The sequence below is a fragment of the Deltaproteobacteria bacterium genome (genome assembly GCA_016178705.1).
GTDB lineage: Bacteria > Desulfobacterota > Binatia > HRBIN30 > JACQVA1 > JACOST01.
This window is the reverse complement of the sequence record JACOST010000029.1, coordinates 1-57,671: the sequence shown is the minus strand read 5'-3', so window position 1 is coordinate 57,671 and position 57,671 is coordinate 1. Positions and strand designations below refer to the sequence as shown.

Genomic DNA, 57,671 nt, shown 5'->3' with positions numbered 1-57,671 from the left:
GAGCACATCCTCAACCAGATCGAACCAAGGCGGTTTGCGGAAATGCAGCGAACGTTCGCAGCGGCGGCGCTGTCCGAAGAGGAGTGGAAGGCGTTTCGGATGCAGTTCGCGGGTGACGCGGATGGAGTCATCCGCAACGCAATCAAGGACACCGACGGCGCCACTAAGACGTTGCTCGATGGAGACCCATCAGTACTCGTGGACGAAGTCACAACGCCGCTTTTGAAGTGGCCGCTTGCGCTGCTTCGCAGGAGACGCGACGAGACCCGGAAGGACGTGGGCGTCGATGTGACTAAGCAGCGGAAGTTTGATGAGGTGAAGCGAACGATCGCACAACAGGAAGCGCGACTTGGCAGCATCGATCGCGAGATCAAGCACGCCGAAGGGGCCGAAGGACGCCGCAGAGAATGCCTGGCTCAGCGACGTGACAGCTATCTTGCCGTCTTTGGCGGCCTGCTTGAAGAGCAGGAGGTGCTGGAGGAACTCTATGGACCTCTGCGCAAAAAGCTAGCTCGGGCCGAGGGCGCACTCGCTAAGCTCGATTTCTTCGTGCATCGCCTCGTCGATATGGGCTCGTGGGTCGAGGCTGGGGAGCGACTTCTCGATCTGCGCACAGCAGGGCGATTTCGGGGCCGCGGAAACTTGCGCGAGATAGCCGAGCGGGAACTCCTCGCGGCGTGGCGCGACGGCTCTGCGGAGACGGTCGCAACGGCGATGGACGTATTCCGGAAGACGTACCACAGCGACCTTCTGGAGGGGCGGCCGAGCACTGTCAAGGCAGAGGATCGTCACGCGTGGGTCCAGTCGTTGGGGGCATGGCTCTACTCGACGGATCACGTCACTCTGGAGTACGGCATCCGTTACGACGGCGTGCCCATCGAGCGACTGTCTCCAGGAACCAGGGGTATCGTCCTTCTGCTCCTCTACTTGGCGATCGACGACCAGGACCGACGCCCACTGATCATAGACCAGCCGGAGGAAAACCTCGACCCGAAGTCGGTATTCGACGAGCTGGTCTTCTATTTCCGCGCTGCTCGAAAACGTCGGCAAGTCATCGTCGTGACGCACAACGCGAACTTGGTTGTGAACACCGACGCTGACCAAGTGATCGTGGCGGAGTCCATCCGCGGACCGAGCGGAGGGCTCCCAAGCATCACGTACCGGAGTGGGTCGCTCGAAAACCGAGAGATCAGGAAAGCGGTATGCGAGCTCCTGGAAGGCGGCGAACGGGCATTTCTTGAGCGCGAACGCCGCTACCGACTCCGATGGGACGAACTCATCGGGACAGACGACCCGGAGTCCGGGCAAGCGATGGGTGGGGCCGGAGGCGCGGCAGCACCTGACGCACATCGGATCTGACCGCGGCGAAGCAGAGCATCTTCGGCGCATGCCGGGGCACGCGCGGTTGTTTGGGCTTCGTCATGTCACACGGACTCTCGCCCTAAGACCGCGACAAGATCTCGCATGCCGCGACCTTCCGCGAGGCGCCGCGCATTGTCCACCTGGCCGGTCGTCGCCAGTAGCGCAAGTGGCCCGAGCGGCGCGTCCACACGGGCTTTCCGATCGAGCACGTCTAGGATTCGATCGGAGAGACGACCGCCGGCGCCGAGTAGCAGACGCGCGGTATCGTAGCTCGTCTCCTCGTCGTCATCAAAGACTGCGGCGCCTAAAGCATCGAGAACACTCTGGCGCATACGGCTGTCGCGCAGGAACGCCTGAACGTGCGCCTCGGGGTCCCACCTGCGTCGGTGATGATCGGCGCGTGCCCGTACAAGGCCGCGCGCAACACCTGGGAAATCCGACTCACCGCGACGCACGAGATACTCCGCCGCGGCACCAGCCACGCGTCCATCATCGGACCACAGAGCGGTGCCGAGCGCGTCCGCGACGAGTCCCGCCGTGGATGGATTGGCACGCAGCGTGTCGAGGAGACGCGCAGCGTCTACGTGAAGTGGATCCCGCCCCAGGGGGCCCTTCACGACGGCGGTCGCAATGTGTTTCGTCTCGTACCTGTCGATCTTCACTAGACACTCAGCAGCACCGAGAGCAACGGCATCACAGTCGGCATCATCGCGATCCTTCTGTTCGAGGAGCGTGATGAGTCCGAGGCGAATCGCCGGGCCGTCGTCCGTCGACGCTAGCAGTCGTTCGAGGTGCCGGTGCGCGGCCGCGTTCTCTCGGGACTGCTGCAGGAGAACGCGCGTCAATGAAGCAAGGAACGCTTCGGACTTCTTGGACGCATCTTCATCGTCGTCACTCTCGTCGTGACGATGTTCCCGACGTTCGATGACGAGCCGCGCACTCTCCGACACTGTTTCAGGAAAGATCTCAAGGATGGCGGTGGCGGCTCCCCATCGCACGGTCGTGTCCTCCGCCCGGAGCGACTCCCGAAGGGTTTCCTCGATGTCCGCGGCGAGCTCCGGCTTCGCCGCACACAGCTTCCGAAGCAGGGCCATCACATGCTCGTGCCGGGTCAGTTCGGCGAAACCGCCAACAATCACCGCCTCGGGGAGATTGTCCGCTTCCATCACGGTCGCAGACACGAGGCAGCTTGCCGCCTCCCACGCGAGTTCGTAGTTCTTCCCGTACTGCCGGCCCCGGTTCAGCGCGTCTTCGATGCCGTCCTGAAGGGCCTTCCGCGTACGCTTGGCGAGTCGCGGACGTGCCAACATCTTGCAGAGCCATTGGTGAGCGGCCGTTCGCTCCGTGCGTTCGTGGTGACCAAGACCCGCGCGAACAAGAACATCAGGGAGATGCTCCTCGAAAAAACTTTCGCGTTCACAAAGAAGACGTGCCGCGTTCCACGCGACCCGACTGTCGCTCGATTTTAGCCCCTCCGAGAGCGCACGCCTGACTTCCGATGAAACCGAGTGGTCGTCAAGCATCGTACGAAGGTGCACGTTCGCCTGAGGGCGTGTAGACTCAGTGCCCGCACCATGAAGCACTAACTCACGTGCGAGAGTCCACGAGCCGCTCGCTCCCTCGTCGGCCAAGAGGATCGCGAGGCGTCCCGCGACCGCACTATCGAGATTCGTTGTGGAACTGAGATAGCTGGTGAGAACGGCTGCAGTTTCTTCTGCATTGTCGCTCCTCAAGAGGCGCTGAAGGTGCGGGATGGTGTCATCGAGACGCGCTGTTTCGCGGAGCGCCGCTTGGAGGATGTGCGGCAGATTCGTTCCCAAGTCCACGCCTTCCGTTTCGAGGAGGAGGAACGCAGACGTCGCGGCGGTTCCGCTGTGTGAGCTTTCAAGACTCTCTAGAATCGCCGCGCGCGTCGCGCGTGCCGAGCGAGGATCACGCAGCATCTGACGGACGTACTGAACCGCGATCCTTTGTCGGAGGTCCCAGGCAAACCCCACCCGCACTAACGCGTGTGCAAGGCCCGGTGTTTCGAATCGGCCGGCGGTGGCGAGCGCGAGTGCCGCCTGCCACGCGACGGGCAAATTCTCGTCCCACAGCTCATCTTCGAGCAATGTGAGGGCCTCCCCCTGCGTGCCAGCGTCGTCCAACAACCTGAGAATCTCCCCAACGCGTTGCTTCTCCTCCTCATCATTCCCGGATCGGCTTGCCTCCGGCGGGAGCGGGAGATCTACCCGACCGAGAAGACGTGCGCACGCGCGTCGCACCGCCTGATTGCCATTGTGAAACCCCTTCTCTAGTCCGTAGCGAACGACGGAATCCGATCCGGGATCAGCCATCCAGGTCGAAAGACCTTCGCTGACGGCATCCCGCTCCGGCGCCTCGTCGAGCGCATTGACGAGGACATCTATGACGAGAGGCGTGGCCGGCGCTCTCGCCTCCATCATGAGCCGCGCAACGGCGGTCCGGTCAAACCCGGACCCTTTAGTTGTCAGGAGCGATTCGAGTCGCGCACCAACGCTTGCTCCGTCGCCCGACCGCAATGCGTTGAGCAGGACATGCTTCGCCCGCTTGTCTGCCGTTCGCTCGTCATCGGAAGCGTCACCCGCCCAATGATGCCGCCCGAGAAGCGTTGCGAGTGCTTCGACGTTGTCGGCTGGACTGCCGCTACCCGCCTCTGCCAACAACAGCCGCGCGACACCTTGAACGGAGAAAGGCGCAAATGGTTCCCGGTGTCGATGAGTCGCCTGGGGGAGCACCGCCACACGGCGGAGCAACCAGGCAAGTTCCGGCGCTAGTGGGCCGTCGGGCCGTTCAAGAAGCAGGCGAAACGCAAGATCTGATCCCATCCGATGGCGGTCGTGCTCTCCGCGCGCGAGGAGCGCGACGAGAAGGCGATCGGGATCAGCGCTGCGGAGGAAGAGCACACGAAGAAGCCGCGCGGCGACGCCCGGGCGGTGGTGCCCGCGATCCGCCTCGATCCACACGCCGTGCGCGAGCCGATTGATGGTTGCGCCGTCCATCGCGATGTCGGGTGCATCGAGGAGACACGAAACCGCTAGGGTTGGAGCGACCTCGCCGAGGTGTGAAAGAAGCGTCCGCGCTCGTTCCACACCGTCCGCCTTTTCGAGATAGATGATTCCAAGGGCGAAGCGAAGAAGCTCGTCGTGCGCATCATCGGACGAAAACGCTACGAGCTGACGGAGGCCTGCCTCATCGGAGCGCACGCGGTCGCACGCTGCCAGGTAGTCGCGAAAGCTTAAGTGTGCGAAGCTAAGGACACCGGGATCCCGTTCCAGAAGGAGGCCGGATCGGTCAACAAGGAGTCGCACCATCACGGCCGCCCGATCGCTCGGTGGGTGCGATGCCCGCCGCGCCAACTCCTTGAACGCGTGGGCCAGCGTTTCTTCCACCGCCTCGGTCGAGACTTCGGCGACTCCCTTCTCGTGGAGACGCCATGCAAGTCGCTCGACGACAAGACGGATCTGGTCGGCGTTGAGTTGAAGCACCTGTGCCCAATCGCGCGGGATCGCATCGTCGCCAAGATCTCGTCCTGCTACGTCACGTTCCCAGTGCCCGAGCATCGCGACGGTGGCGTGGTCGTAGAGCGTCGCGCGATCAACGGGAAGACCGCCGCGGTTGAAGTGAATGAGTGCGAGGATCGAGAGCAGCAGGGGGTTCGACGTCAGGTCAACAAGCGCCTCGGCGTCGCGGGCGAGATCGGCGCTCTTCGACGCAATCTCGGTCTCAGTGAGGAACGTGTCTCCCTCAACACGAACCGCTCTGTACCACTGGCGCGCAAAGAGGGCACGCCGCTCGCGACCGAGTGGCAGAGGCTCGAAGAGCGCGAGATTGGCGTGTGGTCGGAAGCGGCGGATCCCTGCCGGTCGGGACGCAATAATCACACGCGGCGCCTTGTAGGTCTCGATAAGATCTGTAACCGCCGTGAATAGGGTGTCGCGCATTGTGTCGTCCGAGACCTCATCTAGCCCGTCGAACAGGAGGAGTGTTCGGTCTGATTCGAGGAGCGACTGCGCGATCTGGAGCGCCTTTTCGCGGGACGATGGTGCGCCCGCGAGCCCCGATTCTAGCTGCGCCGCGATGAAATCAGAGACGAGACCGACGCGGCCCTGAACACCCCCGAGTTCCCTCGCGCGCACGCGCCGGGCAAACTGCCTGAATGACACGTAAAGCGGGATAAGGGGCTCTGGTGGTAAGCCAATGTCGATGCGGCATTGCCGACCCTCATCGTCGTCGAGCGCACTCACGAGCGCGAGCCACTTGAGTGTTGTCGTCTTCCCGGTACCTGGTCCGGCAACAAACCCGATCCGGCCGTGTTCGTTGAGAGCTGCCGCAAGCTCCACGACGCCGGGTCTGCCTCTCTCCCAGTGAAAGTCGTCGTCGCGCCCCTCACGCAAAACGCGATCCGCAAGCGTGGGTCGGTCATCTAGGTCACGACGCTGATATTTGCCCGCATCTTCGCCTCGACCAGCGCGCGCCAGGAGGGGTGCCACGAAGAGCGTCAGAAGGTCCGCGTAGACAGGCTTCGCGATATTGAGGCCGTAGAGTCGAAAGCGCCGGAACTGCTTAACGATCTCCGCGCGATGACTCACCCACGCTGCCGCCGACGTCACCGGCGCGGCGCGAACGACACCGGCGGAAATGAGATCGTCGGCGGCAAGGCCGTCTTTGAGGAGGCGGTCGATGAGCGTCTGTCGCGTGTATGAGGATCTCGCGGACGCGCCGCTGTGCTTACTCTCTGCGATGAGGCGGACGAGGCGATCCGTGATCGCGGGTGCCTTCTCGCCGAACGCCACGAGTCGCTGCGTAATCCAGGCATCGAGGTCGACGGCGCTCGGCAACTGCACCACATCGATCGCTTTCAAGTACGAGAGGAGCTCAATACTCGTGGCCGGGAGCGAGAGCGCGTCAGCGATGAGGGCCACACTCGGTGCCGTGAGCGCCGCACCTTCCTCGCTCACGAGTTCGGCCGGTGTGCGTGCCCGCTGCGCGACGTCGATAAGGTCCCGGAGCGAGGCGACATCGCCATTCGTTGCGAGGAGGACCGTCACCCGGTTGCGCTGCTCCAGGGGTCGTGTCGTCCACTGCCGCCAGAACTGGTCCGCAATTCCGCTTTGGACAAACTTACGAACCGACCATCCCCCGCGCGGTGCGGTCTCCTTCAGTTGAACATACGTCCAAGAGCCGCTCTGTCGTGCGAGGATCAGATCATCGACGTGAACAGCCTCCGCCCGGCCGGTCGGATCGCCGGGGTCAAGCGCCTTCTTCTCCCATAGAACCTCGACGAGCGGGTCACGAGCGCCCATGAGGAGCTCGGCGAGGTGAAGGGCGACGTAGAGATCCTGATAGTCGTACCCCGATCCCCCAGCGCGTCCGCCGCTGCGGCCTCGCGTATGTCGTCTCAGTTCAGCCGTCCGCTTCATGCGTCTCGCCCGCTTCGGAGGTCGCTTCTCCGCTGCCATCTGCGGCTTCATCGTGAGGCACAGAGAACTGTTCGCGATGCACTGGTCGAGTGTCCCATCCGCCTTGGCTTCGCGGGGCTTCTCCCTCAGTTGAGGCAGGTAGTAACAGGTATGGAGAGTTCAGCGCCACTGGGGCGAACTCTGCCTAAGGTGAAAGAGGCCGTCAAACTTCGAAGCGAGACGTGGCCAGCCGTTCTGACGCGCATCCTCACCCGGGGCGGCCCAAAACTCGAGATTGTGCGTTCCGACCTCCACCGGCAGGTGAGCAGCCACACGTCCCTCGGGCCGACCGGTGCAATCTACTGATGCGGTGGCCCTTCGTCCGAAAAACGGCTACCGCGAGGGGCTTACCTGCCCCGTTTCCGACATCGCCACAGGGGTTGTAAGTCCTGGTGACACCGTGAAGCGGACGTGAGTCGGACTACGAACCGCTCGCCCGGGAGCGGCGCGCACGCGGGCGCACTATTTCTTGGCGAGATCGGGCCACGGGGAGAGGCTCGGGGCCAGCCATTGAAATTTGAATCAAGGTGCGGGTGGCGGCGCGAGGCGGCTCAGGATGACACATCCGAAACGTCCGCCGTGATCGTCTCGCTCAGCGCGAACGGGACCACCGCGTGGATGTTGCGACTCGACGAGCCGATGAGGAATTCGAACTCGCCGGGCTCGGCGATCCATTTCGGGTTTGCGCGCGCTGGATCGTAGAACGCAAAGGCGCGCTGGCCGAAGCGGAATCGCACTGTCGTGCGCTCTCCTGCTCGCAACGCGATCTTGGCGAACGCCTTCAACTCCTTGTCCGGCCGCGCCAGACTGGCCTCCCGATCGCGTACGTACAGCTGCACGACCTCGGTGCCCGTCCGCTCGCCGACGTTGGCAACTGTCACCGTTACTTCGACCGCGCCGTCGAGGTGCGCTGTCGCTGCGTCGCTGTACGCGAACGTCGTGTACGACAGCCCGTGGCCGAATGGGAACAGGGGCGTGATCTCCTTGGTGTCGTAGTAGCGATAGCCGACGAAGATGCCCTCGCCGTAGACGACCTCGCCGTTTTCGCCGGGGTAGTTGATGAAAGCCGGGTTATCTTGCAGACGCCGCGGGAACGTTGTCGGCAGGCGTCCGCCCGGATCGACGTCGCCGAACAATACGTCGGCCAGCGCGTTGCCGAACTCTTGGCCGGGGAACCATGCTTGTACCACCGCCGGCACGCGCGCGCGCCAGTCCATCGTCACCGGGCTCCCGGTGTTGAGCACGACGACGGTGTTTCGATTGGCGGCGGCGACGCGCTCGATCAGTTCGTTCTGCCGGCCGGGCAGGTGCATGTCGACGCGGTCGCTGCCCTCGGTTTCCCAATCGCCGTCAGTGCCAACGATCACGATCGCGGCATCCGCGCTGGCCGCGGCGTTGACCGCCTCCGCCATCAGATCGCTGGCCTCCGGTGGCACCACGCCGAAGCGAATCGCGGCGAGCCCCGGTCCCTGCGAGCTGTACTCGATCACCACCGCCGCGGGTTTTCCCACGATCAGATCAACGCCGGCTCTGACTTCGCGCGAGCTGCGCCCGAAGAACAACTCTCCCGGTTGCGGATCGCTCCAGTTGTCGAGCACCGCCGCGCCGTCGATGAACATGCGGCAGCGACCGATCGCGCTGAGCCCGAACACGTAACGCCCGCTGTGCGCCGGCACGATCGTGCCCATCCAGCGCGCCGAGAATCGATTCGGCGCGGACAGGCCGGGGAGCGGATCGAACCACGCCCAGGTCACGCCGCGCACAGTGCGGCTGGCGACGACGGGACCGCTGAGATCGTCGCTGTCGAAGTATTCGATGCGCAGCCCGCGACCGTCATCGAGTGGTTGAAAGAAGGCGGCTTCTGGGCGCGGGCAGTAACGGTCGATGCGACAGCCCGCCGCATGAATGACGTTCACCCGTTCGCCGCAGCGTTCTCGCAACGCCGCGAGCGGATGCACGGCGTAGTGCGGCCGCACGATCGAGCTGCCGCCGCCTTGAATGACGCCGACGCGGGCATTGGGTCCGATCACCGCGAGCGTGCGCAGCTTCGCGATAGCGAGCGGCAGCGTCGCTTGCTCGTTCTTGAGCAGGACCATGCCTTCGGCGGCGACTCGGCGCGCCAATGCGCGGTGCTCCGGGCGATCGACGGCATGCTCGGCGATTTCCTCCGGCTGTTCGCGCCGGCCCGAGAGCCAGATGACTCGCAGCAGGCGGCGGACCTTGTCGTCGACGGCCGACTCAGGCACTTCGCCACGCTGTACCGCCGCCGCCAACGCGCGTCCGTAGAACCGCGGTGGGCCCGGCATCTCCAAATCAGTGCCGGCGCTGGCGGTCTCGACCGTGTCTTGCACCGCGAGCCAATCGGAAATCACCAGACCGGCGAACTTCCACTCGCGTTTGAGGATGTCGATGAGCAGACGCCGATTGGCGCAGGCGAAGATTCCGTTGATGCGGTTGTACGCCGCCATCACCGACCACGGTTCGGCCTCGGCCACCGCGGCCTCGAACGGCGCGAGGTAGATCTCGCGCAGCGCGCGCTCGCCCACTTGCGAGCTGATCGAGTGGCGTTCGAACTCCGAGTCGTTGCAGACGAAGTGTTTGATGCAGGCGCCGACGTTGCGGGCTTGCAGTCCGCGGATGTAGGCGACGGCGATGCGCGCGGTGAGGTGCGGATCTTCGGAGTAACACTCGAAGTTGCGTCCGGCGAGCGGCGAGCGATGGATGTTGACTGTCGGGCCGAGCAAGATCTGCGCACCCTTGGTCTTCGCTTCGTCGGCGAGCGCTGCCCCGACTTCACCAAGCAACTCGACGTTCCACGTTGCCGCCAACGCGGTGCCGACCGGGAAGCACACGGCAGTGGCGGTGCCGTCGGGATTGCCGCGCGCACCGTTCGGTCCGTCGGTCATCTTGATCGAGGGCACGCCGAGCCGTTCGATAGCGCGGGTGTGCCCGAAATCGACACCGCCGAGTAGGAGAGCCTTCTCGTCGAGCGTGAGATGGGTGAGGGTTGACTCAATCCATTGATCCATCTGATTCATCGGCCTGCTCCTGCCGGCTTTGGCTGTTGGGGGTATGAGAAGTGGCCCCTCGATACGCGGCCTCTCGATACGAAGCCTTCGGCTTCTACTCGATGCCGCTACTCGGGGAAACGGTTGTTGGTCACGGTGTTGGAAAATCCGTTTGCCCCGGGTAGATCGCGAAGCGATCGTATCGAGGGCCAGCTTACGCGCACCTAACGTCACCGAAGCCTCACTGTGCCGGGCGCGCGTGACGGAGCAGCTCGACGCCGTCGAGCCACACGCGGGTAATGCGTTGCGTCGCGGCGATGTCGGCGGTCGGGTCGCCTTCGACCAAGACGAGATCGGCGCGTTGTCCTTCTGCCACCGCGCCGAAGTCGGCGTGTGGGCCGGCGAGGAATTGCGCGTTCTCGACGGTGGCGGCGCGCAGCGCCTCGCCCGGTGTCATCCCCGACTCGACCAGCTTCGCCAACTCGTCATGGAGACTGGCGCCGGGGAACTGACCGGCGTTCGCGGCATCGCTGCCGACTAGGATCGTGACCCCGGCCGCCCGCAGCTTGGCGACGTTCGCACGCCGTGCCGCGTGTCCCGCGCGTATGGGCTGAGTCATTGTCGTGGTGTGCTCGCGCTCGCCATCACTGGGGAACGCCGCAAGGGCGGCGAGCACTGCGGGTTGCGCGATCTCCCGCGTGAGCGGCGAAACGCTTTCGGGGCGCAGCGTCCCGAGTTGCTCGACGGCATCCCAGATGCCGACGGTGGCGACGACGGGAACATGCGCCGCCGCGATCTTCGCCACCGCGTCGTCAGTAATCTGTTCGGTGTAGACGTCGTGCATGAGCGCATCGACGCCGGCGCCGACGGAATCGACGGCATCGCGCGACTGGCCGATGTGCGCGACGACGCGCACCTGGCTCTCATGCGCGCGGGCGACGATAGCGGCGATCACGGCGGTGTCGATGCGCGGCTCGCCGGGCACGAGGTCGTCGACGGCGACCTTGATGACGTCGGGATGATCAGGAAGGAGATCGGCCACCGCCTGGCGCGCGGCGTCGGGTGTCCCGACCTCGCGCGCGATCCGCGGTAGCACGTACCAGCGAATCCAGAACGGCAAGTTGGTGCGCATGAGTCCAACCGGATGGCCGCTCGGGCCGGTGAACATCGGCCCGGCGGCGTACAAGTGCGGTCCCAGGACGGCGCCCGAGCGCACGCGGTCGCGCAGTTGGAAGATCGCCGGCGTGAGCGCCCCGGCATCGAGGACGGTGGTGACTCCAGCATAGAGGAACGCGCCGAGGTTTTCTTCTTGAGCCGGCAGTGCTGTGTGCCACGGTGGGCTGGACCCGCCGCCGGTATGCGTGTGAACGTCGACCAGACCCGGCAGCAGCGTCCCGCCATGACCGTCAACCTCGACGAGTCCCGGCGCGGCGACGCCCGGCGCCGCGACCGCGGCGATGCGGCCGTCGCGCACGATCACGTCACGCAGCCCATCAAGCAACGCCGCGCGCGGCGCATCGAAGACGCGGACATTGCGAATCACGCACGCTGGTTGTCCCGCTGCGGTGCGCGTCACGAACTCGTGGCCGCCGCAGCCGACGAGTAGTATCGCGAGTGTGAGACCATGCACTACTCGTGGTTGCGGCGCGCAAGGCTTCAGGTCGCTTCGCATCATCTCATCCTCCACTGGTTGGCACCGCCGTACGGCGTGGCGACTCTTAGTCGATCACTGCCGCTGATCGCAAGTGAGGCATCGAGATCAACGCGCGCCGGCGGCGCAGGCGTCGGCAACGCGGATGCCATCGAGCGCAGCCGAGACGATGCCGCCGGCGTAGCCGGCACCCTCGCCGCACGGGTAGAGCGCGGCGATCTCGGGATGCTGCAGCGAATCCGCGTCGCGCGGGATGCGCACCGGCGAGCTGGTGCGGGTCTCGACGCCGACCAGCACCGCTTCCTCGGTGACGTAGCCGCGCATCGATGCACCGAAACGTTTGAACCCGTCTTGGAGCCGTTGCACCAATTGCGATGGCAGCAGCGTGTGCAGCGACGCGGCGGTGATGCCCGGGTGGTAGCTGGTCGCCGGCAAGGTGGCTGACTGGTGGCCGGCGAGGAAATCGGTGAGCCGTTGCGCCGGGGCGCGTTGCTGGCCTCCACCAGCTGTCGCCGCCGCTGTCTCCAGCGCGTGCTGATAGTGCATGCCCGCCAGCGCGCCGTGGAGGCGGTACGCGTCGAGGTCGGCGGCTTCGACCGAGACGACAACGCCCGAGTTGGCGAACGGTGAATCGCGGCGCGACAGGCTCATCCCATTGACCACGACTTCATCCGGCTGCGTTGCGGCGGGAACGATGAAGCCGCCGGGGCACATACAAAAGGAGAAGACGCCGCGCTCGCCGATGGTGGTCGCCAGCCGATAGCTCGCGGCGGGCAGCCGTGGATCGGGCGCGCCATGATATTGCAGTCCGTCGATCAACGGTTGCGGGTGCTCGACGCGCACACCCATGGCGAATGGCTTGGCTTCGATACGAACCGCGCGAGTGGCCAGCAGCGCGAAAATGTCGCGCGCTGAGTGCCCGGTGGCGAGGATGACGGCGTTGGCGATGATCTCGTCGTTGCCGGCGGTGACGACGCCACGCAGGCGTTGGTGCGCATCGATGACCAGGTCGGTCACACGAGCTCCGAATCGAATCTCTCCACCGGCCTGCAGGATGCTGTCGCGCAGCGCGGTGACGACGGTAGGCAGTTTGTTTGAACCGATGTGCGGATGCGCGTCGATCAAGATATCCGGCGGTGCGCCGTGCGCCACTAGTGTGCGCAGCACGGCATCGACGCTGCCGCGCTTGGTGGCACGGGTGTAGAGCTTGCCGTCGGAGTAGGTGCCGGCGCCGCCTTCGCCGAAGCAGTAGTTGCTATCGGGATCGACGATGCCGTGGCGTTGAATCGCGGCGAGATCGTGCCGCCGGGCGCGGACATCCTTGCCGCGTTCGAGTACGATCGGTTTGATGCCTAGATCGATCAGCCGTAACGCCGCAAACATCCCCGCCGGCCCGCAGCCGACGATCACCACCGAGCGGTCGCCGCTCACCGTGCGATAGCTCGGCCGCGGCAGTTCCTCCTCGGGTACGGGCTCGTCGCAGTAGACGTCGACTTGGAGATGGACCGTGACCGGCACATGTCGCGCGTCGAGCGATCGCTTGCGCACGCGCACCGCAGTGATCGTCGCCTCCGGCCGACAAAGCTTTCGCGCCGTCAGCCGACGCTGCGCCGCGGCATCGTCGGCATGGTCGAGATCGAGGGCGAGTTCGAGCGAGACGCGCATCGGGTGAATCTAATACCAATCCGAAGAAAGAAGAAGCTCACGCAGAGCCGCAGAGCCGCAGCGACGGATGCCCGAAGCCAGACCCAACGTCGATTTGGTCTGCGCGCAGCGGACCTTACGCTCGCTCTCGGCGCTCTCCGCGTTCTCGGCGGTGAACCTTCTGTCAAATCAGGGCTAACTGTCGGTAGACGTTACGCGCCGGTTGCGTTTGCGCTGCGCTTCGGACAAGTACGCGACATTGAGGGGACTGTCATGATTGATCTCTACACCGCCCAGACTCCCAACGGCTGGAAGGCCTCCACCATGCTCGAAGAGCTGGAGATGCCGTACAACGCGTGCGCGCTCAAGCTGCAAGAGAACGAACAGAAGGAGCTTAGGCGCGCACGGCCGGCGGTCGATCGTGGCTTGCACGTGCCGGGCAACGAGGACGCCGAGTCTGGGCGCAAGTGGTTGGAGAAGTTTCGCGCCGAAGGGCACTAGGGTCCCCGCTTCCGCTGGGGGACGGAGCAGAACAAAGGAGATCTCAAATGCCGCAACCCCAATCTGGAATTATTCCCGAACCGAGTCCACATGCGCAGTTTGTAATTTGGCGCGTGCGCGACGGCGCGACCAACGGTCGTGAGGTGGCGCGGATCGCTGCTAGCGTTCCGGCGCTGATCAACAAGGTCGGCGCGCTCGATCGGCGCGCGAAGCTGGTTTGCAACATCAGCTTCGGTCCCGAAATGTGGGACGTCATCTCGCCCGGCAAACGACCCGTCGGACTGCGGCCGTTCAAACCGCTCAGCGCTGGAGGTCGCACTGCGCCGAAGACCGGCGGTGATCTACTCTGTCACATTCTCTCGAAGCGCCCCGATCTCAATTTCGAGCTGGCGCAGCGCATCGCGGTGCAATTGGGTGATCGCGTCGAAGTGATGGATGAGGTGCACGGCTTTCGCTACCTCGACGGCCGCGATCTGACCGGCTTCATCGACGGCACCGAAAATCCGAAGGGCAAGGCGCGTGCCGCGGTAGCGTTGATCGGCGCCGAGGATCGCGCCTTCGCCGGTGGCAGCTTTGTGTTCACGCAGCGCTACGTCCACAATCTCAAGAAGTGGGTCGAGGTGCCGCAGGCCGCGCAAGAGGGTGTCATCGGTCGGCGGAAGAAGGACAGCAAAGAACTGTCCGACTTGGTCAAGCCGGCGAGCGCGCACATCGCCCGGGTGGTCATTGAAGAGGATGGCGAAGAGCTGGAGATCGTGCGTCATAGCTTCCCGTACGGCACGGTGTCCGAAGCGGGGTTGTTCTTCCTGGCCTACACCAAGACGCTCGACACAACCGAGAAGATGCTCGGCCGCATGATGGGCACGAGCGGGGACGGGCGTTACGATCATTTGATGAACTTCACGCAGGCGGTGTCGGGCGCAACGTTTTTCGCGCCGTCTCTCGCCGTACTGAAATCGCTCGCGCGCTAGAGTCTGCGACGGGAGGGTTGGATGAAATTCGGTATCATGTTCGCCAATGCGGGACCGTTCATGTTTCCGGAAAACCTGGCTCACCTCGCGCGCACGGCGGAGGAAGTCGGCGTCGAATCGATCTGGACTGTCGAGCACGTCGTCATCCCGGTCGGCTACCAGTCGCCGTATCCGTACAGTTCGAGCGGCAAGATTCCCGGGCCGGAGAACTCACCGATTCCCGATCCGGTGCTGCCGCTTGCGTTTGCCGCCGCGGTGACGAAGAAGTTGCGGCTCGGCACCGGCGTGATGATCCTCCCGCAGCGGCACCCGGTGTATGTCGCCAAAGAGATGGCCACGCTCGACGTGCTCTCCAACGGTCGCGCGCTGCTTGGCGTTGGCATCGGCTGGCTGGAAGAGGAGTTCGATGCGGTGGGCGTGCCGTTCAAGGAACGGGCGGGGCGCACGACCGAGTCGATCCGCGCGATCCGTTCCTTGTGGCAGCCCGAAGCGAAGCCGTTCGCCGGCAAGTACTACAAGTGGGCTGCCGTGGAGTCGAATCCGAAACCGGTGCAGCAGCCGGGTGTGCCGATCATCGTCGGCGGTCATGCCGACGGCGCCGCGCGCCGTGCCGCGCGCTTTGGCGACGGGTTTTTTCCCGCTCGTGGCGATCGCGAGACGCTGACCAGGCTGTTCGCCATCCTGCGCGACGAATGCGCCAAGATCGGCCGCAAGCCCGAGACCATCGAGCTGACCACCGGCGCCGGACCAAAGTTGGATGTCGATGCCGTGCGCCGCTATCAGGATATGGGCATCACGCGGCTGACGATCCCGCCGCCCGGTTTCGATCAAGACGGCCTATCGAAGGGCTTGCACGAGTTCGGCGACCGCATCATCGCCAAGCTGTAGCGCGGTACTCTCGCGATTCAGCCCTGCGGTTGGGCTCCCGAAAAGTTCCGCTTCCCCGAGTCGCAGTCCCGAGTAGAAGCCGAAGGCTGCGTATCGAGGGGCCGAGCCGAAGCTTCAATCGCGGGGCTTCAGCGCGCGAACGCGCAGGACGCCGGCCGCGCCGGGGGTGTTGTCGATCGTCGTGACGTGTTCGGCTTCGCAGTGGGGACACACCAGGATCGTCCCGAACCGCGCATCGGCACGACGCTCTGGCCATTGATCATCGACCGCTCCGCCGAGACTGGTCAGATGATACATCACGTCGCCGCACATCAAGCAGCGTTGAGCTTTCGCCATCGGTGCAATCATACATGAAATCGCCATGCGGCGGCCACGCCGCGAACACGGCTGCGATGACAGCTGGATGACGATGTTGTGTGGATCGCCAAATTTGCCGCAGCGAAGCAGCGCGTACCTGGCCTGCCGATGGGAGCAAGCCGCTCTGACTTTTCACGCCGCCGCACTCCCAACATTCCGCTGGCCTCATGGCGCGTCACTTGCTGCGGCGATCAGTGTGCACCCAGCCTCGACACGACGATCGATTGAGCGAGCCGGTGTATTGGATGCCGGCCGCGTTGCGGAGCCGCCGGCCGCGGTACCGCGCGGGCTGCGTGCCGCGCGACCGCTGCGGGTGTTGTTCGCCGAGGATTCCGACGACGACGTGGAGTTGTCGTTGCGCGAATTGCGGCGTGGCGGCTACGACGTCATCTATGAGCGGATGGATACGGCGGCGGCGATGGAAGCGGCCGTCACCCGCCAACCGTGGGATCTCATCGTGGTCGATCACCGCATGCCCAACTTCGATGCGCCCGAGGCGCTGCGGGTCGTGACCCGCAGTGGGGTTGATGTGCCCTGCATCATCGTCTCGGGCATGATCGACGAGCGTCTGGCGATCGCGGCGATGGAGGCAGGTGCCCGCGACTTCATCGACAAGGCCAATTTGGGCCGCCTGTTGCCGGCGGTGGCGCGTGAGTTGCGCGACACGGAGATCCGGCGCGCGCGCCAGCGTGCGGAGCTGGCGCTGCGCGTGAGCGAAGAGCGCTACCGCGAGCTGGTCGAGAACGCGAACGACATTGTTTATACACACGATCTGGCGGGCAACTTCACATCGATCAATCAAGCCGCCGAACGCATCAGTGGCTACCGTCGACAAGAGGTGATCGGGTTGAATATCACGCAGATCATTACCCCCGAGCATCTGCCGCTCGCGCTACAGACCATCGCCCGTCAGTTGGCGGGCGAGAAGCCTCCGGCCTACGAGATCGATCTCATCACCAAAGCCGGTCGCCGGGTCACCGTCGAAGTGAACACGCGCTTGGTTTATCGCGATCGTCAACCCGTCGGGGTCGAGGGCATCGCCCGCGACGTCACCGAGCGCAAGCGGGCGCAGCAGCGCGCGGGCGTGTTGCTCGAAATCGCGAGTGACATCAGCGGCACGTTGGATCTCGATGAGTTGATCAACCGAGTGCAGCGATGCACGGCCGCGGTGTTGCCGTGTGACCGCGTGGCCACGTTCTTCACTGATCCCATCACGAATACCGTCGGGCTCCGTGCCCATTGCGGTGTGCCGCCGGACCAACTCGCCGACTTGACGGCGCTGCGATTTCAGCGCGATCAGCCGGTGACTCGCGCGCTCGGCCACGGGCAGACGCTGGTGTTGAATGAGATGGTTGCGCAGTCGTGGGTACCGGCCGCGCTGTGGCAACGCTTCGGCATCACAGCCTTGGTGGCCGTGCCGATGCGCGTCCATGGCCGGCACCTCGGTACGTTGGTCGCCGCGCACGCTGGCGCCGGCCGCGCGTTTGATGCGGATCAAGTGACGCTCTGCGAGGGGATCGCGCGCCAGCTGGCGGTGGCGATCGATGCCGCGGAGATGTACCAAGGACAACGGGAGCAAGCGGAAGTCGCGGCGGCGCTTGCCAGCGTCGGGCGGGAGTTGATCGCAGTGCTCGATACACCGCTCCTCCTCGATCTCCTCTGTCGTGTCACAGTGGATACACTCGGGTGTAGCGCGAGCCACGTGTTGATGTGGCGGCCCGCGGAGGACTCGTTCGTGGAGATGTCGGCGTGTCATGCGATGAAGGGCAGCGCAGGAGTGGCGTTTCCCAAACTCACCCGAGCGGCGGTGGTGGACGCGCTCGCTGGCGATGACGTCGCGCTGCTATCGACCGCGGCGGCCCAGCCGCTCCCGCTGGCGGCGTTGCAGCGGGAGGCCGGTGTCCATGCGGCCCTCTACGGCGCTCTGCGCCGGGGCCGCGAGATCGTGGGAGTCCTCGTCGCTTGCCAGAGTGATGACTGCGCGGGGCCGACGCCGCGACAAGAGCAGCTGGCTCGCGGCATCGCCCATGTGGCGTCGCTGGCGATCGAGAACGCGCGGCTCGTCGAAGAGCTCAAGCGAGCGGATCGCCTGAAATCAGAATTCGTAGCCACCATGTCGCACGAACTCCGCACGCCGCTGAACATCATCACGGGGTACAACGAGCTGCTGCTCGAGGGCGTGTTTGGCAGCCTCAGTCCGGATCAAGCCGACAGCCTGCAGCGCATCCAAAAGAGCACGGCCGAGCTGCTGACGCTGGTCAGCGACACGTTGGACCTCAGCCGCCTCGACGCCGGGCGCCTGTCGCTTGATCTGCGGACGATCAGCCTGCACTCGCTGGCGGCCGAGCTGGACGCCGAGACCCGCGAGGTGGGCACGCGCAACGGGCTCTACTGCCAGTGGCGCATGGCCCCCGATCTGCCGGTGCTCCACAGCGACCCAGCGAAGCTGAAAGTCGTCCTCAAGAACCTGATCCTCAACGCCTTCAAGTTCACCGAGCAGGGCGGGGTAACGGTCGACATCCAGCCGCAGGCGGATGGCATCGAGGTCGCGGTGAGCGATACCGGCATCGGCATCGCGCCGGAGACGGTGGCGATCATTTTCGAGCCCTTCCGCCAGGGCGACGGTTCGGCGACGCGTCGCTTTGGCGGCGTCGGCTTGGGGCTTCACATTGTGCGCCGGTTGTTGGAGTTGCTCGGTGGTCACGTCAGCGTTGAAAGCACAGTGGGGCAGGGATCCAACTTCCGCGTCTGGCTTCCGTTGAGCCCGAACCTGAAGCAAGCTGTCGCCGCCTGACGCGTCCCAATTCCGAGCAGCCTGCGGCGGCTGTTCGGGTATGTGCGAACGGTGTAAGCTCGCGTCGTGGATGATCGGGAGCACGCGGCCGTAGTGCACACCGCAGCATGGGCGTACCACGAGGCCACCAAGCATTCGGTAGCCAGCGTGCGTCGCTCACGGCACATGCTCGAGTGGGACATTATGCCGCTGCCATTCAAGGTGTATCCGCAGCTGCCGCCGATCCCGTTGCCGCGCGACTTCGCGACGTCGCGGCGCTCGGCGCTCGAGACGATCGCGGATGATCCTCCCGTGGATAGCGACGGCCGGGAGCTCGATCTCGCGACGCTGGCGCCTGTGTTCCACTTCACCGCCGGCGTCTTGCGGCGCCGCTCGTATCCCGGCCGTGAAGTGTTTTTCCGCGCGCAGGCGTGTACCGGCAATCTGCATCATATCGATCTGTACCTCATTTGCGGTGAGCTGCCCGAGCTGACCGCCGGCGTCTATCATTTCAGTCCGCACGATTTCGCGCTGCGCCAATTGCGGGCGGGCGATTTTCGCGCGGCGGTCGTCAGCGCCAGCGGCAACCAACCGGCCATCGCCGCCGCACCCGCGATCATCGCGTGTACCAGTACGTTCTGGCGCAACGCCTGGAAGTATCAGGCGCGGACCTATCGCCACTGCTTTTGGGACAGCGGCACACTGCTCGCCAACCTGTTCGCGGTGGCGGCCGCGCGCGATCTGCCGGCGCACCTTGTCCTCGGCTTCGTCGACGAACAGCTCAACCAACTGCTGGATCTTGACGATGAGCGCGAAGTGACGCTCGCTCTGGTTGCGCTCAGCCGCGGCGCTGGGTCAGCGCCCGCGACCCCACCGGTCGTTCCGCTCGAGTTGGAGACGGTGCCGCTGTCGTCGCGTGAAGTGGAGTACCCTGCGATTCGGGCGGTGCACGCGGCGTCGTCGCTCGCGTCTGTCGACGATGTCGCGGCATGGCGAGGCGCATTGGCGCCATTGCCGCGGTTCACCTCGGCCGGCGCGCACGTTTCGCTCGTGCCGTCACTCGCCGCATCCGCGGAGCCCATCGAGAAAGTCATCCTGCGGCGCGGCTCGACGCGGGAGTTCGCGCACGACGCGATCGGATTCGCTCCGCTCTCCACTCTGTTGCGCACGATTACACGCGGCGTCGTCGCCGACTTTTTGGAGCCCGGCACCACGCTGAGCGAGGTGTATCTCATCGTCAACGCCGTCGATGGGCTCGCGCCGGGTGCGTACGTGTTCGATCGCGACCGCGACGCGCTCGCACTCCTGCGGGCAGGCGACTTCCGTCGCGACGCGGGTCAGCTCGATCTCAGCCAACCGCTGGCAGCCGATGCGGCGGTGAATCTCTACTGGCTCGTCGATTTGCGATCGGTGCTCGCGCGTTTCGGCGACCGGGGCTATCGCGCCGCGCAACTGGAAGCGGCGATCGGCGGTGGCAAGGCGTATCTCGCGTCGTTCGCGCTCGGCATCGGTGCCACCGGCCTCACGTTCTTCGATGACGATGTGGTCGACTTCTTTTCGCCGCACGCTGCGGGCAAGAGCGTGATGTTCCTGATGGCAATTGGCCGCCCCATCCCCCGGCGCGCACCGCTGACGTTGTGAATCGCGGCCGCCGCCGCGCTGCCGCAGCGGTGCTGCACGCGCTTGACCATGTGGGCGCGCACACCGTAAGAGACGCGCGGTCATGGATCTGCTCTCCCGCATCGTTACATTGATCGAAGACTTGCGCGAACTCCCGCACTACAAGCGCATTGGCGATGCGCTGAAGCAGGCCGGCGCGGCGGGCTTCCGCACCTGCGGCTACCTCATGAGGGAACAGGCGGAGACCATCCCCGACCGCGTGCTCCTGCGCTTCGAGGACGACGAGATCGTCACTTACGGGGCCTACAACGCGGGGGTGAATCGCTGCGCCAACCTTGTGAAGCGTGCCGGCGTCGCGCGTGGTGGCGCGGTCGCCATCATGATGGAGAACTCGCCGGCGATGCTGATGGCCGAAGGCGCGATGGCGAAGCTTGGCAGCATCGGCGCGTTGATCAACACCAACCTGCGTGGCGCCGCGCTTGCCCACGTGCTGCAGAGTTCGACTGCGCGCATCGTGCTCGCCGATGCGGTCTGCTGGCCGGCGCTGCGTGAGCTCGGGCCACTCGAAGGCTTCGTCGTCTACGCCGATGCGCCGCTAGAGGACCTGCGCGGCACGCCGTTCCGGTCATTGCCCGAAGCGCTTGCCGATGCCGGCGACGCGGAGCCGGACATCCCCGACGTGAAAGTGTCCGATGTGATGCTCTACATCTACACCTCGGGCACCACCGGCTTTCCCAAGCCGACGATCATCCGCCATTCGCGTTTCACCATGGGCGGCAACTCGCTCAAGATTGTGCTCGGCCTGCAGCCGGACGATTGCTCGTATGCGCCGACGCCGCTCTATCACGGCTACTCGAATTTCGTCGGCTTCGCGCCGGCGTTTCACAACGGCTCGGCATTCGCCTCGCGCCGCCGGTTTTCGGCCAGCCATTTTCTCGATGATGTGCAGCGTCATCGCGCGACTCACTTCATGTACGTCGGCGAGCTGTGTCGCTACCTGCTGCGCCAGCCGTCCAGTCCGCGCGACCGCCAACACGCCATTCGCGTCGCGTCCGGACCGGGTTTGCGGCCCGACATTTGGCGCCAGTTCATGGAGCGCTTCGGCATTCCGCGCATCATTGAGACCTACGGGCAGACCGAAGCGAATTTGAGCCTGATGAATCGCCGTGGCCGGGTCGGATCGGTCGGCCGCTCCGCGCCGTTCACGCATCAGCAACTGAAACTGGTGCGCTACGACGCGGAACGGGGCGCGCCAGTGCGCGGCGCCGATGGCTTCATGATCGAGTGTCGTCCCGGTGAGATTGGCGAGCTGCTCAGCATCATCGGAAAGCAGACGATGATGAGTTTCGACGGCTACGTTAGCAAAGCGCACAACGAGCAGAAGATCGTCCGCGACTGTTTCGCGAAGAACGATCAGTACGTGCGCACTGGCGATCTGCTGCGGCGTGACCGGGCCGGCTACTACTACTTCGTCGATCGCATTGGCGACACGTTTCGCTGGAAGGGCGAGAACGTCGCGACGCAGGAAGTCGCCGAACTGCTCAATGGCGCGCCCGGTGTCAGCGAGACGGCCGTGTACGGCGTGAACGTTCCCGGCACTGAAGGCCGCGCCGGCATGGCACTGGTGGTTCTTGCGCCCGGTGCGCCGTTCGATCCGGCGGCGTACTACTCGTTCGCGGAGCGAACCTTGCCGGCTTACGCGCGCCCGCTATTCGTGCGGCTCGCCTCCGCGATGGATGTCACGGGCACGCTCAAACACACGAAGATGCGGCTGCAAGACGAAGGCTATGACCCGGAACGCATTGCCGACGCACTCTACTTCCGCGATGACCGCGCGCGCAGCTATGTGCGGCTCGATGCGGCGTTGAAGCACCGCATCGATGTGGGCGAATTGAACTTGTAGGAAGGGCGGGACCGCCCGAAGTTCGGACAGTCCCGCTCGCGGGTGGACGTCCACCGCCGCTCGGTTAGTGATGACCGGAAGCGTCGTCGCGGCCGTGTCCGCCGTGCTGGTCCGCTGACTGATCGACGCCGTTGTCGTCGGTGAGCGGATCGTCGTCGGCGCCGTCGACGATGCCGTCGTCGTCAGTGTCCGGATCGAGTGGGTTGCAGTGCATCTCGATCTCTTCGCCGTCCGACAAGCCGTCGTTGTCGGTATCTATGTCCAACGGGTCGGTGTGCAGCAGCATCACTTCGGTGCCGTCACTGAGTCCGTCGCCGTCGCTGTCGGCCTTGTTCGGGTTGGTTCCCAGCTTCTTCTCCAGCGCGTCGGGCAACCCATCGTGATCGGTATCGACACTCGCGCTGGGCGTGCCCTTACCCTTCGACTTTGCCTGAGCGGCGGGAACCGTCACCAAGGTTCCGGCGAGCACTCCGATGCTCAACAGCCCCGCTGCCATTGCTTTCGTACTCCACTGCGTCATGCGCTACCTCCTTCGGTTTTTTTTGCGTCGCGTGATCGCGCGCTGCTCCATGGGCAACGCAAGGCGCTTGCCAACCGACTCGGTGCGTGTCGATCGGTGCGCCCACCAACTCCGAGTGCCCGGGCTGGGGCAGAAGCCGCACCGGCCGCTGGGGCAAGACCCGCACAGGCCGCAGCGGCGTTGCGGTTTGCCGGACCCGTCGCTACACTGCGCGCGTCGCAGCTCAGGGAATCTCACGCGGCCTACTCGAACCTCCGCTCGCTTCACCTTTGAATGCGCCCGCCGCGATCGCTTTGGACTCGCTCTTGCTTCGGAATCCTGGGGATGAGAGCGCTCGTACGATGATGCAGCAAAGGTGCAAATCGCTGGCACTCATGGTCGCCATCCTGATGGCCGCGGCGGTGCCGTTGCGCGCCGGTACCACCGAGCCGCGGCTCGCGTTGATGCGAGCGACCGCGGTGCGTTCGACCGCCGGCCGGATCACCCTCACGCTCGAAGGCAACTTCAGTCTCGGCGACACGGTGCAGCTCGCACTGCCGCTCGACGTGCTCGTGACCCAAGGCGAAGTAGCGGCCCGCTTCGACCTCGCCGGCGATCCGCCCACCGGCCTCAACCAGCCGGCGCCCGATGCCGGTGTCATCAGCATTGGCGAGCGCGCGATCACGCTGGTGCTGCCGGCGCAGTTCATGGCGGGCGAGGCCACGGCGCAGATCGTCGCTACCTTCGACGGGAAACCGCTCGCCAGCAACCGGTTGCGTTTCACGCTATGAACCGCACGCTGAGAGTTGCCGCGGTGATGATGACGCTGTGCGCCACGCCGCGACTCGGTCGCGCCGCGAGCGCGGTGTTCGCCGGCGATCCGGTCGATCCGGTGAGCGGCGTGCCGTATGAAATACTACCGGGCTTTCCGCTCGTGTTACCCGGCCCGGATGGCGTCGTGGGTACGCCCGACGACGTGATCGACACCGCGACCATCGGTGATACCGATATGGTGATCCGCAGCGGCTCGGTTGCGGCGGCTGACGTGATTCCACCGCCGGCGGCGGCAAGCCCGCGCAGCGCGTGGCCGGTTGGGGTCGCGGGCGCAAGCGGCAGCGGTGGCGTCGAGATTCCGTTCACCGTGTTCCTGTCCGATGGTGCAATCAGTTCCAGCGCACCGTTTGGGCACCTGCTCGCCACGAGCGACATGGACGGCATTCCCGTCATCGTTGCGGTCTTTGCCGACTTCGATGGTGACGGGTTCATCGGTCCGACCAATGCGGATGCCTCCGGTGCGAGTGACAATTCGCGCGAAGTAGGCGAGTTGGAGCCGATTGGGCGAGCCGTGGCCGTGTTCAGCGGCGGCGTGGCGCGCGGCAGTGTGGCGATTCGCAGCGGCGGGCCGGCGAGCCGCGGCGGCTTGAAGGTCGCGTTGACCGCGCTGGCGCTCACCGGGCCGTTCGACGCCGGCTTCTTTGGCGGCAACATCCCCAGCGGTCCCGCTATCAGCACGGCGCTGCCATTCTATCCCGAGCGCGACCTCAGCAAATTGATCCGTGACCGTCCGGTACCGGCGCTACCGAACTCGACGTTGCAGCAAGTGATTCGTTTCGCGTCGTTACCCCACGCGGATGCCGTGCGGCCCTTCGCCTTGCGGCTCGACGGCAGCTCACCGACGATCGATGTTGCGCTCGCGAACGCGCAGCCCGCCGTGCGTGTCGCCTTTCGCGAATACCTGGAGGCGCGCCGACCGGCACTGCTGGGTACCAGCGGACCAGCGACGTATCTGCGCTGCCATCTGATTCCAGTCGATCGCTGGGGAAACCCGACCGATCCGCCGCCCGGATTCACCGTCTCATTGCACGCGACCGCACCACTGCAGGTTCTGCGGCCGCGACATGGCGGTGCGAGTGTCACGCTTCGCTCGTCGTCGGGCATGCGCGTCATCGCTCGGGTCGCAGCGGGCAGCTCCGACGGGGCGGAGGGCGTGCTCAGCGCCGAGCACAACGGCGTGGTTGTCGCCAGCTTGCGCTACCGGGTCAGCGCCGGCACCACGCGCGCGCTCGCCGACGCGGTCGTTCCGAGCAGCGACGCGCCGACGATTCAGGCGGCAATCGCCAATGTCACCGACCGGAACCAAGACGGGCGATTGGTGATCGCCATCCGCGCCGGGATCTATCGCGAAAACGTGCTCGTCAACCGTACGGTCGAGCTGCGCGGTGACGATGCGTCGACGACCTTCGTGCAAGGCGATGGCACGTCCGCCGTGCTCTCGGTGACGGCGCCCGACGTGGTGATTCGCGGGTTCACGGCCATCGGCGGCGCGAGTGGGTTTGCGTTGACCGGCCCCTCGACTCAACTGCTGGAGAGCCGCGCCTGGCGCAATCAGACCACGGGCGTCAGCGTTGCCAGCAGCGCCGTCCGGGTGTGGCAGAGCGCTGCGGTGGAAAACGGCGCTGACGGCTTCGCGTTCGATGGCGCCACCGCAGCCTCGTGCACTGACAGCGCTGCGTTAGACAACGGTGGTGGCGGCGTCGTGGTGTCGAACGCGCAGAACGCGCAGATCGAGCGCAATCGCGTCGCCGGAAACGCCACCGGCGGTCTGACGATGACGACGACGACTGACAGCATACTCATCGACAATCAGAGCGTCGACAATTTTGGTCCCGGCATCCAGATCGGCGGTGGTGAGATTGGAGGCGCAGGTGGCACGGCTTCGGATCGCTCGGGTGGATCGCCGCAGAACAACCGGCTGACGAACAACCTGTCGGCCGGCAATGACGGCGATGGTATGAACATGGATTCGACCAACGGCAACCTGGTGTCCGGCAACGCGCTGGACCTGAACAAAGGCTACGGCTTGTTTCTGCGCCGTAGCACTGACGACGACTTCTCTGCCACGCCGGGTGTGCAAGGGCCGCTCGGCGACAACACGGCTGAAGACAATAGGCGCGGCGACTTCTTCATTCGCACGAACTGAGTTCAGGTCGTTCCTTCCGGCATGAGCGGCAGCTCGACGATGAAGCGGCAACCCTGTCCCGCAGTGCTGTCCGCGCTGATGCTGCCGCCGTGGCGCTCGACGATCTTTTTCGCCACCGCCAAGCCGATGCCCGTGCCGGCCGGCTTGGTGGTCGCGAACAACTTGAACAAGCGCGGCATCTGTTCGGGGGAAATGCCGCGACCGGTGTCGGCCACCTCGATGCGGAGGTGCTGGTCGTCGGCTGTCAGGGCGGCGATGACGGTGAGTGTGCCGCCGGCCGGCATCGCTTCGATGGCGTTGGAGAGGAGCACGAGCATCATTTCCTCGATCTGCGCCGGATCGAGTTGAGCGTCGGGCAGCGCGGCGTCGATGTGATCGACGACCGTGATGCCGCTGGTGCCAATCTGGCTGCGCAGTGAGGCGAGCGCGGCCGCAACGATATCCTGGATTCGACACGGCGCGTGACGCGGCTCGAACGGTTTTGCGAAGTCGAGCAGGGCTTTGATGCGCGCCTCCAGCTTGTCCGCCTCGCCGATCACGTCGGCGATGTTCTCGCGCAGCGGGTGATCGGCCGGCAGCTCCATGTTGGCGAACTGCGCGGCGGCCTTGATGCCGGCGAGCGGATTGCGGATGCCGTGCGCGACCGCGGCCGACACTTCGCCGATGGCGGCGAAGCGTTCCGCTTGGATGAGCCGCGCCTGCGCGGCGACCAAGTCGGCGTTCGCTTGCGCCAGCGCGCGGTACGAGCGCGCGTTCTGTAGTGCGACTGCGCCCTGATTGGCGAGCGTGCGGACCAATTCCAAATCTTCGCGGGAATAGAAGGCCCCAGACTCTTTGTGGCCCAGCGCCACGAATCCAGCCAATCGCTGCTCGAACGCCATCGGTACCACCAACGTCGTGTGCAGACGGCCGAGCTCTGACGCGATGGCGACGTCACCTTCGCCTGACTCGTCGGTGAGCACGCGCTGTGGCTCGTCTTCCAACTGTGTCACCAGCGGGCTGCGGTGGTCGAGCCGCTGCGGCAGCATCGTCGTAGCCAGTGCGCCGGCGACGGCCTGCAAGTTGTAGCCGGAGCCATCGAGGCGCAGCCACACCGCGCCGAAGTCGACGTGGATCGTGTCGGTAATCGTCCGCAGAATGCGCGCCACGATGGCTTCGACATCGAGCAGCGACACGAGCGCCTGACTCGCTCGAGTCACGGTGCGGCGGTAGTCGTAGCGGTCGCGCGCGAACAGAAAGTCGACTGCCGCCTGCACGCGATTGCGCAGCGGGTTGAAAACCGACACCAGCGCCAGCAGCAACAGGAGTTGGACGCCGCGCGCGCCGCGTCCGGCGAACACCAGGTCGAGCAGCCCGGCGCCAGCGAGATAGACCGTTGCGATCAGTGCCGTCAGGATCGCCCACGCCACCGTGCGGCGGATGATCGCGTCGACTTCGAACAGATCGTGTTTAACGATGGCGTAGCCGATCGCCACCGGAAACAGCGCCATCGGCATGGTGACGAAGTTGAGCGGGAAGTTGATGCCGCCGAAATAGAAGAGCGAGAAGCCGGCGATCGGTACGAGAAACGCGGCGCCAGCGCCGAGAGCGGCGATCTTCAACCGCTGGCGCGCGGCTGCTGATGGTGGGTGCCAAAAGGCTTGCGCGAGGAGACCGAGCAGCAGCAATCCGGTCACAGGAACCAGCCGATCGATGAGCAGCACTATCGTCACCGACCGTGCGAAGAGCAGGATGTTGGTGAGCCCCAACACGAGGGCCGTCGCGTACAGGGCCGGCAGCAGCCAGGGATAGCGGCGGAGAATCTGACGCTCGACTGGGAAGGTGAGGGCGACGTGTACCAGCGTCACCGGACCGATGGCTTGCAGCAGCAGGAAGAGCGGACGAAACCATCCCGGACCGAAGATGTCCGTCGAGGTTACCAGGTAGAGACCCCACACCGTGCCGCCGCTCCACATGGCGCGCGCCGCCGGTGCGCTCGGACGCAGGAGGTAGACGGTGAATCCCAACAGCGTGAGCAGCGCGCCGACGGCGAGATAGTTGCCGAGCGTCCACAGATACTCGGCCACCATGAAGCGCATGGTCGGAATCGTCAGCGTGACGGGCGGCGCCGCGGCGGTTGACGCGAACGCATACTCGACCGCGCTGCCGACCGGCAGGGTCGCCGTCGCGCGGTACACTTCCGCGGCCGAGGTCACCGGCCGACCGTTCATCGCGAGCAATCGCGATTGGAACGGAATCCCGGCTCGGTAGCCGGTCCAGTTTGGATCGCCGACGGCGGGGACGAAGAGGTTCTCCCACAAAAAGAAGCCCGGGAATGGCCGATCGATCCAGCGCAAGGAGTTGAGGGCGCAGACCAACACGATGGCGGCGGCGCCGGCGGCGGCGACCCAATACCGCCAGCCAACTTGTGGCCAACTCCTTCGCTCTGGTCGCGTCATCGCTGATGACATCATCGCCGATCAGAGAGGCAAGTTCCGGGCCGCACCATGGTGAGCTGTCGTTTGGCAGACGAGGGTTGGCGACGCAACGACTGCGCGCGACGCGCCGGGCGTGCTAAGGGTGCGCGTCAATGGCGCGACCTACTTGGCAACGGTGGACCTTGGCTGCCGTGAGCGGGGTGTTGCTCACAGTGATCTACCCGCCGTTCGAGGTATCGGCCGTCACCTGGATCGCGCTCACACCTTTGATCCTCGCCGTCGATGCGACTCGGGCGCGGGCGGCGTTCGCGCTCGGATGGTTCACCGGCACGATCGGTGTGCTCGGCGTCACCGGCTGGTGGATCTTTCACGCGGCCTACGTCTACTTTCAGCTTGGATTCCTCGGCGCCGCGGTGTTCACGGTTGGGGTGACGCAAGTATTCGTCGCGCTCTACTTCGGCGTGTTCGGTGTGCTGGCATCCCTCGTCAGCGGCTGGCGGCTACGCGGCGTCTTGATTCCCGCGCTGTTCGTCGCCAGTGAGTACGCGCGCGCGCATCTGTTGACGGGCAACCCATGGGCGCTGCTCGGTCACGCGCAACGCAACGACGCGCTGGCTCAGTTGTGCGATCTCACCGGTGTCTTCGGTCTGTCGTTCGTGCTGGCGTTGTCGGCGACGGCGGTGGCCGAGGTGGGTCGCTCGCGCGTGCCGGTTGTGCTCGCGGCCGTGACGATCGCGCTGACCTGGGCGTACGGGGAGTGGCGCCTTGCAAATCTTGGCAGCGCCGAGGCTACCGTGCCGATGGTGTTGGTGCAGGGAAATCTGCCCAACGACGAGCGCGGCCGGCCGGAGCGATTTGCGGCGCACCTCGATCGCTATCTCGCGCTGTCTGAGCGACCCGACTCGTCACGGCCAGCGCTGATCGTGTGGCCGGAGAACGCAATCGGGTTCTTTCCCGCGGAGAACCCGGAACTCCTCGGTGGTATCACCGCGCTGCTGCGTCGCGACGACACCGCGCTGCTGACGGGCGCGCCACGCGCAGGTGATCGACCGGGCGTCGCCGCGGTGTACAACTCGGCGTACCTACTCACCGCCGACGGTGTGGGCAGTGTGTACGACAAGCGCAAGCTGCTGCCGTTCGTCGAGCAATTTCCGCTACGGCCAGCCGACGGTCCGTTTCTGGCTGGCGGTCCGCCGACGATCTTCCCGCTCGCCGGCACTCAGTTCGGTGTCCTGATCTGCTACGAGGCGATCTATCCCGAGTTGGCGCGCGATGAAGTGCAACGCGGTGCGCGAGTGCTGATCAATCTCTCGAATGACTCGTGGTTCGAAGCCGGGGCGGGGCCGGAGCAGCATTTTCAACTCGCGCGCTTCCGCGCGATCGAGAATCGCGTCAGCCTGGTACGCGTCACCAACAGCGGAATCAGTGGCGTCATCGATCCCGCCGGACGCGAGATCGCTCGTCTCCCGGTCCGAACACCTGTGGCCCAAACGGTCGCCGTCCCGATCGGATCAGGCGAATCATTTTATTCTCGCCACGGTGATGTGTTCGCGCTGCTGTGCGTTGCCTTGTCGGCCGGCGTGCTTTTTCGGCACGCGGCGGCGCGTTGGACTTAAGGCTTCAGCGCTCCGTGATTTCCTTCAACCGGCCTTCAGCTCGCACCGGCAGTTTCGTGGGACAGAGTTTGACCGGCACGGAGTGGCGAGCGTAGACTCCATAACGAGGAAAGCGCAGGAGCAATGCCGCGAAGCTACAAGGCTGTCTTGTCCGGGGATCGAGTGGAGTGGATCGATACGCCACCGGATCGACCTCAGCGACTCCCCGTCCGCATAACGGTCTTGCGGAAAAACGCGGCGCCCTCAACGAAACAACAAGGACGGCGCATGGCCGATGCGCTCGCCACGCTCGCACATAGAGGAGGAATCACCTCCATCTCGAACCCGGTCGGCTGGCAGCGTACGACCCGTCGCGACCGCGTCCTGCTTCGGCGCAAACCTTGATGCTACTCGACAGCAACATCATCATCTACGCGGCGCAGCCAGAGCAGGGTGCTTTGCGCGCATTTGTGGAAGAGAAGGCGCCCGCCGTCTCGGTGATCAGTCGCATCGAAGTGCTCGGGTACCACCAGCTGCAGCAACCGGAGCGCGAATCACTCGACCGATTCTTCGAAGCGGCAGAGGTGCTGCCGCTCTCTGAGTCGGTGGTCGAGCGCGCGGTGCATCTGCGCATTCAACGTCGGATGTCCTTGGGTGATTCCATCATCGCGGCGACCGCTCTCGTACACCAGCTGACCCTCGTGACACACAACACCGAGGACTTCGCCTGGATCAGGGAACTCAGGCTGTTGGATCCGCTCACATCGAAGTCCAAGAAGGGTGCGGTCCGCTCACGAACCGTGCGCCGCTGAATTGAGCGATGAGTTTGGCGGTGTTGATGTCTGCGGGTAGCGCGGAGCGGGTGTTCGAAGCGTTTCAGCGACTACGTGACGATCCCGGAACGGCCCAGGAGCGGTTCCATAACTACTGCGCGAACGTTCTGACCTCTGTGGAGCGCATCCATTTTGACTACAAGAGCAAACGCGATCCTCAGACGCCAGAGCTGGGCGACGATGACAAGCACAATCTCGCCGAGGCGATCTCGGGGTTCGCGAACTCTGGCGGCGGCGTCATTCTGTGGGGAGTCATTCAGAAGGACGAGACTTCCGTTTTGAAGCTCCAGCCGCTTGCTCAGATTCAAACGTTCTTGAGCCGGTTGCAGCAGCTCGGTGGACAATCCACCGATCCGCCTGCGCCGGGGCTCGATGGGGCTTGGATACCCGCAAGTGACTACCCGGGCGCTGGCTTTGCTGCGCTCCTAGTTCCGGAGAGCCCGTTGCCTCCGCACCGGGTCGCGCTGAAGATCGGGAAGATCCAACACAACTACTATGTCCGGTCGGGCTCCAGCTTCTCTGTTGCCACGCACGCGCAGCTCGAGGACATGTTCGGAAGGCGACCGCAGCCAAAGCTAGTCGTCGCCGTCAGAGATGAGTTTCCATACGACCGATCATACAAGAGCTGGCAGATCAACTTCGACGTAGTCAATGAAGGACGCGGCACGGCAAAGCGAGTGTGTGTGGAGTTTCCGTCTAGGGATGGAGTGTCTGCGGCGGCTGGCATCGACAATTGGCGCAATGTGGGAGGTACGTGTGACCCAGAAACGGGGAAACCGACTTCCCTCTTCGAACTCCTTCCCCAGCGGGTAATCCATCCCGGCATGGCAATTCGCTTTGACAGCGTGGTGCGCGTAGGTCCGCCGGAGTTTCGGCCTGGAGAATCGGTCAACCTGCAGTGTACGCTTTACTGCGAAGGGTGCGCGCCGGTGCGTGTCTCCTTTGAAGGCTCTCTCGAACCCGTTCGCGACAATCGTGGGAGCTAGTCCCCCAACCCGAACTTCTCCATCCGATAGCGTAGAGTGTCGCGCGAGATGCCGAGCAAGCGGGCAGCGGCGCTTTGGTTGCCGGCTTTGTCGAGGGCACGGACAAGCAGCGCGCGCTCGACGGCTTCGAGCGAGAGGCCGCCATCGGGAAAATCGATCTGGATCTCCCCCGATGGCGCGACCGTCACGCGCCCGGCCGCCGGTGCGCTGTCAGGTAAGCCGAGATCTTCGATCCGCACGGGATCGTTGTCGCTGAACAACACGACGCGTTCCATCGTGTTGCCGAGTTCGCGCACGTTGCCGGGCCAGGGATGCCGCGCAATCGCGGCCTCGGCTTCCGGCGACAGCGCGCGCGGCGGGACGCTGTAACGGCGGCACGCGTCGTTCAACAAATCGCGCGCGAGTCGCAGCGCGTCGCCTTCACGTTCGCGCAACGGAGGAATGCGGATCACCGCAACCGACAAGCGCTGGTAGAGGTCCTCGCGAAACTCACCGAGTCGCGTCGCGGCTTCGAGATCGCGATTCGTTGCAGCGATGATCTGCACATCGATGCGCCGCGCGGCGTTGGCGCCGATGCGGCGCACAACTTTCTCCTCGATCACTTTCAGAAACTTCGCTTGCAGCGCACCCGAGATGTGCCCGATCTCGTCGAGAAACAGCGTGCCGCCCTCGGCGGTCTCGAACAACCCAGCGCGGGCGGTCTTGGCGTCGGTGAACGCGCCGCGCTCGTAGCCGAACAATTCGGCCTCGACCAGATTTTCCGGTAGCGCGGTGCAGTTGACTTCGATGAATGGGCCATCACGGCGTCCGCTGGCGGCGTGCAACGCGCGCGCGACATGCCCCTTGCCGCTGCCGGTTTCGCCTAGCAGCAGTACGGTCGGTGCCGGCGCGCCGGGTCCGGCGGTCATCCGCGCGATGCGGGTGATCAATGTGCGGAGACGTTCGGCGCCGGGGGATTCGCCGAGAATCGTTCCGGCCGCGCTGCCGCGTTCGCGGTAGTACGAGATCTCGCGCCGTTGGCGCGTGCTCTTCAGGGCATGCTCGACCTTGAGCGCGATCTCGTCGAGGTCGAGCGGCTTCTGCACGAAATCGCGCGCGCCGCGCTGCATCGCGCGCACCGCATCGGCGACCGAGCCGTAGGCCGTCATCATGACTACCGGCTGGTCCGGGTCATTCGCGATGAGCGCATCGAGGACGTCGAGACCGCTGCCATCGGGCAGACGCAAGTCGAGTAGCACGATGTCGAGCGGTGTAACCGACGCGATCCGTGTGGCCTCGGCGACATTGGCCGCGTGGTGGACCTCGTAGCCCTGACGTGAGAACGCCTTGGCGAGATTGCGGGCAAGCACCGCTTCGTCTTCGACGATCAACAGCGTAGGCATGGGCGGTTCGACTTGTAGAGGCGTTTGCGCCGGCGGGCAAGTGTGAACTTGTGGTGCACGCGATCGACGTGGTACGCGACACATGATGGATCGACCGCGGGCCACCCAACCGAATCGGGTGTGGTCCGTGCTGTCCGTCTCGACTTGCTGCATCGTCGTGATTGGCTGCGGTGGTGTGGAGCCGATGGAACTGACCTCAACTCGTTCGCCTACAATGGCAACCTGCGCCACCGCGACCCCGACGCCGACGCTCGACATCTGCATCGGCCCGCGCTGTTTCATCCCAACTCGCACACCCGCGGCGACGCTGACTCCCGCCTGTGGGTCCGCATGCGCACCCTCGACGACGCCAGTCTGCCGTTGATGATCTGTCCCCAATTCCCCAATGACCTCGATTCGTGACCAGGCCGCCATCATCGGTATCGGGCAGACCGAGTTCAGCAAGCAGATCGGCAAGACCGAGCATCGCGTCGCGTGTGAAGCGATCACCGCGGCGATTGCCGATGCCGGCCTAACGCCGAAGGACATCGATGGGATCGTTCGCTACGACATCGAGACCAACACCGAGCTGGCGCTGATCTACAGTCTCGGCATTCCGCATCTGCGCTTCTTCGCGGGCGTGACCTCAGGCGGCGGGGCGGTGTGCGGCACGATCGTGCTCGCGGCGATGGCGGTGGCGACCGGGCAGGCCAACAATGTCGTCTGCTTTCGCGCCCGCAATCGTGGCAAGCGTTCGGTGACGGGGCCGGGGAAGTTTGGCGGCGGCCGGCCGTGGGAGAAGACGCCGCAGTTGCTCACCGACTTCTATCAGTACCACATCCCGTTCGGCCTGGTGACGCCAGCGCAAGAGATGGCGCTGATCTACCGCCGTCACATGCACGAGTACGGCACCACCACCGAACATTTCGGGATGGTGGCCGTAGCGCAACGCGCGCACGCGGCGCGCAATCCGAATGCGATGATGCGCACGCCGATTACGCTCGCCGAGCATCAAGCGTCGCGCTGGATCGCTGAGCCGCTGCGCTTGCTCGATTGTTGTCTCGAAACCGATGGCGCCTGTGCCGTGGTCGTGACTTCGGCGGAGCGCGCGCGCGATGCGCGCCAGCGTCCGGCATACATTCTGGCCGGTGCGCAAGCGGAGGGACCGATCCACATCCAGATGGCTGACTATTTTCAGCACTGGCGCGAAGAGACCGGTGGCCGCGCTGTGGCCAAGCAGCTCTACGCGATGGCGGGCGTCGCGCCAGCGGATATCGACGCCGCGATGTTCTACGACCACTTCTCGCCGGCGGTGTTGCTCAGTCTCGAAGACTACGGCTTCTGCGCTCGCGGCGAGAGCGGTCCGTTCGTTGCCGCCGGCAACATCGGATGGCCGGACGGGTCGCTGCCGGTCAACACCCACGGCGGCAGTCTCTCGGAAGCCTTCATTCACGGCTACAACCATATCCTCGAAGGCGTGCGGCAGATTCGCGGAACGTCGACGAGTCAAGTAGCGGACGCTGAACTGGTGTTGGTGACGAGTTCCAACACCGATCCGACCGGCGCGATCATTCTACGACGATGAGCGAATCGATACCCATCCCGGTTCCGAACTTCGACAACGCGGGGTTCTGGGAAGGCTGCCGGCAACACGAGCTGCGAATTCAGCGTTGCACGGCGTGCGGCGCGCTGCGCCATCCGCCGCGTCCGATGTGCCCGCACTGCGGCGGCGTCGACTCCGACTGGATGCGCGCGAGCGGTCGCGGCAGCGTGTTCAGCTTCACCATCGTCCATGGACCGACGTTGCCGGTGTTTCAAGCACAGGCGCCGTACAACGTGGTCGTCGTGCAACTCGATGAGGGGCCGTACATCGTCAGCAACCTCGTCGACTGCCGTGCCGAGCAGATTCGGATTGGAGTGAAGGTGGAAGTGGTGTTCGAGGGTGTCGACGGGACGATGAGCTTGCCGAGGTTTCGTGTGACAGCGAAAGAGGGGGCATAGAGGAGCTGTAGCCGCAGGCTTCAGCCTGCGTCCGGCGTCCCCGCCACCGGGGAAGAGGGGAGCGCAGCCTGAAGCCTGCGGCTACGGGATTGGGCGAAAGATGCCTTTGCGACTCCCGGTCCGTGAGAAGCGTCACCGTTTGCCGCGTGCATTGTATCGCGGCCAGGTGATCGTTGCGGTGACGGCGCGGATTGCTGATCGGCAACCTGTGTTTGCCGATTCGGATATTGTTCATGTCTTCGTCGAGTTGCTCAAGATCGCCGCCGACAAGCACAGTGGTCGAGTGCCCATCTACTGCTTCATGCCCGACCATGTCCACGTCGTCTTGGAAGGGCAGACCTCAGGTGCCGATACCTGGCGATCGATGGTCACCTTCAAGCAACAGAGCGGTCTCTGGCTGAGTCGGCACGTTGGCGCGCGATGGCAGAAGGATTTCTTTGACCACATCATTCGCGCAGATGAAGATGTAGCGGCGCAGATCCGCTACGTGGCGAACAATCCGGTGCGCAAGGGATTGGTGAGCGACTGGCGTTCGTATCCGTTCACCGGCGCGATTGGCTACGATCTACACGCCGTCATCGACAGGGCGACCACATAGCGAGAACTCTTAGCAATAGACCTGTAGCCGCAGGCTTCGGCCTGCGCTCTTCTCCTCTCTGGATCGGAACGCAGGCTAAAGCCTGCGGCTACGGGAATTGCTCACCGCGCCGGATCAGCGTGACGCTTTGCCGCTCCTGCCGACCTCGGATAGAGTGCGCGTATGGCGGGCAGCGGCGCACCTACGGACATCAAAACGCTTTGCGCCGAGGCGCAGAAGCAGCCGCGCTCGGTGTATCTGCTTCTCGGCGAATCGGTCGCCACCAGTGCAGCGGCGCATGCGTTGATCGACGTGCTGGTGCCCGCGGCGAATCGCGATTTCAATCTCGAGACCTATGACGGGCGCACGATGCCGATTGCCACCGCGCTCGACAGTCTGCGCATGCGCGGGTTGTTCGCTGGGACCAAGGTGGTCTGGGTGCGCGAGACGACCGTGCTGTTGTCGTCGGAGAAGAAGGCTGATCTGACCACCGTGCTGCTCGAAGCGCTGGAAGACGAGCGGCGCGATGAAGCCGCCGGCCGGCTGCTCACGTTGCTCGCGCTGGCGGGCTGGACGCAGGAGCAATTTCAGGACGAGCGGCTCGATGCCTTGTCGGCGTCGGCGGCGAAGGAGTGCTTTGGAACGGAGCTGGAGACGACGCAGTTGGGGGCATTGGCGGCTCTGCAGGCCTACTGTCGCGAGCGCGACCTCGCGATCAGCACCTACCACGATGACAGCGAGCTGCTGCTGCAGTGTCTCGAACGCGGCCTGCCGTCGGGCGCAGTGCTGTTGCTGACGGCGGCGGCGGCCGACGCCCGCAAGCGCGTGTTCAAGAAGCTGCAATCACTCGGTGCGGTCGTCGATCTGCGCGTCGAGCGCGAGCGCAGCGGTGCACTGAGCCGTGACGGCGTGGCCGACCTATGCAAACGCGTTGCGGGTGAATTCGCTGTGCGCATCGACGCCGCCGCATTCGAGTTGATCGTGGCGCGCGCCGGCGGCGACCCCGCCGCACTGACGATGGAGATGGAGAAGCTATGCCTGTACGTCGGTGACGCCAAGACCATCACCACCGCTGATGTGCGCGCGGCGTTTCGTGACATGGCCGAGTCGTGGATCTTTGATTTCACCGGCGCACTGGCTGGTGGCAACGCGGCGGTGGCAGTGCCGCTGCTGCGCGATCTGCTCGCGCAGGGCGACCATCCGCTGCGCTTGCTGGCGATGATTGCGCGCGAGGTGCGTTTCCTCCTCGCCGCGCGCGATTGCCTGGCAGGGCCACTGAACGGCAAGTGGCGCGGTGGGATGAATTACCAAGCCTTCCAGGGCCGCTTGCTGCCGTTGCTCGGCGAACTCGGCGAGGCGGCATTCGGGAAGATGCACCCGTTTCGCGTCTTCAAGTATCTCGGCGACGCCGCGCGCGTGCCGACGCGTCGCTTGCAGCAGGCGCTGATCGAGCTGAGCGAACTCGACATCAAATTCAAGAGTTCGCGGGGCGACCCGGCGATCTTGCTCGAGACGTTCATTTTCGATCTCTGCCGTCCCGCCAAGCCGAGCGCAGCGGCTCGCGCCAATACCTGACCGCCTCCGTGTCGCCTGACCACCTCCGATAGCCATTGGATGAACCCACCGAGCGACACCCCGACGCTGTTTGCCCGTTTCGCCGGCGCGCTGGACCGCGTGCTGGTGAGCGGCGGGGTGCTGGCCTTCGTCGTGATTGGGCCCGTGGCCGCGGTGCGGTTTCTGCGTGATCAATGCATTCAGTGGGCCGCCGCGCTGGCGTACTACACGTTGATCGGGCTGGTGCCGTTGCTGCTGGCGTTGTTCTCGGTGGTGAAGGGGCTCGGGTTGCACCGCGGCCTCACGCCGTTCGTGATGCAGACGATCGGGGCGGGCTCACCGGAGGTGTCGATTCAGATCGTGCGTTACATCGACCAGGCGCAGGTGCGCGCGGTGGGCATGCTGAGCGCCATCGCCGCGCTATTGGCGACTGGCGCGATCCTCGGCAACGCGGAACTGTGTCTCAACATGATCTGGGGCGGGGCGCGTGGCCGGTCGCTGTGGCGAAAACTGCGCGCCTACAGTGCCGTGGCGGTGGTGTCGCCGCTGGTGCTCGCGGCGGCGTTGGCGGCGACGACGTTCCTGCGCCGCGGCTCCGCGGCGTATGTCGCGGTCGACTCGTGGTATCTCGGCGATGCGCTGCTGATGATCCTGCGCCTGCTGCCGTACGTGCTGCTGTGGAGCGGCTTTACGCTGCTGTATCACTTTCTGCCGAACGTCGACGTGCGCCGATCATCGACGCTCGTCGGTGCCGTCGTCGCGGGGACGCTGTGGCAGCTCGCGCAGTGGGGCTACGTGACGTTCGTGATCAAGCTGGTGCAAGCCGGCGGGCTCTATGGCGCGCTCTGGCAGGTGCCCATCTTGCTCGCCTGGATCTACGTCGCCTGGGCGATCATTCTGTTCGGCGCGCAGGTGTGCCGCGCGCACTACCAGGTAGTCGACGCTCGCCTCACTGGGCGTGCCGCCGTACCACAAACACCGGACACGGCGCGTGCCGAATGACTTTCTCGGCCACGCTGCCGACCAGCAGGTGCGTCAAATCGCTCCGGCCGTGCGTGGCGATCACGATCAGATCCGCCTTGCGATCGCGCGCGAGGTTGACGATCAGTTCGTGTGGGTCTCCGGTGTCGACGATGACTTCGGTTTTCGCATAACCGCCCAAGTGTTTGGTCCGCGCGTCCTCCAGCAGTGCTCGGGCGCGCGCTTTCGCCTTGTCCCACGAAATCACGTGGCCGTCTTCGTGAAAAAACTCGCTCGCCGGATTGTGCAGACAATGGGCGAGGATGATCTGCCCGTTCGCCGGTTGGGCGAGACCGAGGCCGTACTCCAGCGCCTCATACGACGAGTCGGAGAAATCGATCGGGCACAAGATGGTTTTGAAAGCACGCATGAGCCGCTCCTCTCGTTACGCGATCACACGATCGGCCCGCAGCGTCGCGATCGCGGCGGGCGAAAGATCCAGCACGCGCTTTAGCACTGAGTCGGTGTGTTCGCCAAGCAGAGGGCCGGGGCCGGCGACCCGACCGGGTGTGGCACTCAGACGCACCGGCACGCCGTCGAACTCCATCGACTCGCCCTCGGGGGTTCGTACGCGCGCCCAATAGCCGCGCGCCTGCAGTTGCGGATCGCGTTCGCATAGGTCGCGCGCGTTGGCGACGACTCCCGCAGCCACACCGGCGCGTTGCAGCGTCTGCATCACGTCTTCCGCCGTTCGGTCGCGCGTCCACGCGCTGACTCGTTGGTCGAGTTCGTCTTGCTGCGCGAGGCGGTCTGCGAGCGTGGCGAACTGGGGCTCACGCGTCCAAGCGAGTGCCCCGATCGCGTGGCAGAACTGTCTCCACTCGCCGTCACTGAAGACCGTGATGGCGCACCACCGATCAATCGATTCTTCGCTCGGCGCGTCCTCGTCACGACAGCGATAGACGCCGTGCGGTGCGCCCGGTCGTTCTTGCGAGCGATTGCCGAACGGCGCGATGGTGGTGCCGTTGGCAAGCACGTCGAGCAGCAGCGGCCCGAGCAGCGCAGTGACGCTTTCGAATTGTGACAGATCGATGAGCTGACCACGGCCGCTCTGCCGCCTGTGCCACAGCGCGAGCAAGACGGCGAGCGCCGCGTTGTAGCCGCCAGCCATGTCGGAATACGAAAAGCCCCAGCCCGCCGGCGCGCCGTCGGGATGGCGCATCAGCAACGTGTAGCCGGAGAGCGCCTGCAACGTGGGGCCGTAGCTGACGTAGTCCTTGTGCGGCCCGCTGTGGCCGAAGCCGGACATGCTGACGGCGATCAACTTGGGCGTGAGCGTGCACAGCGACTGGTAGTCGAGTCCCCAGTTGCGCATCACCCGCGCGCTGAAGTTGTCGATGACGACATCGGAGATGGTAACCAGTTGCTTGGCGATGGCGACGCCGCGCGGATCGCTCATGTTGAGCACGACGCTCTGCTTGCCGCGGTTGAGATTGCCGGTCAGCCCGCCGCGCCGCGAGCCGAAATCGAGCGAGTCGAGCCGTTCGATCTTGATCACCTCGGCGCCGTGATCGGCGAGAATGCGTGTCGCCACCGGTCCAGCGACCACCCAGGTGAAGTCGACGACGCGGATGCCAGCAAGAACGCGCGCATCGCTGATCGCTGATGGCAGATGGCCGATCATCGCTTCTCCGCCGCCGACAACATGCGATTCGCCATCAGCTATCAGCTCATCCGTGTGTTCACCGAGCAGCGGCGGACGCCGGCGGATGCTCCACGGACTATCGCTGAACTGAAACGGCGCGCCGGGATACGTGATGCTGCGATTCAGCTCGGGATGTGGAACCGGAACGAAGAAGCCGCGCTCGACGAGTTGGGGATTCTCCGGCAGGGTCTCCGGCGGTAGCACGGCGGCGTACGGAATGCGTCGCAGCTGCGCGCCCTCGACGAGGTCGGCGACAGAATAGTCCTTCGCCCATTCGTCGAGCACATCGAACAGCCGCACGCTGTGCTCGCGGCGGTACTTGTAGTCTTCCCAATCTGAGTCGCCGAGTTCCTGCGCTTTGCCGTCGCCCTTCACCCACTCGATCAGCGAAGTCCAATCGCCGAGGCTGCAATGCATCGCGTAGCCGTCGCGACACTTGCCGACGCGGAAGCAGCGGCTCCAGTGCAACGTGCCGCGCCGCACTTCGATCTGACCGGTCTGATGATAGTAACCGCTGATGTGCTCGACGGTGGCCGCGACACACTCTTGAATGCTGATATCGACGTGCTGGCCACGTCCGCTGCGCGCGCGCGCCAACAGCGCGAGCAGCGCGCCGATCGCCGCGTAGGTCGACGCGCTGTGGTAGGCCTGCAACCCAAGTGAGCGCAGTGGCGGTTCGTCGCGATGCCCGTTGACGAACAGCATGCCGCCGAGCGCTTGCGCAACGGTATCGGAGGACTTCCAGTCGCGGTACGGGCCGTCTTGTCCGAAAGGCGTGAGCGAGATTGCGATCAGACCGGGGTTGCGCTGCGCGAGATCGGCATAGCCGAGGCCGAGCGCGTCGAGGTGACCGGGCGCGAAGGTCTCGATCATGAGATCGGCGGTGGCTGCGAGTTGCCGCAACTGCTCGCGCCCGTTGGGCTGCGCGAGATCGAGCACGACGCTGCGCTTGTTGGTGTTGTAGTGCCAGAAGAACAATGAGCGGTTCGGATCCAACTCCCCGCCCGCGAAGAACGGTCCGATCGTTCGCGCCGCATCACCGCGCGGCAATTCGATCTTGATCACATCGGCGCCCATGTCGGCGAGCAGCTTGCCGCAGTACGCCCCGCTCTCGTCGGCGAGATCGAGGACGCGCACGCCGCGAAGAGCGCTGTCAGGCATGCGATTGACTAGAGTTCGATCTGAACGCCCAGTTCGATGACGCGGTTGGGCGGGATCTCGAAGTACTCGGTTGCCGACGGCGCGTTGCGCGCCAGAAATCCGTACAACCGCTTGCGCCACCGCGCCATGGGAGAACGACCCGATGGCAGGAGCGTCTCGCGTCCCAGGACGAAGGTCGTCAACATGATCTCGAAGGGCAGCCCTTGCGCCTTGCACAACGCGAGGATGTGCGCGATGCGCGGTGTTTCGATGAAGCCGAAGTGCGCCACCACTCGATAAAACCCCTGGCCGAGGTCGGCGATTTCGAGACGTTCTCTGTCGGGGACTTCGGGGCGTTTCTCCGACGTGATCGACAACAGCACCACCCGCTTGTGCAGCGTCCGATTGTGCTTGAGGTGATGCAGGAGCACTGGCGGGACGCCTTCAGCGGTCGACGTCATGACGATCGCGGTCCCCTCGACGCGATGCGGCTGCTGCTCCGCCACGTCCTGCAGAAATAGATCGATCGGCAGGCTACCCTCGGCCAGCAGGCGGGCTAACTCTCCGCGCCCGCGCTTCCAGGTCGTCAAGACGATGAAGACCGCCAGCCCGACAACCAGCGGGAACCAGCCGCCCTCCAGGACTTTGGGCAAGTTGGCGGACAAGAACGACAGGTCGAAGAGCAGAAAGGCGGCAACCAGCGCGCCGGCCCGCGGCGCCGACCAGTGCCAGCGTTCGCGCGTCAGCACGTAGAACAGAATGGTGGTGACGGTCATCGTTCCGGTGACGGCGATCCCGTAGGCTCCCGCCAGGTTGCCGGAGGTTTTGAAACCGAGCACGAGGATGACGCACGTTACCATCAGCGCCCAATTGATCTCGGGCATGTAGATCTGGCCGACGGCCGTTCCGGAGGTGTGGACGATGTTGAAGCGCGGCGCGTAGCCGAGCTGCACGGCTTGCTGGGTGAGTGAGTACGCGCCGGAGATCAGCGCTTGCGAGGCGATGATGGTGGCGATCGTGGAGAGCAGCACGAGCGGGTACAGACCCCAGGATGGCACCAATTGATAAAATGGATTGCTGACCTTCGCCCCTTCGGCCAAGAGCAGCGCCCCCTGCCCGAAGTAGTTCAAGAGCAACGAGGGGAACGCCACGACGTACCAGGCGAGGCGAATCGGCCGCGGGCCGAAATGCCCCATGTCGGCATACAACGCTTCGCTGCCGGTCACGCACAAGACGACGGCGCCGAGGGTGAGGAGTCCGGTGATCCCGTTGGCGGCGAAGAATCGCAACGCATGGAGCGGGTTGACCGCCGACAGCACCGATGCGTGTTGCGGATGTTGGGTGAGGATCGCGTGCAGCCCCAGCCCACCGATGGTGCCGAACCACAGCAGCATGAGCGGACCGAACACGGCGCCGATCCCCGCCGTCCCGCGACGCTGCACGAGGAAGAGGCCGACCAAGAGAATGACGGAAATCGGTAGAATGAATGACTCGAACGCATCGGTGGCGACCCGCAAGCCTTCGACCGCCGAAAGGACGGAGATGGCGGGCGTGATCACGCCGTCACCGTAGAGCAGGGCCGCCCCAAACAAGCCCACCAGGAGCAGACCGTTGCGCCGCGAGGCGCGGCCGGATGCCTTTGGTCCCAGCAGCGCGAGCAGGGCGAGGATGCCGCCTTCGCCATCGTTGTCGGCGCGCATGAGAAAGATCAAATACTTTATCGACACCACCATGGTGAGCGACCAGAACACCAGCGACAGCACGCCGAGAACATTGGGCGCCGTGATGGGCAGGCCGTGATCGCCGACGAAACATTCTCGCAACGCGTACAGCGGGGAGGTGCCGATGTCGCCGTAGACGACCCCCAGCGCGGCCAGCGCGAGCGGCACGACTGCTTGTTGGGTGCGCCCTTCAGGTTCGCGCGCTACCGCCCCTAACTCTGCAACACTTCGGCGCAACTCCCGCTGCGCATCATAGAGAGTCATCGGCTCCAATCCTCCAACAACGCGAACCTTCCAGCCGGGCGGCAGTATGCTTCCGAGCGCGGATTCAAATCAAACCGATTCGATGGCCGAGTGTGGCAACCCGATGAGGCCCCCGTCATCCGTTGCCGTCGCCGTCCGCGAGCAACGCGTCGAGTCGCGCGCTGTGGGTCTCGCTCTCGCGTTCGCCCATGGCGATGGTCGCATCGAGCAGATCGGGGCGCGTGTAGTCCCAGCGCGAGATCGGGGTCGCGTGCGTGGGGCCGACGTAGAGGTGGTCGCCATGGCGACCGAGAACGCCGTCGGGATACGGGCGCGTTAGCATGATCAGGTGTCGCCGGACGCCTGCTATTTGGTCGGCGAGAAATGCCGGTGCATTGTCGACGAGTCCACCGTCGAGCAGACGCTGTCCGCCGAACCGTCCCACCGGTGTAAACGGCGGACTGGCCGACGATGCGAGAATGAGGTCGGCGAGTTGTTCCGGCGTTTCGCAGTCGCGCGCGTCGAACACGATCGGAATGAACCCAAGGCGCCTCCCGAACTGTGGATGAACTCGCGCCGGGTAGAGCCGCTTCTCCAAATTGTAGGCGGCCATTCCGAGCAACATCGCGGGCGTGGTCGGTAGCCAGTGCGGCCAGCCGGTGGTCAGCACCAGAATCGGGAACGGTTGCTGGCGCAAGCGCTCCAAGCCGCCGTCGCGCATCGCGAACATCATCGTGTCGCGATAGACCTCGCCGTGCGGTGCGGGTCGCTGGCCGACGAGGAGTTTGCGCCAATCTAGGTTGCGAGTAACGCCGGCGCGGCGTTGCTTCCAGAATTCGTTAGTGGCGGCGGAACGGCCCGCAAGAAACACTGTGGCGACACACGCCCCCGCGCTGCAACTGGCGATCACGCGCACGCGCGGCAGCAGCCGCTCCGCCCAGCGGTTCAGCAACCCGGCCTGATAGAACGCGCGGTTGCCGCCACCGGCGAGGGTTAGTGCGAGGTCACGTTCAAGCATCGGCACCGTGTAGCCGAAATCTGCGAGCAAGCTCAATCCTCTGGTTCTTGCGCGCTGCGGGATGACAGATTGTTGGATCCGGATCGGGGCCGCTTTTGCTGCTGCGTGGACCACGGCCCCGCGAGCACGCGTGGTGTTACCTTGGTCAACGGTAAAGGTGCTATACGCGGCACTCCCTCACGCTCAGGCTGCACGCGGGGCACGACGGCCCCCACCTTCCAACGGGCAGTCTTCCAACGGGAGCCATGCGGCTCCCGACACCTTCGCGTACCGGCGCGAGAGGACATACGCCCATGCAGGCGCGCTCTCAGATTCTCGGGATGGCCATCGCAGGCATGGTCGCCATCGTCTGGCCTCATCCTGCTCGCGGCGGGGCCACCATCATCGTCAACACCGCAGCCGACGAAGACGTCAACAACGCTACCTGCACACTGCGTGAGGCGATCATCGCCGCGAACACCAACGCCGGCTACCACGGTTGCTCGGCTGGGGCAGGCGTCAACGATACGATCATGTTCAATATCGGCGCCGGTACCCCCACCATCAACATCGGCGCCATGCCGCTTCCAGCCATCACAGAAGCGGTCACGATCAATGGCGGCGCCGGGCGCGTTGAGCTGCATGGACCCGGCGGACCACCGGTCAGCGGACACCACGGCCTCACCGTCAACGGTGGCTCTGGCACGATCGTTCGCAACCTCGTCGTCAACAACCACGCCGATGACGGCATCTTCATCAACGCCGACGATGTTTCGGTCTTCGGCAGCTTCATCGGTACGGATGCCACCGGCATGACGGCCGTGCCGAACCAGGGCTTCGGCGTGCAAGTCTTCGGCGGCAACGACGTACACATCGGCGGTGCCACCTCGGGCGGCCCCTGCACGGGCGACTGCAACGTCATCTCCGGCGCGACGAACTTCAAGGCAAACGTGCTCTTGGATCTCCTCGCCATCCGCGCCCGGGTGCGCGGCAATTTCATCGGTACCGATGTCACCGGCACCGCCGCGATCACCCCGAACGCCGCCAAGGGGATCATCGACAAGGGTGGTAGCGATAGGATCGGCGGGACGAGCGGTATCACATTCGGCGCGTGCACCGGAGACTGCAACCTGATCTCCGGCAACAAGATCAACGAAGGTGTCGTCATCGACCAAGCGGCGACCGGCTCGATCATTCAGGGCAACTTTATCGGCACCGATGTCACGGGCAACCAGGCCATCGGCAATGGCGTAAGCATGGACTGTTCGGCAGGCATCGTGAGCTACGCGGTGGGCGTCGAGATCGGCGGCGCGGTAGGAAGCGGAAACGTCGTGTCTGGCAACGTCGGCGTCGGCATCCAGGTCCACGGCCTCTACACAGGTGTCCAGGGCAACTACATCGGCACCAACTCCGCCGGCACGGCCGCGGTGCCCAACAGCGGCCCCGGCGTCATGGTCTACCAGGCGAATGGTGCCACAATCGGCGGGACTTACCCGTTCGGCAATCTGATCTCCGGCGCCTCCACTAGCGGCGGCTTCGGAGTCCAGATCATCCAATCCACCAACACGCAGATCGTGGGCAACCGCATCGGCACCGCCGCCGACGGGACCACGCCCCTGCCAAACCTATCCGATGGCGTCTACATCTCCGATCAGTCGTCCCACAACATCGTTGGTGCCCTGAACGCCGACGCCGGTAACACCATCGCCTTCAACGGCCGCAACGGCGTCCGCATCGACGGCGCATCACCGCCGGTCTTCGCCAACACGATTGTCGGTGGTAACTCGATCTACTCCAACGGCGATGCCGGCATCGCGCTCATCAACGACGGCAACAACAACCTCGCGCCGCCCACCATCGAGGGGATCGATCCGCTCCACGGTACCGCGTGCGGCACCTGCGTCGTGGAAATCTTCTCGGACGCAGAGGATGAAGGTCGCATCTTCGAAGGCTTGGGTGTCGTCACCTCCGGCGGCACCTGGACATTCAACGGGCCGGTGAGCGGACCTCACGTCACCGCCACCAGTACTGTGGTTGCGCCGTTGGGCACCGAGACCTCCGAGTTCTCTGCGCCCGTGTCCCTGACGACCCCTACGCCGACGCCGACTCCCTCGCCGACTCCGAGCCGAACCCCCGCGATCGCCACGTCGACCGCAACGCCGACGCGAACCCGGACCCCAACGAACACCGCAACCACGACGTTCACGCGCACCGCTACCTCCACGCGCACGGCGACGCGCACCGCGACGGTGACACGCACGGTGACCGCCACCGCGACGCCCTCGGCGACCGTCACGGCAACACGGACCCGGACCGCGAGCTTCACGGCTACCGCGTCGATCACCGCCACGCCGACCCGCACGCTGACCAGCGCGCCGACCCGCAGTCCGACCCGCACTGGCACGCTCACGTTGACCCCGACCAGTAGTGTGACGGCGACGCGCACGGCCACGAGTACGGTCACGACGACGGCGAGCAGCACCGCGACGCCAAGCGCCACCAGCAGCGTCACCGCCAGTGCGACCGCCACGGGGACCCCCACCGCGTCGGCGACCCTAAGTCCGACCCGCACGGTCACCGGCCTGCCGACCGGCAGTCCGACCCGCACCGGCACGCTCGCGTTGACTCCGACCAGTAGTATGACGGCGACGAGTTCCTCGACAAGTACGGTCACGCCGACAGCGAGCAGCACCGCGACGCCAAGCGCCACCAGCACTGTCACCACCAGTGCGACCACCACGGCGACGTCCACCGCGTCAGCGACGCCAAGTCCGACGCCGATCGTTTCTGCCAGTCCGACGTCAACGACCATCCCCCCGCCGCCGCTCTGCGCCGGCGACTGCGATGGCAGCACCACTGTGACTGTCGAGGAACTCATCACGCTGGTGAACATCGCACTCGGTAGCGCACCACTTTCGGCGTGCCCGCAAGGCGTTCCGGACGGTGTCGAGGTTGATATCGCGCTGATCATTCAGGCGGTGAACCATGCCCTGGGCGAGTGCGGTGGCTGATCCGCTTCTGTCTCAGCCGAGCTAAGAGAGGCGAGGATGATGCCATCCAATCTGTTCGCTGCGATTCCGCCCGTACTGACGCAAGAGCTGATCGAACCGTTGCTGGAGACCGCGTCGTTTCGACTCGAACGGATCGTCTCGGCGGGGCAGGTGACGCCGGCCGGCGAATGGTACGACCAGGAACGTTGCGAATGGGTCGTGCTCCTCAGTGGCGGTGCGACGTTGCGCTTCGAAGATGAAGCGGAGCCGGTGAGTCTGCGTCCCGGCGATCATGTGCTGATGGCAGCGCACCGCCGTCATCGCGTCGAGTGGACCGATCCAGCGCAGAAGACAGTCTGGCTCGCGCTGCACTATCGCAACGAATGAAGCGAATGATCGGGACTGGGTTGCGCTAGCACCGCAACTCATTCAGTAGTGAACCACTTCCTTCAACCTTGCGGAGGCGAAGCCATGCTTGACCATATTACGCTCCACGTCGCCGACTTCGAACGCGGCAAGCGGTTCTTCGCTGCGGCGCTCGCGCCACTTGGTTACCAGATCATCATGGAGTTTCCGGGCGTTGCCGGGTTGGGTGTGCCGGGCAAGCCCGACTTCTGGATTGCGGCGGGCGAGGCCACGCGCTCGCTCCACGTCGCGTTCGCCGCCGCCGACCGCGCGACGGTCGATGCGTTTCATCGCGCGGCCATCGCCGCCGGCGGTCGCGACAACGGCGCGCCGGGACTGCGTCCGCAATACCACCCGAACTACTACGGAGCCTTCGTGTTCGATCTCGACGGCAACAACGTTGAGGCCGTCTGCCATCAGCCAGCGTAGAGGTCCGTCGAGAGGCGCGAAGCATCATCATGAGAGACACCGAGCTACCGAGGCCTCCTCTCCCGCAACACTGGCGGGAGGATGGAGGTGAGGGAACCACCTCGCTCGAGCTTGCGGCGCAAGGGCGAGCAGGCCTCGCCGCCTGCTGTGGAAGCCCTCACCCTCGCCCTCTCCCGCCAGTAATGTGGGAGAGGGATACCGTGCGTGAGCTATCGAGCATGTATTGTTCAACGGTCGCTAAACTAGGCGAGCCACTGAGAAGGAGAGATCCGATGAGCCACACCTCACCACTCAAAGGGAAGACCGCGGTCGTCACCGGCGCATCGAGCGGCATCGGTCGTGCGATTGCCGAGAAGCTCGGTGCGGCCGGCGCGCACGTGTATCTCGCTGGCCGCACGCGCGACGCCATGGACGCGTCGAAGGCGAAGATCGAATCGAGCGGCGGACGGGCTAGTGTTGCCGCCATCGATGTTCGCGAGCCGAAGCAAGTGCAAGACCTTGTGCAGCGCGCGCTGCGCGAAACCGGCCGGCTCGACATCATGGTGAACAACGCCGGCTTGTCGTACCCGACGCCGATCGTCGACGCCGACCCCGAGGAATGGCGCGCGATGCTCGACACCAACGTGCTCGCCTTGTTGGTCGGCTCCCAGGCCGCGATCCGCGCTATGCGCCAGTGCAAGGCCGACGGACACATCGTAAACATTTCCTCGATCGCGGCGCATCGCGGCGATTCCGGGGTGTACGGCGCCACCAAGCATGCGGTGAACTGCATCTGCAATACGTTGCGGCGCGAGTTGGAAGAGGACTCGATCCGCGTGGTGAACATCATGCCGGGGGCCATCGCCACCAACTTCGCCCGCAACTTCGATCCGGCGTTCGTCGCCGGGTTCATCCAGGCCACGGGCGTGCAGGTCGAGGTCAAGAAGGGCGAACGCTTGCCGGACGAAGTGATGGACAAGTTGCAGCCGATGATGAAGCAGGTGCTCGGCAATCCCGACGACGTGGCCGATGCGGTGCTCTACGCGGTCACGCAGCCAATTCACGTAAACATCGCCGAGATCGTGGTGCGGCCGCCGAAGCAGCTGGCGTTGTGAGTGCGCTCGGAAAGGTTCCTGCGCTCAATCGGTAGGGTGGGCACTGCCCACCATGCATCGATTGGAATCGGGGCGGAGCGGTGGGCAATGCCCACCCTACACTCCGTTCACGCCAACCCGACGACGACTTTCGGGGGATACTTCTTGAACGTGGCGAGGTGATTGCGCATGCCGCTTTGAAACGATTCGAGGTAGGCGAGCTTGCGGATGAGGTAGCTGCGCGTTTCTTTGGGATCGAGGTAGAGATTGTACAGGCGCCCGTATGGATAGCGCTGGCTCACGCCGGTGAAGCCGCCGGGGTTGAGCACGTCGTGGTCAGTGTCGGAAATCGACGCCACCATGAACTTGTACTCGCCGACGCGCAGGGCCGAGAACGTGCGCCCAAGCCAGTAGTATTGATACTTGCGATTGGAGTCGCCGTCGGGCGCGAGGAGGAACGAACTCTGGTCGACACCATCGGTGTAGCGATCGGAAGGAATCTTCTCACCCAGACCGGCAAGCGACAGCATGGTAGGGAAGAGATCCGTCTGCGAGAACAAACCGTCCGACGCGCGGCCGGGCTCGATCATGCCGGGCCACGCGAGAATGCCGGGCACGCGCTGGCCGCCTTCCCACGTCGAACCCTTCGCGCAGCGAAACGGCGTGTAGGCGGCGTCGGGCCAGGTTTCCATCTCGGGGCCGTTGTCTGATGACACGAAGATCAGCGTGTGTTCGAGCTGTCCGGTCTCGCGCAACGTGGCGACCAAGCGGCCGACGATGTCATCGAGTTCGACCAGCGTGTCCTTGTACGGATGCTTCGCCGGTGATTTGCCGAGGAAGCGCTCGTGCGGATAGTTGTCGAAGTGCGCCCCGCGTGTGCAGTGATAGAGGAACCACGGGTTGCTCTCGTTCGCCCTGCGGCGGAGGAAGTCGATCGAGTAGGTGGCCCACTTGTCATCCAACGTCGACAACACGGGAATCGTGACCTCTTCGACGTTCTCCAGCGCAGCACCGCGGGTGGCGTGGACGAAACATTTGTTGAACGGTTGGTTCTGCACCCACTGCGTGCGCTCGGCGCTGTAGACGATTTCGGGAAAGAAGTAGGGATCGCGCCACTCGGTGTACATATCCGAGACCGACAGGAAGCCGTAGAAGTCGTCGAAGCCGACATGCTGCGGCTGCGACTCGGCGTTCTCGCCTAAATGCCACTTGCCGACGGCTTGCGTCACGTAGCCGGATTCGCTGAGCAGCTGCGCGAGGGTCGTCTCGCCTTGCAGCCCGCCTTTCTCGCCATACATCGGTGGACGCTGCAATCCATGCCGCATCGGCAAGCGGCCGGTGAGTAGCGACGCACGCGACGGTGTGCACGACGGCTCGGAGTAACACGACGTCAACCGTAGCCCTTGCGAGGCGAGCTTATCGATATGAGGCGTCGGCGCGCCGACGGCCACGCCGCCGCCGTAACAACCGAAATCACCCCAGCCGACATCGTCCATGAGTACGACGAGCACGTTCGGCTTGCGCCCGGTACGGGTGGTGTACTCCGCGATCTTGCGCTGAGCCGCCTCTGCGTGCGCCGGGTGATGGAACATCGGTTCGCGATGATCGGCGATCTTCGTGGTCTTCGCGGTGATTGGATCGTGGGGCATTTGGCGCATCTCCTCTCGCCTGATGTTAAGGCGCGCGGATTGTGGTGGGGCTGTCGCAGCGAGTCAAGGTAGCGAGGTCTATCCGTGCGACGCCAACGAGAAGAACTCGGGAGGGCGGAATTGTCCGCCGCGGGTAGAGTTCGGGCTGCGCTTCATTTGCGGGATGGGCGGTCCGCGCCGGCATGACCGGCCGACGACAGACCGCCCACGGGTGGGACAAGTCTACTTGCACATACACGGTGCCGGACAAGCGGTGCCGGTGCATGGCATACAGACTTGGTTGGCAGCGGAACAGCCGCCGCCGCACGTGTTGCTGGCGGGGTCGAGCCCGCACGGCTGAGGTGCCACGCACTCGCACTGCGTCGAGCCCGCAACTGGCTGGCACTGGCCGATCGCACCATCAGCAGCGACACACGTCGAGCCGCACGTGCATGGCGTCGGCGTCGGCGTCGGTGTCGCTGGCGGCGGTTGGCAGGTGCAGTTGCCGGCCGCGTCCTTGGCGCATTGGTCGGTTGCATTGAGGCATGAGCCTCCGCAGATGCCCGCGGCTGGGTTCAAGCCGCAGGGTGGTGGTGGAGGCGGCTGACATGTGCACTCATTGTCCGCGTTGGGCAGGCAGCGGTCGTTTGGATCGCGGCAAGCGCCGCCACATGTTCCGTGTTCATCAGCGTCGCCATGGCAGCGCGTTGGCTTGCACACGCATTTCCCGCTGGATCCATCGGCTCGACATTGATCTCCCGGGCGCGAACAGGCGCCCCCGCACATCCCGTCCCCTGTGAGCCCGCACGTCAGCGGGCGTTTGCGTGCGGGAACACAAATCCTGATGGGTCGGAAATTGGTCTCGGCGCGTTCCCCAAACTGATCTGCGACGAGCTTGTCTGGCGGCGAAGTGTGATCCTGACACTGGGCGAGGTAGCAAACGTAGTCGTTTTGCAGCGGTTGGCCGACGATGCTCGGATTTGCTGCCGGCGGCTGAACGTTCTCCTTTGAAGCGGGGACGCAAAACTCGACGGGTTTGATCAGCGTGCACCGCTTTTGACTGAACTCGGGCTGCAGCTCGGCGATCATGTCGACCGCCGTTTTGAGCTGGAGCGGATCATGCGTTCGGTAGCAGAGCAGATGATCGAGGCTCCCCTGGGCGCGGACCGGAGATGCACCGAGCACGAACGTGCCGGCGCCAATGATGATGGTCAAAGCAAGCCTTCTCATTGTCGTTTCCTCCTGTTTGTTGGTCATGCCTCAGTGCGGGCGTTCACAAACTTCTCGGCCTGAGGGCTCGACGGGCGGGGCGCGGGCCGTGTGCGCGCTACGGGCGCTGGCTGTGCCGGAGAATTCGCGGGCGCCGGAGCCATCACGCGGGTCCGCGGCGTGGGATCGTGGAGCGTAACTCATCGCCATCGGCACTGACTTGAGTCGATGCCGAGTCGCTAGGGCAATCCTTGTGCCGGACGTGCGCGGGCACCGGCGCCGCGATCCGCGGACGTAGAGGTCGATATACTTGATTGAGCGTGGAGGTCCTTACAACAGCCGTTGTAAGCCTTACAGGCAGGTGAGCGCGCGGACGGCAATCAGCGGGCAGGACAGTCGCGGTTCAGTGAAAGGAGAAGCGGCGGCGCGCGGATTGTGGTGGGGCTATCGCAGCGAGTCAAGGCTGCCTGTGGCGATCATCGATCAACGTGGCTGCCAATGCGGCCTTCCACCGGACTTCCTGCCTCTTGTAGGGGCGACGCATGCGTCGCCCGCGAATTGAGTTGTCACCGCGGAGAAGACGGAGGGCGATGCATGCATCGCCCCTACGGCGCGAAGAAGACGCGCTCAGCTCGCTTGCTGACGACCGCGCACCAACGCACCCGGTCGCGCGCCCGTCGCTTCGCCGTTCTCGAACGTGACTTCGCCCGATACGACCGTGGCGCGATAGCCGTCGACGTGTTGCACCAAGCGACGGCCACCAGCCGGCAAATCGAAAACCATCTCGGGGGCGTGCAGGCGCAGCGCGTCGAGGTCGATCACGTTGACGTCACCCTTTTTCCCAACTTCGAGTGTGCCGCGATCGGGGAGGCCGTAGACGGCGGCGGTGTTGCCGGTCTGCAATCGCACGGCTTGTTCGAGCGGGATGCGCTCGCCGCGTTTGCGGTCACGCACCCAATGGGTGAGCAAGTATGTCGGCATGCTGGCGTCGCAGATCAGACCGCAATGCGCGCCGCCGTCGGACAAGCCGATTACGGTGCGCGGGTGCAGCATCATCTCGCGGAGGGCATCGAAGTTGCCGTCGACGTAGTTCGCCAGCGGGGCGAACAGCAGTTGGCGGCCATCGCGTTCGAGCATCCAGTCGTACACGACCTCCTCGGGACGGCGTCCTTCTCGCTTGGCGGCAGCGGCGACGCTCGTCTCCGGCGCCGGCTCATAATCGGGTGGATCGCCCAACGGATAGATGTGATTCCAGTTGCTCATCAGCGCGCGAGCGATCGGATTGTTGGTCGACGGCTCCTCCGCGAGCAGCCGCGCGCGCATCTCGGGATTGCGCATTCGCGCGACCCGTTCAACGAGCGGGAGTCGCGCCAATTCATCTCGGTACGCCGGATGCGTGATGAACGGATGCAGCGAGCTCTGCAGTCCGAACAGCATGCCGGTCGGCCGACACGGCACCTGCGGCACGATGCGCAGCCCTTCGGCGGCGAGCGCGTCGATGCGTGCAAGGGTCTCGCGCCACGCGGTCGGTTGCATCGGCGACTGCGCCAGCGCGAACGTCAGCACGCGTCCGGTGGCGCGGCAGAACTCGCTCATCCACGACAGATCGGGCTCTTGCCCCTGGAGATCCGACACCATCTCGAACACGCCGTGCCCAGCGTTGCCAAGTGCGCGGCCGATGCCGAGCAGTTCTTCGGGCTTCGAATGCGTGCCGGGCACCAGCCCGTGACGCGAGCGATGCAGAATCGTGCGCGAGGTTGAAAAGCCGACCGCGCCGGCGCGCAGCGCCTCCGTGGTGAGCCGAGACATTTCGGCGATCTCGTCGTCGGTGAGATCGAGATCGTGTGCGCGTTCGCCGAGGACATACGCGCGGATGGCGCAATGCGGCACCTGTGCGGCGACGTCGAGCACCCGCGGCATCCGCGCCAGCGCGTCCATGTATTCGGGGAATGACTCCCAGCGCCAGTCGATGCCCTCGTGCAGCGCCGTGCCGGGAATGTCTTCGACCCCTTCCATGAGCTCAATGAGAAAGTCCTCTTGCCCGCGGCGCACCGGCGCGAAGCCGACGCCGCAGTTGCCCATCACCAGCGTCGTCACGCCGTGCCAACTCGATGGCGCGAGCAGGGGATCCCAGGTCACTTGACCGTCATAGTGAGTGTGGACATCGACCCAGCCGGGCGCGACCAGCAATCCCTTCGCGTCTATTTCGCGCCGCCCACGCGCCGCGACATCGCCCACCGCGGCGACGACACCGTTGTCGATCGCTACGTCGCCTTCAACGGGCGGGCGCCCAGTTCCGTCCACCACCGTGCCGTTGCGAATCACCAAGTCGTGCATCGGTCACCTCGCTGGAGTTGCACAATGCACTTGCGCGCGGCTTCTGCGCAAGCCCTCGGCGCGCCTGAAAAGGGGCGACCTCTTTTGGCGCGTTGCGTGTTTGCCGGTTCGCCAGGATTGCTCTAGCCTACGGGTAATGCACGGCTCGGACGAACTAGATCAAGAGTGGGAAGCCGAGTTTGAGGCGGCGGCGCGGCGGCCGCTGCGTCTCCGGTTCTGTTACGCCTTCATCTCCACGTACAAACCGGTGCTCGACGATGCTCCATATCGTTCATTCGATACCATGAGTGACTATCGCGCTTGGTGTGAGGCCAACCTTCCCGGCTGGCTCGGCTATGGGCGCACGGTTTGACTACGCGCAAGCCGCAGCTAACTGCGTGCGCGACCGCAGTAGTGTCATATTTTGAGCGAGCACGCGTTCGGCGCGGTGGTAGTTGCGAGTCCAGCACCGCGATCTTCGCTTCTAGCGCATCGGTCATCCCGTTGAGTTTGGCGAGATGAGCACGAACCCGTTTCATGTTGTCGCTATGGCGTCCCCGCGGTCCCGTCTTCTCCGTCACCACCGTGGCAGCGGCCAACCGATCGAGCTTCGCAATGCCGTTCAGCAGCGCAGTCCATTCTCTCTCGGATAGTTTGATCTTCCTTCGTGCCATAGGTGTCTTCGCTCGCTATTGCATGATGGCATGGCTCCACGCCCGGACGCACTTGCCGAAATTCCGGCGGTATTCGTGACCAAGAGATTGCTGTTGGCGTCGCAGTTCGCCGCTCAGAACTTGAGAAAAATATCCTTGCTAGCGTCGCTGGTGAGCTGCGAGACAGTGGCGATCTTGTCGCTGAACTCTTGCAGCGTGCCGAGGGCGCTTGGGCCGATGTCGATCAGCACGGAGAAGAGTGAGAATCCGAGCTTCTCCTTGGCGCGTTTGAACTCGGTGAGCCACTCGGGGGTCACACGGCACTCGCCGTCGGTGATGAAGACGATGTCGCCGCGGCGGTGCTTGGTGTGGCGCAAGCAATCGAGTGCGGCGCTGAGCGGTTTTTCGAAATCGGTGCCGCCGCCGGGGAAGTATTCGGCGAGTTCGAGCACTTGCGGCAATTGCGCGGCGTAGCGCTCCCATTGGTTGAGGTCGAGCACCTGCAACGGCATATCGGCGGAGGAGAAGCAGATCGAACGAAAACGGCGACGCTGGCGGCGCGCGATGTCGAGCAGCGTGAGGGTCACCGCCTTCGACCAGATTTCCTTGTCGCCCGCCATCGATGACGAGCCGTCGAGGCAGACGATCAGCGGGCCTTTGCCTTTCTCCTCGCGCGCGCGCAGCGCGTACTGCAGCAGCTCGCCATCGAGGAACCGGCGGGCGAAGTCGCGGCGCAGCACGGGATGGCGTAGCGCCAGCAGTTCGGATGGCAACAAACGGCTGAGTTCGGCGCCGGAGGAGATCTCGTACATCTCAGCGTCGGCGCGCTCGAACATCTTCTGCCGCAACGCCAGCGCGGTTTCGCGCATGCGGCCGACCATGTGCGCTAGCTTCCGCAGCTTTTGATTGTTCGCCAACCGCTTGCCGAGTTCGAGCTGGGCGCCGGGCGAGGAGCGCTGGCCGGTGCCGAGTTGCACGCTCCAGCTGTCGGACTGCTCGGCGGTGTCTTCGAGGTCCTGCAATACGCGTTGCGCCTGTGACTCGACGCGACCGCGGCTGCGCTCGGCCGTGTCTTTGAGCGCGTTCAGCATCTGTTTCGTGCGCTGCTGCAAACGGCGCTCGGCGCCGTCGATCTCGCGGCGCATGCGGCCTTCCAATTCGGCGAGTTGCCGCTCGGTGGCCTTCGATGACGTCTGCCCTTTGAGGTTGGCCGCAGTGTCGGCTTCATCGCGACGCGTGCTCAGTTCGTCCTCTTGCTGTTCGAGATTCCAGAAGTCCAACATCTCGGCGCGCGTCAGGATGCGTTCCGACTTGATCAATTCCAGCAGGCGTTCGCCGAGCAGCAGCGTGGCGAGGCCGGCGCGGGTTTCATCGAGTACGGTCTGCTGGCGCAAGGTGTCGAGCACCGGCGTCGTGCGTAGCTGATCGACCAAGACTCGGTAGAAGCTGGCGCTCGGCACGACATCGGCCTCGGGATGCGGGACGATGGTGAGCTTGAACAGCAACGCGAACAGATCGAGCACGAAGCCGTCGAAGTGCGGCAGGAGCTTGCTGCCGCTCTCGCTCAACGCCTGGAGCGACGGCGAATCGTCCCGCAGTCGCGCCAGTGCGGCGCGATCGTACGAGTCAGTCTCGATCCAGGAGGTCTTCATTGCGGTTCGTGATTCGTGACTCGTGAGGCGTGAGGGGTGAGTCGTGAATCGTGAATCGTGAGTGGTGAGTCGCAAACAGCAGGGCTATGCCCACGGCGCCTTCGGGCTCCGTCACGCGCCTTGGCATCCGATGACGAGTCACGACTCACGAGTCACGGCTCACGATCTCACGACTCTCACAACGCTTCCAGCATCCGTTGCTGGATGCCTTCGATCTCGTCCTTGACCTTCTGGACGGTGTCGACGGGGCGGCCGACGGCACGCGCCTCGTCGAGGATGGTGGCGACCTTCGCCAGAATGTTGCGGATCTTGGTGTGCGCTTCGACGACGGCGCGGCTGCGCAGCTCATTGTTCTCCCACTGGCGATGCGCGTAATCGCGCAGCTCGCGAGTCTGGTAGAGGAGCACCTTGACCTCATCCTCGTATCCGCGCAGCAGTTCGTGGATCGCGGCGTGGATCTCGTTGCGCTCAGCCGGTTCGCGCCAGAGAACGTGATCGAGCAGGAAGAGATCGTCTTCCACGACCTCGTGGCGTCCGAGCAGCAGCGCGCGCGCTTGCAGCAGCGCCAGGCACTGACGGTAGCGGCGGTCCGACGCGATGATGTGTTTGCGCGCGAGCTGCTTGCGCAAATCGGCGAGCGATCGGTAGATGTGCGCCGGAACGGCCACCTCGTGCGCGGCAGCTTGCAGCGCCTGCAAGTCGGCGAGCGATAGCGTCGTGCGAGTGTCCGGCGGTTTGGCCTGCAGCATCTTCAGGAAGCGGAAGTCCTCATCGATGTAGCCGACGACGAAGCGCACCAGGAAGCGATCGTACAGGGCTTGCAACTCGTCTTCCTCGGGGAGTTCGTTGCTGGCGGCGAACAGTGTGATCAGCGGAACGGTGCCGACCTCGCGTCCGTTGTGGAAGCGGCGTTCGTTCATGAGCGTCAGGATGGCGTTGAGGATGGACGAGTTGGCCTTGAAGACCTCATCGAGAAACGCGATGTGCGCTTCCGGCAACTTGTGCGTGGTCACGCGGCGGTAGTCGTCGTTCTCCAGCGCTTTGAGGCTCACGGCGCCAAACAGTTCCTCCGGCGTGGTGAATTTGGTGAGCAGCCACTGGAAGTACTGTGCGCCATCGAGACGGCGGCACAATTCGTCGGCGAGCATCGACTTGGCTGTCCCGGGCGGCCCGATGATCAGCACATGTTGGCCGGCGAGCAGCGCGCATAGGGCACCGTCAATGAGATCGCCCCGTTCGAGAAACAACTGGGCCAGTTCTTCCCGTAGGCGACCGAGGGTCTCGCCTGCGCTCGGGGCCTTCTTGGCGCTCTCGGCACTCACGCGCTGATGCTACGAATTGGAGATGCGCTATTCAAGAGCGGCAGGTGCAGTGATCCCGGTCAGCTATATCGACCTCGGTAGTGTCTCAGTTTGAGCGCAACGAAAGTTGTCATTGCGAGAAGCCGAGCAGCGCGGCGCTGCTCTGGTGGGCCAATGAACGCGCGGGCACAATGAGCAGCGACGTCTGCGGGCGCAGTGTGACAGGTCGTTGCTTGGTGTTCACGATGCCCGGTTGCGAGAATTGTTCTGGGCCGCCGTTGCTCAGGT

At 64.7% G+C, this 57,671-nt stretch carries 39 protein-coding genes and 1 pseudogene (1 of these 40 running past the window's edge); 24 read left to right on the top strand and 16 right to left on the bottom strand.

Features of this window, described 5'->3' with window-relative positions:
- On the top strand, positions 1 to 1,359 hold the 3' portion of the coding sequence (locus HYR72_21020; protein ID MBI1817464.1) for an ATP-binding protein. The gene continues 1,698 nt to the left of window position 1, outside the view; 1,359 of the gene's 3,057 nt are visible here — the last part of the coding sequence; the start codon falls outside the window, past its left edge; it ends in the stop codon at positions 1,357 to 1,359.
- 65 nt (positions 1,360 to 1,424) lie between these two features.
- Here HYR72_21020 and HYR72_21015 read toward each other — a convergent pair whose 3' ends face one another.
- The 4 genes from HYR72_21015 to HYR72_21000 all read right to left on the bottom strand — a co-directional run bounded on the left by HYR72_21015 (position 1,425) and on the right by HYR72_21000 (position 13,166).
- Positions 1,425 to 6,803, bottom strand: coding sequence for an NACHT domain-containing protein (locus HYR72_21015; protein ID MBI1817463.1), 5,379 nt, complete (start codon positions 6,801 to 6,803; stop codon positions 1,425 to 1,427).
- Between the two features lie 590 nt (positions 6,804 to 7,393).
- On the bottom strand, positions 7,394 to 9,871 hold the full coding sequence (locus HYR72_21010) for a glycoside hydrolase family 3 C-terminal domain-containing protein (GenBank protein ID MBI1817462.1): 2,478 nt from the start codon (positions 9,869 to 9,871) through the stop codon (positions 7,394 to 7,396).
- Between the two features lie 220 nt (positions 9,872 to 10,091).
- Positions 10,092 to 11,525: an amidohydrolase family protein gene (locus HYR72_21005; protein MBI1817461.1), complete on the bottom strand. Its 1,434-nt coding sequence runs from the start codon at positions 11,523 to 11,525 to the stop codon at positions 10,092 to 10,094.
- Positions 11,526 to 11,609: 84 nt separating this feature from the next.
- The gene (locus HYR72_21000) at positions 11,610 to 13,166 is read right to left on the bottom strand and encodes an FAD-binding protein (protein MBI1817460.1); all 1,557 of its coding nucleotides are present in this window, start codon (positions 13,164 to 13,166) and stop codon (positions 11,610 to 11,612) included.
- Between the two features lie 252 nt (positions 13,167 to 13,418).
- Here HYR72_21000 and HYR72_20995 point away from each other — a divergent pair.
- From HYR72_20995 to HYR72_20985, 3 genes and pseudogenes are all read left to right on the top strand, one after another.
- Positions 13,419 to 13,496, top strand: a pseudogene (locus HYR72_20995) (glutathione S-transferase).
- Between the two features lie 197 nt (positions 13,497 to 13,693).
- Complete coding sequence (locus HYR72_20990; protein ID MBI1817459.1) at positions 13,694 to 14,617, top strand: Dyp-type peroxidase; 924 nt, start codon at positions 13,694 to 13,696, stop codon at positions 14,615 to 14,617.
- Positions 14,618 to 14,638: 21 nt separating this feature from the next.
- Positions 14,639 to 15,505, top strand: a complete 867-nt coding sequence (locus tag HYR72_20985; GenBank protein MBI1817458.1) for an LLM class F420-dependent oxidoreductase — start codon at positions 14,639 to 14,641, stop codon at positions 15,503 to 15,505.
- 114 nt (positions 15,506 to 15,619) lie between these two features.
- Here HYR72_20985 and HYR72_20980 read toward each other — a convergent pair whose 3' ends face one another.
- The gene (locus HYR72_20980) at positions 15,620 to 15,841 is read right to left on the bottom strand and encodes a hypothetical protein (protein ID MBI1817457.1); all 222 of its coding nucleotides are present in this window, start codon (positions 15,839 to 15,841) and stop codon (positions 15,620 to 15,622) included.
- A gap of 217 nt (positions 15,842 to 16,058) precedes the next feature.
- Between HYR72_20980 and HYR72_20975 the strand changes: the two genes are divergently transcribed.
- The 3 genes from HYR72_20975 (at position 16,059) to HYR72_20965 (ending at position 22,158) form a co-directional block, all read left to right on the top strand.
- Positions 16,059 to 18,656, top strand: a complete 2,598-nt coding sequence (locus HYR72_20975) for a PAS domain S-box protein (GenBank protein MBI1817456.1) — start codon at positions 16,059 to 16,061, stop codon at positions 18,654 to 18,656.
- A gap of 66 nt (positions 18,657 to 18,722) precedes the next feature.
- Positions 18,723 to 20,276 carry a SagB family peptide dehydrogenase gene (locus tag HYR72_20970; protein MBI1817455.1) on the top strand — a complete coding sequence of 518 codons (1,554 nt, stop codon included), beginning with the start codon at positions 18,723 to 18,725 and terminating at the stop codon, positions 20,274 to 20,276.
- Between the two features lie 82 nt (positions 20,277 to 20,358).
- On the top strand, positions 20,359 to 22,158 hold the full coding sequence (locus HYR72_20965; protein ID MBI1817454.1) for a long-chain-acyl-CoA synthetase: 1,800 nt from the start codon (positions 20,359 to 20,361) through the stop codon (positions 22,156 to 22,158).
- 64 nt (positions 22,159 to 22,222) lie between these two features.
- Here HYR72_20965 and HYR72_20960 read toward each other — a convergent pair whose 3' ends face one another.
- Positions 22,223 to 22,678, bottom strand: a complete 456-nt coding sequence (locus HYR72_20960; protein ID MBI1817453.1) for a hypothetical protein — start codon at positions 22,676 to 22,678, stop codon at positions 22,223 to 22,225.
- A gap of 341 nt (positions 22,679 to 23,019) precedes the next feature.
- Between HYR72_20960 and HYR72_20955 the strand changes: the two genes are divergently transcribed.
- On the top strand, positions 23,020 to 23,448 hold the full coding sequence (locus HYR72_20955) for a hypothetical protein (GenBank protein MBI1817452.1): 429 nt from the start codon (positions 23,020 to 23,022) through the stop codon (positions 23,446 to 23,448).
- Positions 23,445 to 25,637 carry a right-handed parallel beta-helix repeat-containing protein gene (locus HYR72_20950; GenBank protein MBI1817451.1) on the top strand — a complete coding sequence of 731 codons (2,193 nt, stop codon included), beginning with the start codon at positions 23,445 to 23,447 and terminating at the stop codon, positions 25,635 to 25,637. Before HYR72_20955 ends, HYR72_20950 begins: the two co-directional genes overlap by 4 nt.
- 2 nt (positions 25,638 to 25,639) lie before the next feature.
- On the opposite strand, the gene HYR72_20945 is transcribed toward HYR72_20950, so the two are convergent.
- Positions 25,640 to 28,075, bottom strand: a complete 2,436-nt coding sequence (locus HYR72_20945; protein ID MBI1817450.1) for a GAF domain-containing protein — start codon at positions 28,073 to 28,075, stop codon at positions 25,640 to 25,642.
- 131 nt (positions 28,076 to 28,206) lie between these two features.
- On the opposite strand from HYR72_20945, the gene lnt reads away from it, so the two are divergent.
- From lnt to HYR72_20930, 3 genes are all read left to right on the top strand, one after another.
- The gene (gene lnt, locus HYR72_20940) at positions 28,207 to 29,670 is read left to right on the top strand and encodes an apolipoprotein N-acyltransferase (protein MBI1817449.1); all 1,464 of its coding nucleotides are present in this window, start codon (positions 28,207 to 28,209) and stop codon (positions 29,668 to 29,670) included.
- 383 nt (positions 29,671 to 30,053) lie between these two features.
- Entirely contained in the window at positions 30,054 to 30,461 is a 408-nt protein-coding gene (locus HYR72_20935; protein ID MBI1817448.1) for a type II toxin-antitoxin system VapC family toxin, read from the top strand.
- An 8-nt stretch (positions 30,462 to 30,469) separates the two neighbouring features.
- Entirely contained in the window at positions 30,470 to 31,468 is a 999-nt protein-coding gene (locus tag HYR72_20930; protein MBI1817447.1) for an ATP-binding protein, read from the top strand.
- Here the strand turns inward: HYR72_20930 and HYR72_20925 are convergent.
- Entirely contained in the window at positions 31,465 to 32,850 is a 1,386-nt protein-coding gene (locus HYR72_20925) for a sigma-54-dependent Fis family transcriptional regulator (GenBank protein ID MBI1817446.1), read from the bottom strand. The genes HYR72_20930 and HYR72_20925 overlap by 4 nt on opposite strands.
- Before the next feature lie 120 nt (positions 32,851 to 32,970).
- Between HYR72_20925 and HYR72_20920 the strand changes: the two genes are divergently transcribed.
- The 6 genes from HYR72_20920 (at position 32,971) to HYR72_20895 (ending at position 37,963) form a co-directional block, all read left to right on the top strand.
- Entirely contained in the window at positions 32,971 to 33,252 is a 282-nt protein-coding gene (locus tag HYR72_20920; GenBank protein ID MBI1817445.1) for a hypothetical protein, read from the top strand.
- Positions 33,236 to 34,414, top strand: coding sequence for a lipid-transfer protein (locus HYR72_20915; GenBank protein ID MBI1817444.1), 1,179 nt, complete (start codon positions 33,236 to 33,238; stop codon positions 34,412 to 34,414). Before HYR72_20920 ends, HYR72_20915 begins: the two co-directional genes overlap by 17 nt.
- An 8-nt stretch (positions 34,415 to 34,422) precedes the next feature.
- Positions 34,423 to 34,830, top strand: coding sequence for a Zn-ribbon domain-containing OB-fold protein (locus HYR72_20910; protein ID MBI1817443.1), 408 nt, complete (start codon positions 34,423 to 34,425; stop codon positions 34,828 to 34,830).
- 139 nt (positions 34,831 to 34,969) lie between these two features.
- Positions 34,970 to 35,428 (top strand): transposase, encoded by a 459-nt coding sequence (locus tag HYR72_20905; GenBank protein ID MBI1817442.1) that lies wholly within the window; start codon positions 34,970 to 34,972, stop codon positions 35,426 to 35,428.
- A 162-nt stretch (positions 35,429 to 35,590) separates the two neighbouring features.
- A complete protein-coding gene (holA, locus tag HYR72_20900; protein MBI1817441.1) occupies positions 35,591 to 36,982 on the top strand; it encodes a DNA polymerase III subunit delta in 1,392 nt (463 codons plus the stop codon).
- 39 nt (positions 36,983 to 37,021) lie between these two features.
- Positions 37,022 to 37,963: a YihY/virulence factor BrkB family protein gene (locus HYR72_20895; GenBank protein ID MBI1817440.1), complete on the top strand. Its 942-nt coding sequence runs from the start codon at positions 37,022 to 37,024 to the stop codon at positions 37,961 to 37,963.
- On the opposite strand, the gene HYR72_20890 is transcribed toward HYR72_20895, so the two are convergent.
- The 4 genes from HYR72_20890 to HYR72_20875 all read right to left on the bottom strand — a co-directional run bounded on the left by HYR72_20890 (position 37,911) and on the right by HYR72_20875 (position 43,778).
- Positions 37,911 to 38,351 carry a universal stress protein gene (locus tag HYR72_20890; protein ID MBI1817439.1) on the bottom strand — a complete coding sequence of 147 codons (441 nt, stop codon included), beginning with the start codon at positions 38,349 to 38,351 and terminating at the stop codon, positions 37,911 to 37,913. The two genes, HYR72_20895 and HYR72_20890, sit on opposite strands and share 53 nt — an antisense overlap.
- Before the next feature lie 15 nt (positions 38,352 to 38,366).
- Positions 38,367 to 40,787 (bottom strand): CoA transferase, encoded by a 2,421-nt coding sequence (locus tag HYR72_20885; protein ID MBI1817438.1) that lies wholly within the window; start codon positions 40,785 to 40,787, stop codon positions 38,367 to 38,369.
- A gap of 8 nt (positions 40,788 to 40,795) precedes the next feature.
- Complete coding sequence (locus HYR72_20880) at positions 40,796 to 42,751, bottom strand: potassium transporter Kup (GenBank protein ID MBI1817437.1); 1,956 nt, start codon at positions 42,749 to 42,751, stop codon at positions 40,796 to 40,798.
- A gap of 115 nt (positions 42,752 to 42,866) precedes the next feature.
- Positions 42,867 to 43,778: a patatin-like phospholipase family protein gene (locus HYR72_20875; GenBank protein MBI1817436.1), complete on the bottom strand. Its 912-nt coding sequence runs from the start codon at positions 43,776 to 43,778 to the stop codon at positions 42,867 to 42,869.
- A 263-nt stretch (positions 43,779 to 44,041) separates the two neighbouring features.
- Here HYR72_20875 and HYR72_20870 point away from each other — a divergent pair, with 263 nt between their 5' ends.
- The 4 genes from HYR72_20870 to HYR72_20855 all read left to right on the top strand — a co-directional run bounded on the left by HYR72_20870 (position 44,042) and on the right by HYR72_20855 (position 48,645).
- A complete protein-coding gene (locus HYR72_20870; protein ID MBI1817435.1) occupies positions 44,042 to 46,738 on the top strand; it encodes a CSLREA domain-containing protein in 2,697 nt (898 codons plus the stop codon).
- A 36-nt stretch (positions 46,739 to 46,774) separates the two neighbouring features.
- Positions 46,775 to 47,104 carry a phosphoribosylaminoimidazole carboxylase gene (locus HYR72_20865; protein ID MBI1817434.1) on the top strand — a complete coding sequence of 110 codons (330 nt, stop codon included), beginning with the start codon at positions 46,775 to 46,777 and terminating at the stop codon, positions 47,102 to 47,104.
- Between the two features lie 84 nt (positions 47,105 to 47,188).
- Positions 47,189 to 47,551 (top strand): VOC family protein, encoded by a 363-nt coding sequence (locus HYR72_20860; protein MBI1817433.1) that lies wholly within the window; start codon positions 47,189 to 47,191, stop codon positions 47,549 to 47,551.
- 272 nt (positions 47,552 to 47,823) lie between these two features.
- On the top strand, positions 47,824 to 48,645 hold the full coding sequence (locus tag HYR72_20855; protein ID MBI1817432.1) for an SDR family oxidoreductase: 822 nt from the start codon (positions 47,824 to 47,826) through the stop codon (positions 48,643 to 48,645).
- Positions 48,646 to 48,752: 107 nt separating this feature from the next.
- Here HYR72_20855 and HYR72_20850 read toward each other — a convergent pair whose 3' ends face one another.
- On the bottom strand, positions 48,753 to 50,282 hold the full coding sequence (locus HYR72_20850; GenBank protein MBI1817431.1) for an arylsulfatase: 1,530 nt from the start codon (positions 50,280 to 50,282) through the stop codon (positions 48,753 to 48,755).
- Between the two features lie 1,026 nt (positions 50,283 to 51,308).
- On the opposite strand from HYR72_20850, the gene HYR72_20845 reads away from it, so the two are divergent.
- Positions 51,309 to 51,545, top strand: coding sequence for a hypothetical protein (locus HYR72_20845; protein ID MBI1817430.1), 237 nt, complete (start codon positions 51,309 to 51,311; stop codon positions 51,543 to 51,545).
- Between the two features lie 543 nt (positions 51,546 to 52,088).
- On the opposite strand, the gene HYR72_20840 is transcribed toward HYR72_20845, so the two are convergent.
- Positions 52,089 to 53,798, bottom strand: coding sequence for an amidohydrolase family protein (locus HYR72_20840; GenBank protein ID MBI1817429.1), 1,710 nt, complete (start codon positions 53,796 to 53,798; stop codon positions 52,089 to 52,091).
- Positions 53,799 to 53,934: 136 nt separating this feature from the next.
- On the opposite strand from HYR72_20840, the gene HYR72_20835 reads away from it, so the two are divergent.
- Positions 53,935 to 54,150 carry a hypothetical protein gene (locus HYR72_20835; protein MBI1817428.1) on the top strand — a complete coding sequence of 72 codons (216 nt, stop codon included), beginning with the start codon at positions 53,935 to 53,937 and terminating at the stop codon, positions 54,148 to 54,150.
- 414 nt (positions 54,151 to 54,564) lie between these two features.
- On the opposite strand, the gene HYR72_20830 is transcribed toward HYR72_20835, so the two are convergent.
- Positions 54,565 to 56,082, bottom strand: coding sequence for a VWA domain-containing protein (locus tag HYR72_20830; protein MBI1817427.1), 1,518 nt, complete (start codon positions 56,080 to 56,082; stop codon positions 54,565 to 54,567).
- A 176-nt stretch (positions 56,083 to 56,258) separates the two neighbouring features.
- Entirely contained in the window at positions 56,259 to 57,404 is a 1,146-nt protein-coding gene (locus HYR72_20825) for an AAA family ATPase (GenBank protein MBI1817426.1), read from the bottom strand.
- Positions 57,405 to 57,671 lie beyond the last annotated feature (267 nt).

Bases quoted from the DNA above. Each gene is read 5' to 3' on its own strand.
- HYR72_21015 (MBI1817463.1), bottom strand. From the start codon at position 6,803: ATGAAGCGGACGGCTGAACTGAGACGACATACGCGAGGCCGCAGCGGC.
- HYR72_21010 (MBI1817462.1), bottom strand. From the start codon at position 9,871: ATGGATCAATGGATTGAGTCAACCCTCACCCATCTCACGCTCGACGAG.
- HYR72_21005 (MBI1817461.1), bottom strand. From the start codon at position 11,525: ATGATGCGAAGCGACCTGAAGCCTTGCGCGCCGCAACCACGAGTAGTG.
- HYR72_21000 (MBI1817460.1), bottom strand. From the start codon at position 13,166: ATGCGCGTCTCGCTCGAACTCGCCCTCGATCTCGACCATGCCGACGAT.
- HYR72_20990 (MBI1817459.1), top strand. From the start codon at position 13,694: ATGCCGCAACCCCAATCTGGAATTATTCCCGAACCGAGTCCACATGCG.
- HYR72_20985 (MBI1817458.1), top strand. From the start codon at position 14,639: ATGAAATTCGGTATCATGTTCGCCAATGCGGGACCGTTCATGTTTCCG.
- HYR72_20980 (MBI1817457.1), bottom strand. From the start codon at position 15,841: ATGGCGAAAGCTCAACGCTGCTTGATGTGCGGCGACGTGATGTATCAT.
- HYR72_20965 (MBI1817454.1), top strand. From the start codon at position 20,359: ATGGATCTGCTCTCCCGCATCGTTACATTGATCGAAGACTTGCGCGAA.
- HYR72_20960 (MBI1817453.1), bottom strand. From the start codon at position 22,678: ATGACGCAGTGGAGTACGAAAGCAATGGCAGCGGGGCTGTTGAGCATC.
- HYR72_20955 (MBI1817452.1), top strand. From the start codon at position 23,020: ATGATGCAGCAAAGGTGCAAATCGCTGGCACTCATGGTCGCCATCCTG.
- HYR72_20950 (MBI1817451.1), top strand. From the start codon at position 23,445: ATGAACCGCACGCTGAGAGTTGCCGCGGTGATGATGACGCTGTGCGCC.
- HYR72_20945 (MBI1817450.1), bottom strand. From the start codon at position 28,075: ATGACGCGACCAGAGCGAAGGAGTTGGCCACAAGTTGGCTGGCGGTAT.
- lnt (MBI1817449.1), top strand. From the start codon at position 28,207: ATGGCGCGACCTACTTGGCAACGGTGGACCTTGGCTGCCGTGAGCGGG.
- HYR72_20935 (MBI1817448.1), top strand. From the start codon at position 30,054: ATGCTACTCGACAGCAACATCATCATCTACGCGGCGCAGCCAGAGCAG.
- HYR72_20930 (MBI1817447.1), top strand. From the start codon at position 30,470: ATGAGTTTGGCGGTGTTGATGTCTGCGGGTAGCGCGGAGCGGGTGTTC.
- HYR72_20925 (MBI1817446.1), bottom strand. From the start codon at position 32,850: ATGCCTACGCTGTTGATCGTCGAAGACGAAGCGGTGCTTGCCCGCAAT.
- HYR72_20915 (MBI1817444.1), top strand. From the start codon at position 33,236: ATGACCTCGATTCGTGACCAGGCCGCCATCATCGGTATCGGGCAGACC.
- holA (MBI1817441.1), top strand. From the start codon at position 35,591: ATGGCGGGCAGCGGCGCACCTACGGACATCAAAACGCTTTGCGCCGAG.
- HYR72_20895 (MBI1817440.1), top strand. From the start codon at position 37,022: ATGAACCCACCGAGCGACACCCCGACGCTGTTTGCCCGTTTCGCCGGC.
- HYR72_20890 (MBI1817439.1), bottom strand. From the start codon at position 38,351: ATGCGTGCTTTCAAAACCATCTTGTGCCCGATCGATTTCTCCGACTCG.
- HYR72_20885 (MBI1817438.1), bottom strand. From the start codon at position 40,787: ATGCCTGACAGCGCTCTTCGCGGCGTGCGCGTCCTCGATCTCGCCGAC.
- HYR72_20880 (MBI1817437.1), bottom strand. From the start codon at position 42,751: ATGACTCTCTATGATGCGCAGCGGGAGTTGCGCCGAAGTGTTGCAGAG.
- HYR72_20870 (MBI1817435.1), top strand. From the start codon at position 44,042: ATGCAGGCGCGCTCTCAGATTCTCGGGATGGCCATCGCAGGCATGGTC.
- HYR72_20865 (MBI1817434.1), top strand. From the start codon at position 46,775: ATGATGCCATCCAATCTGTTCGCTGCGATTCCGCCCGTACTGACGCAA.
- HYR72_20860 (MBI1817433.1), top strand. From the start codon at position 47,189: ATGCTTGACCATATTACGCTCCACGTCGCCGACTTCGAACGCGGCAAG.
- HYR72_20855 (MBI1817432.1), top strand. From the start codon at position 47,824: ATGAGCCACACCTCACCACTCAAAGGGAAGACCGCGGTCGTCACCGGC.
- HYR72_20850 (MBI1817431.1), bottom strand. From the start codon at position 50,282: ATGCGCCAAATGCCCCACGATCCAATCACCGCGAAGACCACGAAGATC.
- HYR72_20840 (MBI1817429.1), bottom strand. From the start codon at position 53,798: ATGCACGACTTGGTGATTCGCAACGGCACGGTGGTGGACGGAACTGGG.
- HYR72_20835 (MBI1817428.1), top strand. From the start codon at position 53,935: ATGCACGGCTCGGACGAACTAGATCAAGAGTGGGAAGCCGAGTTTGAG.
- HYR72_20830 (MBI1817427.1), bottom strand. From the start codon at position 56,082: ATGAAGACCTCCTGGATCGAGACTGACTCGTACGATCGCGCCGCACTG.